General features: G+C 71.4%; 52 protein-coding genes (2 of these 52 running past the window's edge). 37 read left to right on the forward strand and 15 right to left on the reverse strand.

What is annotated here, in order from left to right; genetic code table 11:
• On the reverse strand, positions 1-945 hold the 5' portion of the coding sequence (locus ACWC5O_RS26715; protein WP_450590475.1) for an alpha/beta hydrolase. 321 nt of this gene lie to the left of the window's left edge; 945 of the gene's 1266 nt are visible here — the first part of the coding sequence; its start codon is at positions 943-945; its stop codon lies beyond the left edge, outside the window.
• Positions 946-1129: 184 nt separating this feature from the next.
• Between ACWC5O_RS26715 and ACWC5O_RS26720 the strand changes: the two genes are divergently transcribed.
• Positions 1130-2026: a thioesterase family protein gene (locus ACWC5O_RS26720; RefSeq protein ID WP_450590474.1), complete on the forward strand. Its 897-nt coding sequence runs from the start codon at positions 1130-1132 to the stop codon at positions 2024-2026.
• A gap of 26 nt (positions 2027-2052) precedes the next feature.
• On the opposite strand, the gene ACWC5O_RS26725 is transcribed toward ACWC5O_RS26720, so the two are convergent.
• A complete protein-coding gene (locus tag ACWC5O_RS26725; protein WP_450590473.1) occupies positions 2053-2643 on the reverse strand; it encodes a TIGR03086 family metal-binding protein in 591 nt (196 codons plus the stop codon).
• Positions 2644-2795: 152 nt separating this feature from the next.
• Here ACWC5O_RS26725 and ACWC5O_RS26730 point away from each other — a divergent pair, with 152 nt between their 5' ends.
• Both ACWC5O_RS26730 and ACWC5O_RS26735 read left to right on the forward strand, forming a co-directional pair.
• Positions 2796-3776 carry a helix-turn-helix transcriptional regulator gene (locus tag ACWC5O_RS26730; protein ID WP_450590472.1) on the forward strand — a complete coding sequence of 327 codons (981 nt, stop codon included), beginning with the start codon at positions 2796-2798 and terminating at the stop codon, positions 3774-3776.
• A 140-nt stretch (positions 3777-3916) separates the two neighbouring features.
• A complete protein-coding gene (locus ACWC5O_RS26735; protein WP_450590471.1) occupies positions 3917-4333 on the forward strand; it encodes a hypothetical protein in 417 nt (138 codons plus the stop codon).
• A 107-nt stretch (positions 4334-4440) separates the two neighbouring features.
• Here ACWC5O_RS26735 and ACWC5O_RS26740 read toward each other — a convergent pair whose 3' ends face one another.
• The gene (locus ACWC5O_RS26740; RefSeq protein WP_393480644.1) at positions 4441-5067 is read right to left on the reverse strand and encodes a TetR family transcriptional regulator; all 627 of its coding nucleotides are present in this window, start codon (positions 5065-5067) and stop codon (positions 4441-4443) included.
• A 145-nt stretch (positions 5068-5212) separates the two neighbouring features.
• Here ACWC5O_RS26740 and ACWC5O_RS26745 point away from each other — a divergent pair, with 145 nt between their 5' ends.
• The 3 genes from ACWC5O_RS26745 to ACWC5O_RS26755 all read left to right on the forward strand — a co-directional run bounded on the left by ACWC5O_RS26745 (position 5213) and on the right by ACWC5O_RS26755 (position 7116).
• Positions 5213-5380, forward strand: a complete 168-nt coding sequence (locus ACWC5O_RS26745; protein ID WP_450590470.1) for a hypothetical protein — start codon at positions 5213-5215, stop codon at positions 5378-5380.
• Between the two features lie 32 nt (positions 5381-5412).
• Complete coding sequence (locus tag ACWC5O_RS26750; protein WP_450590469.1) at positions 5413-5691, forward strand: DUF4190 domain-containing protein; 279 nt, start codon at positions 5413-5415, stop codon at positions 5689-5691.
• Between the two features lie 255 nt (positions 5692-5946).
• Positions 5947-7116, forward strand: coding sequence for a cysteine desulfurase family protein (locus ACWC5O_RS26755; protein ID WP_450590468.1), 1170 nt, complete (start codon positions 5947-5949; stop codon positions 7114-7116).
• An 87-nt stretch (positions 7117-7203) separates the two neighbouring features.
• Here the strand turns inward: ACWC5O_RS26755 and ACWC5O_RS26760 are convergent, their stop codons facing one another.
• Entirely contained in the window at positions 7204-7878 is a 675-nt protein-coding gene (locus ACWC5O_RS26760; RefSeq protein WP_450590467.1) for an N-acetylmuramoyl-L-alanine amidase, read from the reverse strand.
• A gap of 59 nt (positions 7879-7937) precedes the next feature.
• Here ACWC5O_RS26760 and mnmA point away from each other — a divergent pair, with 59 nt between their 5' ends.
• Positions 7938-9068 carry a tRNA 2-thiouridine(34) synthase MnmA gene (gene mnmA / locus ACWC5O_RS26765; RefSeq protein ID WP_450590466.1) on the forward strand — a complete coding sequence of 377 codons (1131 nt, stop codon included), beginning with the start codon at positions 7938-7940 and terminating at the stop codon, positions 9066-9068.
• 9 nt (positions 9069-9077) lie between these two features.
• Here mnmA and ACWC5O_RS26770 read toward each other — a convergent pair whose 3' ends face one another.
• Both ACWC5O_RS26770 and ACWC5O_RS26775 read right to left on the reverse strand, forming a co-directional pair.
• A complete protein-coding gene (locus tag ACWC5O_RS26770; RefSeq protein ID WP_450590465.1) occupies positions 9078-9860 on the reverse strand; it encodes an alpha/beta fold hydrolase in 783 nt (260 codons plus the stop codon).
• Positions 9861-9897: 37 nt separating this feature from the next.
• On the reverse strand, positions 9898-10221 hold the full coding sequence (locus tag ACWC5O_RS26775) for a DUF427 domain-containing protein (RefSeq protein WP_450590464.1): 324 nt from the start codon (positions 10219-10221) through the stop codon (positions 9898-9900).
• Between the two features lie 51 nt (positions 10222-10272).
• On the opposite strand from ACWC5O_RS26775, the gene ACWC5O_RS26780 reads away from it, so the two are divergent.
• The 5 genes from ACWC5O_RS26780 (at position 10273) to ACWC5O_RS26800 (ending at position 17406) form a co-directional block, all read left to right on the forward strand.
• On the forward strand, positions 10273-10812 hold the full coding sequence (locus ACWC5O_RS26780; protein ID WP_450590463.1) for an LOG family protein: 540 nt from the start codon (positions 10273-10275) through the stop codon (positions 10810-10812).
• 16 nt (positions 10813-10828) lie between these two features.
• Positions 10829-11518: an SDR family oxidoreductase gene (locus ACWC5O_RS26785; RefSeq protein WP_450590462.1), complete on the forward strand. Its 690-nt coding sequence runs from the start codon at positions 10829-10831 to the stop codon at positions 11516-11518.
• Positions 11519-11684: 166 nt separating this feature from the next.
• The gene (locus ACWC5O_RS26790; protein WP_450590461.1) at positions 11685-12692 is read left to right on the forward strand and encodes a methionine synthase; all 1008 of its coding nucleotides are present in this window, start codon (positions 11685-11687) and stop codon (positions 12690-12692) included.
• 15 nt (positions 12693-12707) lie between these two features.
• A complete protein-coding gene (gene ligA / locus ACWC5O_RS26795) occupies positions 12708-14906 on the forward strand; it encodes an NAD-dependent DNA ligase LigA (RefSeq protein WP_450590460.1) in 2199 nt (732 codons plus the stop codon).
• 259 nt (positions 14907-15165) lie between these two features.
• Positions 15166-17406 carry a putative bifunctional diguanylate cyclase/phosphodiesterase gene (locus ACWC5O_RS26800; RefSeq protein ID WP_450590459.1) on the forward strand — a complete coding sequence of 747 codons (2241 nt, stop codon included), beginning with the start codon at positions 15166-15168 and terminating at the stop codon, positions 17404-17406.
• 82 nt (positions 17407-17488) lie between these two features.
• On the opposite strand, the gene ACWC5O_RS26805 is transcribed toward ACWC5O_RS26800, so the two are convergent.
• On the reverse strand, positions 17489-18067 hold the full coding sequence (locus ACWC5O_RS26805) for a TetR/AcrR family transcriptional regulator (RefSeq protein WP_450590458.1): 579 nt from the start codon (positions 18065-18067) through the stop codon (positions 17489-17491).
• An 87-nt stretch (positions 18068-18154) separates the two neighbouring features.
• On the opposite strand from ACWC5O_RS26805, the gene ACWC5O_RS26810 reads away from it, so the two are divergent.
• From ACWC5O_RS26810 to gatB, 6 genes are all read left to right on the forward strand, one after another.
• Complete coding sequence (locus tag ACWC5O_RS26810; protein WP_450590457.1) at positions 18155-18526, forward strand: DUF4267 domain-containing protein; 372 nt, start codon at positions 18155-18157, stop codon at positions 18524-18526.
• Between the two features lie 32 nt (positions 18527-18558).
• Positions 18559-19053, forward strand: a complete 495-nt coding sequence (locus ACWC5O_RS26815; RefSeq protein WP_450590456.1) for a cupin domain-containing protein — start codon at positions 18559-18561, stop codon at positions 19051-19053.
• Between the two features lie 104 nt (positions 19054-19157).
• Positions 19158-19454: an Asp-tRNA(Asn)/Glu-tRNA(Gln) amidotransferase subunit GatC gene (gene gatC / locus ACWC5O_RS26820; protein WP_031117542.1), complete on the forward strand. Its 297-nt coding sequence runs from the start codon at positions 19158-19160 to the stop codon at positions 19452-19454.
• A 2-nt stretch (positions 19455-19456) separates the two neighbouring features.
• Positions 19457-20953: an Asp-tRNA(Asn)/Glu-tRNA(Gln) amidotransferase subunit GatA gene (gatA, locus tag ACWC5O_RS26825; protein WP_450590455.1), complete on the forward strand. Its 1497-nt coding sequence runs from the start codon at positions 19457-19459 to the stop codon at positions 20951-20953.
• Positions 20950-21189, forward strand: a complete 240-nt coding sequence (locus ACWC5O_RS26830; protein WP_067008367.1) for a hypothetical protein — start codon at positions 20950-20952, stop codon at positions 21187-21189. Before gatA ends, ACWC5O_RS26830 begins: the two co-directional genes overlap by 4 nt.
• A 16-nt stretch (positions 21190-21205) precedes the next feature.
• Positions 21206-22720, forward strand: a complete 1515-nt coding sequence (gatB, locus tag ACWC5O_RS26835) for an Asp-tRNA(Asn)/Glu-tRNA(Gln) amidotransferase subunit GatB (RefSeq protein WP_450590454.1) — start codon at positions 21206-21208, stop codon at positions 22718-22720.
• Between the two features lie 58 nt (positions 22721-22778).
• Here gatB and ACWC5O_RS26840 read toward each other — a convergent pair whose 3' ends face one another.
• On the reverse strand, positions 22779-23561 hold the full coding sequence (locus ACWC5O_RS26840) for an SAM-dependent methyltransferase (RefSeq protein ID WP_450590453.1): 783 nt from the start codon (positions 23559-23561) through the stop codon (positions 22779-22781).
• A gap of 90 nt (positions 23562-23651) precedes the next feature.
• Between ACWC5O_RS26840 and ACWC5O_RS26845 the strand changes: the two genes are divergently transcribed.
• The 7 genes from ACWC5O_RS26845 (at position 23652) to ACWC5O_RS26875 (ending at position 31380) form a co-directional block, all read left to right on the forward strand.
• The gene (locus ACWC5O_RS26845) at positions 23652-23978 is read left to right on the forward strand and encodes a hypothetical protein (protein WP_450590452.1); all 327 of its coding nucleotides are present in this window, start codon (positions 23652-23654) and stop codon (positions 23976-23978) included.
• A 222-nt stretch (positions 23979-24200) separates the two neighbouring features.
• A complete protein-coding gene (locus ACWC5O_RS26850; protein ID WP_450590451.1) occupies positions 24201-26432 on the forward strand; it encodes an MMPL family transporter in 2232 nt (743 codons plus the stop codon).
• Positions 26410-26985, forward strand: coding sequence for a GNAT family N-acetyltransferase (locus ACWC5O_RS26855; RefSeq protein ID WP_450590450.1), 576 nt, complete (start codon positions 26410-26412; stop codon positions 26983-26985). Before ACWC5O_RS26850 ends, ACWC5O_RS26855 begins: the two co-directional genes overlap by 23 nt.
• 35 nt (positions 26986-27020) lie before the next feature.
• Complete coding sequence (locus tag ACWC5O_RS26860) at positions 27021-27602, forward strand: hypothetical protein (protein WP_450590449.1); 582 nt, start codon at positions 27021-27023, stop codon at positions 27600-27602.
• A 196-nt stretch (positions 27603-27798) separates the two neighbouring features.
• Positions 27799-27990 (forward strand): hypothetical protein, encoded by a 192-nt coding sequence (locus ACWC5O_RS26865; RefSeq protein ID WP_450590448.1) that lies wholly within the window; start codon positions 27799-27801, stop codon positions 27988-27990.
• Between the two features lie 116 nt (positions 27991-28106).
• On the forward strand, positions 28107-31145 hold the full coding sequence (locus ACWC5O_RS26870) for a helix-turn-helix transcriptional regulator (RefSeq protein WP_450590447.1): 3039 nt from the start codon (positions 28107-28109) through the stop codon (positions 31143-31145).
• Positions 31146-31182: 37 nt separating this feature from the next.
• Entirely contained in the window at positions 31183-31380 is a 198-nt protein-coding gene (locus ACWC5O_RS26875) for a DUF6191 domain-containing protein (protein WP_450590446.1), read from the forward strand.
• A 19-nt stretch (positions 31381-31399) separates the two neighbouring features.
• Here ACWC5O_RS26875 and ACWC5O_RS26880 read toward each other — a convergent pair whose 3' ends face one another.
• Together ACWC5O_RS26880 and ACWC5O_RS26885 are read right to left on the reverse strand one after the other, a co-directional pair.
• A complete protein-coding gene (locus tag ACWC5O_RS26880; RefSeq protein WP_450590445.1) occupies positions 31400-32539 on the reverse strand; it encodes a PQQ-dependent sugar dehydrogenase in 1140 nt (379 codons plus the stop codon).
• Positions 32540-32628: 89 nt separating this feature from the next.
• Positions 32629-33627 (reverse strand): aldo/keto reductase, encoded by a 999-nt coding sequence (locus ACWC5O_RS26885; RefSeq protein ID WP_450590444.1) that lies wholly within the window; start codon positions 33625-33627, stop codon positions 32629-32631.
• A 74-nt stretch (positions 33628-33701) separates the two neighbouring features.
• Between ACWC5O_RS26885 and ACWC5O_RS26890 the strand changes: the two genes are divergently transcribed.
• The 6 genes from ACWC5O_RS26890 to serA all read left to right on the forward strand — a co-directional run bounded on the left by ACWC5O_RS26890 (position 33702) and on the right by serA (position 43677).
• Positions 33702-34655 (forward strand): 2-hydroxyacid dehydrogenase, encoded by a 954-nt coding sequence (locus ACWC5O_RS26890; protein WP_450590443.1) that lies wholly within the window; start codon positions 33702-33704, stop codon positions 34653-34655.
• Positions 34656-35027: 372 nt separating this feature from the next.
• Positions 35028-38042, forward strand: coding sequence for a putative bifunctional diguanylate cyclase/phosphodiesterase (locus tag ACWC5O_RS26895; protein ID WP_450590442.1), 3015 nt, complete (start codon positions 35028-35030; stop codon positions 38040-38042).
• A gap of 243 nt (positions 38043-38285) precedes the next feature.
• Positions 38286-40136, forward strand: a complete 1851-nt coding sequence (locus ACWC5O_RS26900; protein WP_450590441.1) for an acetolactate synthase large subunit — start codon at positions 38286-38288, stop codon at positions 40134-40136.
• Between the two features lie 22 nt (positions 40137-40158).
• Positions 40159-40683, forward strand: a complete 525-nt coding sequence (gene ilvN, locus ACWC5O_RS26905) for an acetolactate synthase small subunit (protein WP_413954764.1) — start codon at positions 40159-40161, stop codon at positions 40681-40683.
• A 120-nt stretch (positions 40684-40803) separates the two neighbouring features.
• Entirely contained in the window at positions 40804-41802 is a 999-nt protein-coding gene (gene ilvC / locus ACWC5O_RS26910) for a ketol-acid reductoisomerase (RefSeq protein WP_393480571.1), read from the forward strand.
• Positions 41803-42087: 285 nt separating this feature from the next.
• A complete protein-coding gene (gene serA / locus ACWC5O_RS26915) occupies positions 42088-43677 on the forward strand; it encodes a phosphoglycerate dehydrogenase (protein WP_450590440.1) in 1590 nt (529 codons plus the stop codon).
• A gap of 77 nt (positions 43678-43754) precedes the next feature.
• Here serA and ACWC5O_RS26920 read toward each other — a convergent pair whose 3' ends face one another.
• Positions 43755-45311, reverse strand: a complete 1557-nt coding sequence (locus ACWC5O_RS26920; protein ID WP_450590439.1) for an MFS transporter — start codon at positions 45309-45311, stop codon at positions 43755-43757.
• 97 nt (positions 45312-45408) lie between these two features.
• Between ACWC5O_RS26920 and ACWC5O_RS26925 the strand changes: the two genes are divergently transcribed.
• On the forward strand, positions 45409-45984 hold the full coding sequence (locus ACWC5O_RS26925; protein WP_450590438.1) for a TetR/AcrR family transcriptional regulator: 576 nt from the start codon (positions 45409-45411) through the stop codon (positions 45982-45984).
• A gap of 58 nt (positions 45985-46042) precedes the next feature.
• On the opposite strand, the gene ACWC5O_RS26930 is transcribed toward ACWC5O_RS26925, so the two are convergent.
• Positions 46043-47263: a PucR family transcriptional regulator gene (locus ACWC5O_RS26930; protein ID WP_450590437.1), complete on the reverse strand. Its 1221-nt coding sequence runs from the start codon at positions 47261-47263 to the stop codon at positions 46043-46045.
• Between the two features lie 164 nt (positions 47264-47427).
• Between ACWC5O_RS26930 and ACWC5O_RS26935 the strand changes: the two genes are divergently transcribed.
• Together ACWC5O_RS26935 and pruA are read left to right on the forward strand one after the other, a co-directional pair.
• The gene (locus ACWC5O_RS26935; protein ID WP_450590436.1) at positions 47428-48354 is read left to right on the forward strand and encodes a proline dehydrogenase family protein; all 927 of its coding nucleotides are present in this window, start codon (positions 47428-47430) and stop codon (positions 48352-48354) included.
• Positions 48355-48393: 39 nt separating this feature from the next.
• Positions 48394-50025: an L-glutamate gamma-semialdehyde dehydrogenase gene (gene pruA / locus ACWC5O_RS26940; RefSeq protein WP_450590435.1), complete on the forward strand. Its 1632-nt coding sequence runs from the start codon at positions 48394-48396 to the stop codon at positions 50023-50025.
• A 357-nt stretch (positions 50026-50382) separates the two neighbouring features.
• On the opposite strand, the gene ACWC5O_RS26945 is transcribed toward pruA, so the two are convergent.
• Both ACWC5O_RS26945 and ACWC5O_RS26950 read right to left on the reverse strand, forming a co-directional pair.
• Positions 50383-50604 carry a hypothetical protein gene (locus ACWC5O_RS26945; protein WP_450590434.1) on the reverse strand — a complete coding sequence of 74 codons (222 nt, stop codon included), beginning with the start codon at positions 50602-50604 and terminating at the stop codon, positions 50383-50385.
• A 243-nt stretch (positions 50605-50847) separates the two neighbouring features.
• On the reverse strand, positions 50848-51735 hold the full coding sequence (locus ACWC5O_RS26950) for an alpha/beta fold hydrolase (RefSeq protein ID WP_450590433.1): 888 nt from the start codon (positions 51733-51735) through the stop codon (positions 50848-50850).
• Between the two features lie 70 nt (positions 51736-51805).
• Between ACWC5O_RS26950 and ACWC5O_RS26955 the strand changes: the two genes are divergently transcribed.
• Entirely contained in the window at positions 51806-52345 is a 540-nt protein-coding gene (locus ACWC5O_RS26955; protein WP_450590432.1) for a GNAT family N-acetyltransferase, read from the forward strand.
• A gap of 509 nt (positions 52346-52854) precedes the next feature.
• Positions 52855-52986, forward strand: a complete 132-nt coding sequence (locus ACWC5O_RS26960) for a hypothetical protein (protein ID WP_103811235.1) — start codon at positions 52855-52857, stop codon at positions 52984-52986.
• Between the two features lie 94 nt (positions 52987-53080).
• On the opposite strand, the gene ACWC5O_RS26965 is transcribed toward ACWC5O_RS26960, so the two are convergent.
• A complete protein-coding gene (locus ACWC5O_RS26965) occupies positions 53081-54634 on the reverse strand; it encodes a purple acid phosphatase family protein (protein ID WP_450590431.1) in 1554 nt (517 codons plus the stop codon).
• Between the two features lie 142 nt (positions 54635-54776).
• Between ACWC5O_RS26965 and ACWC5O_RS26970 the strand changes: the two genes are divergently transcribed.
• On the forward strand, positions 54777-55731 hold the 5' portion of the coding sequence (locus tag ACWC5O_RS26970) for a 3-isopropylmalate dehydrogenase (RefSeq protein WP_386576562.1). The gene runs 89 nt beyond the window's last position; only the first 955 of its 1044 coding nucleotides appear in the window; it begins with the start codon at positions 54777-54779; the stop codon falls past the right edge of the window.

A 55731-nucleotide genomic window follows, 5' to 3' on the forward strand; every position in this document is an offset into this window, starting at 1 on the left:
GAAGTACAGCGCGATCCGGGGCGGTGCGGCCGCCTTCTTGAGAAGCAGGTAAGGATTGTTCTCGGCGCGCAGCGTGGGGTTCTGGGCGGCGAGGGAGTTGCGCTCGCCGATCGGGTCGTTGTAGCCGGACATGCTCACCGCGGCCCGGTACCGGTCCGGGTGCGCCACGGCCAGCTTGACCGCGCAGTGCGCGCCCGCCGAGTACCCGGCCACCGCCCAGCCCTGCGGGGCCGGCTGGGCCCGGAAGTTGTCCGTGACCATCTTCGGCACGTCGATGCTGAGCCAGCTGTCGGCGTTGACCTGGCCGGGGATGTTGGCGCAGCCGGTGTCCACGCCCGCCAGCAGGTTGGTGCGCGGGGCGACCAGGATGAAGGGTGCCACCTGGCCGCTGCGCATCAGCGGCAGCAGCTGCTCGTGCGCCCTCAGCGACCCGAACCAGGCCTTCGCCGAGCCGGGGTAGCCCGGCAGCAGTTCCACGACCGGGAACTTCTTGTTGCGGTAGGCCGGCTCGTTGTACTGCGGCGGCAGCCAGACGTAGACCTCGGCGTTCACACCGGAGACCCGGCCCTTGAGCTGGGTGACGCGCACCCCGCCGGCCGCGCGCATGCCGGGGCCGTCGGCCTGCCCGAAGTTCTGCTTGACCTTGGGCAACCGTTTCAGCGCTATGCCGCCGGTGCCGTCCCGGCCGAGGTCGGCGGCCTGCTGGACGTGGTCGCCGGTGCCGAACAGGTCGGCCCAGTTGTCGTACAGGTTGTTCTGGTTGTTGACCAGTACGAACACCAGCGTGACAGCCGTGCCCTGGGCGAACAGCAGCATCAGCACACGGGCCGCGGCGCGCAGGGGCCTCGGCCCCCGCATCCTCGACCACAGGACGAGCGGCAGTATGACGGCGACCACGGAGAGCACGATGGTCGTGTAGAGGAACGGAGTCCCGGTGAGGCTCATGTCCCCATAGAGGGGAATCGGGGGCCCGGGGTTGTGGACGTGTCGGGACACTTACCTGGAAATTGCCGGAACCTCACCCGGCAGGGGGTCTCACCCCATCCCGCCATCCGCCCGGTGCGGTCTTGTCATCCGCCCGCCCCACGCAAAGCTACCGCTTAGTAATTTCCTGTTGTACGGTTCAGTCATGCCAGAAGCAGCTTCCGCACCCTCCCCCACTCTCGGCTTCGCTCGAGCGGGGGGACCCCCATCGCGGGCCGTGATCGGCGACAGCGAGTTCGACCACGACACCGCGGTCACCCGGCGCGAGCCCGGGGTCTACGACATCGACCTCTCCGCCGGCTGGACCATCATCAACGCCGTCAACGGCGGCTATCTGCTGGCCGTGCTCGGCCGGGCCCTCGCGGACGCCCTCCCGCACCCGGACCCCTTCACCATCTCCGCGCACTACCTGACCGCGTCGCAGCCGGGCCCGGCGGTCGTCCGCACCGAGCCGGTCCGCACCGGCCGCACCCTCTCCACCGGCCAGGCCTCGCTCTTCCAGTACGACGACGACGGCAACGAGGTCGAGCGCATCCGGGTCCTCGCCTCCTACGGCGACCTCGCCACCCTCCCCGACGACGTCCGTACGACGGCGACCCCGCCGGCGATCCCGCCGCTGGACCAGTGCTTCGGCCCGGACGACTCGCCCGCCCCGATCCCGGGCAGCTCGGCCATCACCGACCGGCTCATGCTCAAGCTGGACCCCGCCACCCTCGGCTGGGCGCTGGGCGCGCCCTCCGGCAAGGGCGAGATGCGGGCCTGGTTCGGCCTCGCCGACGGTCGTGACGCCGACCCGCTCTCCCTGCTCCTCGCGGTGGACGCCCTCCCGCCCACCGCCTTCGAGATCGGCCTCAAGGGCTGGGTGCCCACGGTCGAACTCACCGTCCACGTCCGCCACCGCCCGGCCCCCGGCCCGCTGCGTGTGTCGATCACCACACGCAACCTGGCCGGCGGCTTCCTGGAGGAGGACGCGGAGGTCTGGGACAGCGAGGACCGCCTGGTCGCCCAGTCCCGCCAGCTCGCCCGAGCCCGCCTCGCCTGACCGGAGCGGGCCGGTCAGGCCGCCGATCAGGCCCGGTCGAGGGGCCGGCGGCCCATCCAGGCCGCCAGCTGCTCGTAGACGTCCGCTCCCTCGGGTGCCTGGTGGCGGGCGTCGAAGGGGGTGTCCTCGTCGCGGGGGCGGGAGTCGGGCAGCACCTGGCGAGCGGTGGCCAGCGCGAACTCGGCCAGCTCCGGGTCGAGTTCCCCGGGGTGGCCGAGGGCCTCGGAGAGGTCCCAGGTGTGGGTCACGATCTCCATGACGTAGCCGGAGAGTGCCGCGTGGCCGGGGACCTCGCCCCAGGGCACGCGCACCGGGCTCGTCATCCGCTCGTCGGCCTCCCAGGCCTTCAGGACGCGGACGCGTACCTCGTCGTAGGCGGCCGCCCAGCCGTCGTCCACCACGCCCTCGGCGAAGGGGTGGATCGCGAGCCCGTCGCCGCCCTCGCCGACCACGGCGATCCGCCGGGTGCCGCCCACGATGTGGCTCAGCAGGGTCCGTACGTCGAACTCGGTACAGGGCGTGGGGCCGTCGAGCTGCTCGGGGCGCACCGTCTTGATGAGCGCGGCCGCCTGCTCGGTGGCGCGGGTGTAGACGGGGCGCGGGTCGATGGTGTTCATGGGATGCCTCTCCGTAGGTCGGTGCAGTGAGGTTCCCTCGATAACCTGACAGTTTCCGTCATGTTTTTTTCGGCCAGGCTTTTTCCGGGTGGACGACCCGGTACCGTCGCCGTCGATTGCTCCGGTCACCCGCTCGGCGGGATCCTGTCGGCGTGAAGTCCGACCGTCTGCTGTCGATCCTGCTGCTCCTGCAGACCCGGGGCCGCGTCCCCGCGCACGAACTCGCCGACCGGCTGGAGGTGTCGGTCCGCACCATCTACCGGGACGTCGAGGCCCTGTCGGCCTCCGGCGTCCCCGTGTACGCCGAGCGCGGCCGGCACGGCGGCATCGAACTCCTCGCCGGTTTCCGCACGGACGTCACCGGCCTCACCGCCGACGAGTCCCGCGCCCTGTTCATCCTCGCCGCCCAGGGTGCCCACGCCGCGCTCGGCCTCGACGCGGCGCTCGGCTCGGCCCTGCGCAAGGTGATGGCGGCCCTGCCGGCCCCGCACCGGCCCGCCGCCGAGGTCACCAGCCGCCGCATCCTGGTCGACGCCACCCGCTGGCGGAGCGGCCCGCAACAGGCCGTCGACCTGGAGGTGCTCCAGGACGCGGTGTTCTCCGACCGGCGGCTCAGGCTGCGCTACCGGCACAGCGGGGAGCGGGAGCCGCGGACGTACACCGTGGATCCGTACGGCCTGGTCGCCAAGGCCGGGGTCTGGTACCTGGTCGCCGACCGGCGCGGCGCGCCCCGGCTGTTCCGTGCCGACCGGGTGCGCTCGGCACGTCTGCTGGACGACCCGGTGCGGCGCCGGCCCGGTGTCGAACTCGCCGACGTCTGGGAGGTGCTGCGCCGCCAGGTGGAGGAGCGCCCGGAGGACGGGATCGACGTCACGGTACGGATCCGGCGCGAGCGTCTCGACATGTTCCAGCGCATGGCCGCCGCGCAGCTGACCGAACTCCCCGACGACGACGGCGAGAGCGACTGGGTCACCGCCCGGCTGTCCTACCCGGTGCTGCGCGCAGTGAGGCAACTGCTCGCGTTCTCCGACCAGGTGGAGATACTCGACCCACCCGAGGCGCGCGCGGAACTGCTGCGGGCGGTCCGTTCTGTCACGGCCTTGTACCAGGGGGCGGGCCGGAGCGAAGGGTGAAATCCCAGGTGGGCGGCGGTGTTTGAGGTGCGCTTTACCCGATTGACAGGCGACGGACAGCGCGGGCCCAAGAACGCCTTAACCGCCGTTGGTTGAGTGCCCGCCTCAGGATTCCCTCATCTTCCGCGGAGCTGACTCTCATGAAGCGTGCACGCCTCGTCCCCGCCGTCGCCCTGCTGGCGCTGTCCCCGCTGCTGCTCACCGCGTGCGGCTCGGGCGACTCCTCCTCCTCGACCAGCGGCACCTCCGGCCGGCAGGCCTGCCAGGCACCGTCCGGCATGCCGGACGGCGGCACGGGGCGCCGGCCGAGCGGGGCACCGTCCGGCGCGCCTTCGGGTGCCTCCACGGTCAAGCCGACCGGGGCACCGTCGGCTCGGCCGAGCGGTGCGCCCTCGGGCATGCCGAGCGGCGCGCCCGGCGGCGGCCAGGGCGGTCCCGGGGGCGGCCAGGGCGGCGGCTGCGGCGGTCCGGGCGGGGGGCAGGCCGGAGGGCAGAGCGGGGCTCAGGCCGGGGGGCAGGCCGGAGGGCAGGGCGAGGCGCAGGATCAGCAGGGCTGATCGACGGGGCTGATCGACGGGGGCGTACGGCCGTACGGCCGTACGACGGCGGGGGCGGCGCGCTCGGCGGGACGGGCGCGTCGCCCCCGCGCGTGTGCAGCGGCCGGTCAGTCCAGCCAGTGCCGGCGGCCGATGCTGATGAGCCGCATCTGCCGGGTGGCGAGCTGGGCGACGCGCTCCCGCTCGTCCGCGGATCCCTCCAGCGTCTCGAGGAAGAGCGAGGCGGTGATGAGCATCTGGTCGACGTACAGGTGCGCGAGCATCAACACGTCGTCGTCGCTCCAGCCCTCGGCCTGCGGGTCCTTGGCCAGCTCGGCCTTCACCTCCTCGGCGAACCGGGCCAGTTGGGACTGGATGGCCTCGCGCACGGGCTGGACACCGCCGTGCCGCTCGCGGGCGATGAAACGGACGTGGGCGGGATGGGCGTCCACGTGGTGCGCGATCAACTCGATCGCGCGCGTGATGCGCTCCTCGCTGTCGCCCGCCGTGGACACCGTCGTCCGCACCATCGGGTGCAGGCTGCCCAGAGCCTCGTCGACCAGGGCGACGCCGAGGTCGGCGGTGGAGCGGAAGTGCCGGTAGAAGGCGGTCGGGGCGACACCGACGGCGCGCGTGACCTCGCGCAGACCCAGACTGCTCAGGCTCTGCTCCTCCAGCAGCGCGAGCGCCGCGTCCAGGAAAGCCTGCCGGGTCTTCTGCTTCTGGGCCTGCCGGATGCCGAGGGTGTGACTCATGTCATCCAGTTAACAACTGTTCTCTGGAATTTTAAAGCCGCGGGAAGCGCTAGACTCGAAGTCAGTGAACAACTGTTACTACAACTGTTCACCGAAACTTCACAGAGGCCAGACCCAAGGCATCTCGGAGGGGGGATCTGATCCCATGCTGTTCCTCGTCGTCGCACTCATGCTGCTCGGCGTCGTACTGGGCACCGTCGCCCACGTACCGCTGACCGTCACCGTCACCGTCGCCGCTTTCATCGCCGCCTGGCTCGCCGTCTTCGCGATCCGCGAGCGCCACGGCCGCCGCCGCAGCACCTCGGCCAACTGACCTTCCGGATCGACTTCCAGGAGCTGAGCACCATGCAACTCACCGCACCGGCCACCGGCCGCACCGACACCCGCGCGCAGGCGCGGGACGCCGACGGAATGGCCGTGGCGTCCTTCATCCTCGGCCTGCTCGGCCTGCTCGTCCTCAACCTCTTCCTCGGTCCGATCGCCATCGCCCTGGCCGCCGTCGCCCTCTGGCGCGGCACGACCCGCCGCGGCCGCGCCTACCTGGGCCTGACCCTGGGCGTCGCGGACCTGGCGGTCCTGGCCATCGCCATGGAGATGTCCCACACGGTGTCGTGGAGCCTGTGACCAACGACTGAAGGCCCCGAGGACGACGGCGACTGAAGGCCCCGAGGACGACGGGGCTCAGCCGTACCGGCCTGCAGCGCCGGGCGCGCCGCCGCCAACGTCAGGTGCAGCCCACGCAAGGCGCACCCGCAGCTGACGCAAGCCGCACCGGCATCCCGGGCAAGCCGCACCCGCACCCCTCACCAGGCGCCGCGCGGCAAGAGGGCCCACTCGAGGGCAAGCCCCGCTACAAGGGCTCGTAGAATCGGGCTCACCATGGCTTACCTCGACCACGCCGCCACGACCCCGATGCTCCCGGAGGCGGCAGAGGCCCTGACCGCCCAGCTGAGCATCACCGGCAACGCGTCCTCCCTGCACGCCTCCGGCCGCCGGGCCCGCCGCACGGTCGAGGAGTCCCGCGAAACCCTTGCCGAGGCGCTGGGCGCCCGCCCCAGCGAGGTCGTCCTCACCTCGGGCGGCACCGAGGCCGACAACCTCGCGGTGAAGGGCCTGTACTGGTCCCGCCGCGACGCCGACCCGGCCCGCACCCGCGTCCTGGCCAGCCCCGTCGAGCACCACGCCGTACTCGACGCCGTGCACTGGCTCGGCGAACACGAGGGCGCCACCGTCGAGTACCTCCCCGTCGACTCCTACGGCCGTGTCCACCCCGAGGCGCTGCGCGAGGCCGTCGCCCGCAACCCCGAGGACGTCGCCCTGGCCACCGTGATGTGGGCCAACAACGAGATCGGCACGGTCATGCCGGTCCGTGAACTCGCCGACGTCGCAGGCGAGTTCGGCATTCCCCTGCACGCCGACGCGGTCCAGGCCTTCGGCCAGCTCCCGGTCGACTTCGGCACCTCCGGCCTCGCCGCGATGACGGTGTCGGCCCACAAGATCGGCGGCCCCTACGGCATCGGGGCGCTGCTCCTCGGCCGCGAGTACACCCCCGTACCCGTCCTGCACGGCGGCGGCCAGGAACGCCACGTCCGCTCCGGCACCCTCGACGTCCCGGCCGTCGCCTCCTTCGCGGTGGCCGCCCGCGTGGCCGCCGAGCAACAGGATTGGTTCGCCCGCGAGATCGGCGCCCTGCGGGACCGGCTGATCGACGCCGTCCGTGCGGCGGTGCCGGACGCGATCCTCGGCGGCGACCCGGCGCCCGAGGGCCGCCTCCCGGCCAACGCCCACTTCACCTTCCCGGGCTGCGAGGGCGACTCCCTGCTGCTCCTGCTGGACGCCCAGGGCATCGAGTGCTCCACCGGCTCCGCCTGCACCGCGGGCGTCGCCCAGCCCAGCCACGTCCTGCTGGCCACCGGAACCGACCCGGACCTGGCCCGCGGCACCCTGCGCTTCTCCCTCGGCCACACCTCCACGGACGCCGACGTCGAGGCCCTGGCCAAGGCGATCGGGCCGGCCGTGGAGCGGGCTCGGGCGGCGGGGCTGACGTAGGACCTGACGTAGGACCGGCGGGGCTGACGCAGGACCGGCGGAGCCGACGCAGGACGGGCGGGGCCGGCATGGGACCGGCGTGCCCCCTCAGGTCCGCGCCCGCCGCACCAGCCCCAGGTAGCGGTCCCAGTCCCAGTGGCGCCCGGGGTCCGTGTGGTCCGTCCCCGGCACCTCCACGTGCCCGATGACGTGCTCCCGGTCGACGGGTATGCCGTAGCGCCCGCATATCGCCGCCGTCAGTCGCGCCGAGGCCGCGTACATCGCGTCCGTGAAGGAGGAGGGGTCCTCCACGAAGCCCTCGTGCTCGATGCCGACGCTGCGTTCGTTGTACTCCCGGTTGCCCGCGTGGAAGGCCACGTCCAGCTCGCGGATCAGCTGGGTGATCCGGCCGTCCTTGCGCACGATGTAGTGCGCCGCGGCGCCGTGCGCGGGGTCCTGGAAGACCTTCACCGCCGACGGGTAACCGCCCTGCGTGACATGGATGACCACGCGGTCGATCCGGTAGTCGTCCGGCCGGTCCGCCCGCCGGTAGTTCGCCGTCGAGGCCGGCACCCAGCGCGCGCCCCGGAAGTCGACGGCCCCGGCCACCCGTGGCTTCTCCACCCCGGGCAGTCGCCACCACAGCCGGGACAGCTCGTCGCGGGCCAGCACGGCCGTGCCCACGGCGGCCGCGGCCCCGCCGACGAGCAGGGCGCGCCGCCCCAGCCGCCGGTCCCCGTCCTTCGCCGGCGCCTCGGTCGTCTCCTCAGTCGTCGCCCCCATGTGATCGTCAACGGATATCCGGCGGCCCCGGTTCCCGCGCCCCGTACCCTGGAAGGGCTATGACTGACACCCCGCAGCGCCCCCGCCCCCTCCGCGTCCTCGCCGCCATGTCCGGCGGGGTCGACTCCGCCGTCGCCGCCGCGCGGGCCGCGGAAGCCGGCCACGACGTCACCGGCGTCCATCTCGCGCTCTCCGCGAACCCCCAGTCCTTCCGCACCGGCGCGCGGGGCTGCTGCACCATCGAGGACTCGCGCGACGCCCGCCGCGCCGCCGACGTCATCGGCATCCCGTTCTACGTGTGGGACCTCGCCGACCGCTTCCGCGAGGACGTCGTCGAGGACTTCATCGCCGAGTACGAGGCCGGCCGCACCCCCAACCCCTGCCTGCGCTGCAACGAGAAGATCAAGTTCGCCGCGCTGCTGGACAAGGCGCTGGCCCTCGGCTTCGACGCCGTCTGCACCGGTCACTACGCGAAGGTGATCGTCAAGGAGGACGGCTCCCGCGAGCTGCACCGCGCCTCCGACATGGCCAAGGACCAGTCGTACGTCCTCGGCGTCCTGGACGAGAAGCAGCTCGCCCACGCGCTGTTCCCGCTCGGCGACACGGTCACCACCAAGGAGGAGATCCGCGCGGAGGCCGAGCGCCGGGGCCTGGCGGTCGCCAAGAAGCCCGACTCGCACGACATCTGCTTCATCGCCGACGGCGACACCCAGGGCTTCCTGGCCCAGCGGCTCGGCAAGGCCGAGGGCGACATCGTCGACGAGTCCGGCGCCAAGGTGGGTACGCACGAGGGCGCGTACGGCTTCACGATCGGCCAGCGCAAGGGGCTGCGCATCGGCACCCCGGCCGCCGACGGCAAGCCGCGCTACGTCCTCGACATCTCCCCGGTGAACAACACGGTGACCGTCGGCCCTGCCGCCGCTCTGGACGTCACCGCGCTGACGGCTGTCAAGCCGCGCTGGTGCGGCAGCGCCCCGTCCGGCCCCGGCACCTACACCGCCCAGCTCCGTGCCCACGGCGGCGAGACCGAGGTCACCGCGGAACTGGTCGACGGCGAACTGCGCGTCGGCTTCACCGAGCCGGTCCGCGGTGTCGCCCCCGGCCAGGCGATCGTCCTGTACGACGGCACGCGCGTGGTCGGCTCGGCCACGATCGCTTCGACCACACGCGCGGCGGCAGCGGCGGTCTGACCGGCCCGCTCAGCGGGTGAGGAAGTCGGCCAGCACCGGGCCGAGAACGCCCGGTTCCACCATGTGGGTCTGGCCCTCCAGCACCCGGTACGTGCCCTGGGGCAGCGCCTGCGCGAGCGCGCGGTTCGCCTCGAGCATCCACGCGGGGCTCGCCCCGCCCGCGGCCACGAGAACGGGCACGGAGATCGCGGCCAGCCGCTCGCGCGGCAGCAGGCCGTCGCCCATGACGGCGTCGTCGTACGCCAGGCTCGGTGCGACGGCCTCCATGCCGGCCCACATGGGCGACTCACGCGCGCCCCGGATCATCTCCTCGCCCAGGCCCGTCAGACGCAGGAACAGCTCCACCGCGTCCCCGCGCCGGCCCTCGGCCAGCGCCTCGTTCAAGCTCTCCTTGTACGCGGCCTCCCGCTCGGCGCCGCCGTCCAGGAAGTCCGCGAACGGCACCTCGTACACGGCCGCCTGACGCACCGGCAGGCCGCTCGCCGCCGCCTCCAGCACCAGCGCACCGCCCGAGGAGACCCCGAACAGCGCCGCGGCACCGCCCACCGCCTCGATCAGCGCGGCCAGGTCCTCGACCTCGCGCTCGACCGCGTACGGTTCCGTGTCACCGCTCTCACCACGGCCCCTGCGGTCGTAGACGACGGCCGTGCAGCGGTCCGCGAGCCGGTGCGCCAGGGGCGTCACGGTGCCGCCGGTGGACATCGCGCCGCTCACCAGGATCACCGTCGGCCCCTGGCCGATCACTCCGTACGCGACGGAGGTGCCGTCGCGGGAAGTCGTCATCTTGTCCATGCCGGTGCAGACTGCCGTACGGCACGGAATTCAGCGGTCACGACACGTCGACCTCGTAGAAGCAGTAGTGGTCCCTGATCTCCGCCACGCCCGGCTTCGGGTCCGGGTACGCCCACACCAGGTCGGGCGCGTCCGGCAGCGACCAGTAGGACGCGGTGCCCTTGAAGGGACAGACGGTGTGGGTGTCGGAGGGGGTGAGCAGGTCGAGGCGGACGTCCTCGGCGGGGATGTAGTACCGCACCGGAGAGCCGGTTTCGCGCAGTACGAGGGGACGGTCGGTCTCCGCGAGCACTTGGTCGCCGTGCACCACGCGCACGTGCTGCGTGCCCCGTTCGATGGTGATCGTGTGTCCTGTGGCCATGTCCGAACAGCGTGCGCGGGCCCGTACTTCTTCCCGCGTACGGTGGGGAACATGAACATCTGCGTCTTCCTCTCCGCCGCCGACCTCGACGAGCGCTACACGCGCCCAGCGCGTGACTTCGCGGAACTGCTCGGCAAGGGCGGGCACACCCTGGTCTGGGGCGGTTCCAACGTCGGTCTGATGAAGGTGGTCGCCGACGGGGTGCACGAGGCGGGCGGCAGGCTGCTGGGCGTCTCCGTGGAGTTCCTCGCGCTGAAGGCGCGGCCCGGCGCCGACGAGATGGTCATCGCCGCCGATCTCGCCGAACGCAAGAAGCTGCTTCTGGAGAAGGCCGACGGCGTGGTGATCATGGTGGGCGGCACCGGCACGCTCGACGAGGCCACCGAGATCCTGGAGTTGAAGAAGCACGGCCGCACCGAGAAGCCGGTGGTGCTGCTGAACACGGCCGGCTTCTACGACGGCCTCCAGGAGCAGTTCCGCCGCATGGAGGACGAGGGTTTCCTGCCCCGCCCGCTGTCCGAGCTGGTCTTCTTCGCCGAGGAGCCGGCCGGTGCACTGGCCTACCTGGAGGCGTCCCTGCGCGCCCGATGATGCGAGCATGGCGCTCATGGCTACACATGTGATCACCGGGGCCGGTTCCGGTATCGGCGCGGCCGTCGCCCGCCGTCTGCACGCGCGCGGGGACGAACTCGTCCTGCACGCGCGCGACGCCGGCCGTGCGAAGGAGCTGGCCGCCGAGTACCCCGGGGCGCGCACCCTGGTGGGCGACCTGGGCGACCCCGACAAGCTCTCCTGGGCCTTCTCCCACCAGACGCTCCCGGACCGGGTCGACTCGCTGCTGCACATCGCCGGAGTCGTGGACCTCGGCGAGGTCGGCGAGCTGACCCCCAAGTCCTGGCGCCACCAGCTCAACGTCAACCTGGTCGCCCCGGCCGAGCTGACCCGGCACTTCCTGCCCCAGCTCCGCGCCGCCCGCGGCCATGTGATCTTCGTCAACTCCGGCGCCGGCCTCAACGCCCACGCCGGCTGGTCCGCTTACGCCGCCTCCAAGCACGGTCTGAAGGCCCTGGCCGACTCCCTGCGCCACGAGGAGCACGGCAACGGTGTCCGCGTCACCTCCGTCTACCCCGGGCGCACGGCCAGTCCCATGCAGGCCAAGGTGCACCAGCAGGAGGGCAAGGACTACGACCCCGACCGGTGGATCGACCCCGAGTCGGTCGCGACGACGATCCTGATGGCCCTGGACCTGCCGAGGGACGCGGAGGTCAACGACCTTACGGTGCGGCCGGGGCGGTGACCACGGGAGGGACCTCGCCCCCCGCCGCCCCTACTCTCACTTCCCGGCCGGCCGAGCCGAATGCTGCGGCCACTTCTCGGCCCACCGAGTCGGGTGGCAGGTGGGCACAGGCCGGGGGTCCAGGGGGCGGAGCCCCCTGGTGCGTCGTACGGCATACGCTTCCGGGGTGAGTGAGACCAGCCATTTCACCTTCAGCTCCGCCACCGGCATCGGGTCCATGCCCGGAGGGGACGCCCGGGAGGCCGCCAAGACCGTCACCGGCAGCTTCGAGGACTTCGTGTTCCTGCCCGAGCTGCCCGCGCGAGGCCCCGGCGCCGACATGATCGGACGGACCGCGGGCATGCTCGTCGAGCTGTACGCGCGCGTGGAGCCCAGCGGCTGGCGGATCGGCGACCGGCCGGGCCGCGACACCAAGCGGGCCCGGTCCTGGTTGGGCGAGGACCTCGACGCCCTGGAGGAGTTCACCCAGGACTACGAGGGCGACCTCAAGGTGCAGGCGGTCGGGCCGTGGACGCTGGCCGCCGCCCTGGAGCTGAAGAACGGCGAGTCAGCCCTGTCGGACCCCGGCGCCTGCCGCGACCTCGCCGGCTCGCTGGCGGAGGGCCTGCGGCTGCACCTCGCCGAGATGCGACGCCGTGTCCCGGGTGCCCGGCTCGTCCTCCAGCTCGACGAGCCCTCCGTCACCGCCGTACTGCGTGGACAGGTCCGCACCGCCAGCGGCTACCGCACGCACCGGGCCGTGGACCGGCAGGTCGTGGAGGCCGCCCTGCGGGACGTCATCGGAGTGCACGACGGGGGGCCCGTCGTGGTCCACTCCTGCGCGCCCGACGTCCCGTTCGCCCTGCTGCGCCGGGCCGGCGCGGCCGCCCTCTCCTTCGACTTCTCGCTCCTCACCGAACGTGACGACGACGCCATCGGGGAGGCCGTGGAAGGCGGTACCCGGCTGTTCGCCGGTGTCGTCCCGGGCACGGACGGCCCATTGTCAGACCCTGCCGGTAGCGTCATGGGTGTCAGGACGCTGTGGCGCAGGCTGGGGCTGCATCCGGGGTTGCTCGCGGAGGCGGTCACGGTCACCCCGGCGTGCGGTCTCGCGGGCGCTTCCCCCGCCTACGCGCGCCAGGTGCTCGCCCACTGCGTCCAGGCGGCGAGATCACTCGCGGACAACCCAGAGTAACGGGAGGACAACACGGTGGCCGGCGACAAGCAAGCGGAGACGACGGCGGTGCCCGCCGAGGCCCGCGAGAAGCACGCCCTGCTCGCGGAGCAGGTCGAGGAGCACCGCTTCCGGTACTACGTGAAGGACGCTCCCGTCATCAGCGACGCGGAGTTCGACCAGCTCCTGAAGACGCTCGAGGCGCTGGAGGAGCAGTACCCGGAGCTGCGCACGCCGGACTCGCCGACCCAGAAGGTAGCGGGGTCGTACGAGACGGAGTTCACCGCGGTCGAGCACCGCCAGCGGATGCTCTCCCTGGACAACACCTTCAACGACGAGGAGCTGGCCGCCTGGGCCGACCGCATCGCCCGGGAGCTGGGTGACCAGGAGTACCACTTCCTGTGCGAGCTGAAGGTGGACGGCCTCGCCGTCAACCTCACCTACGAGCGCGGCCGTCTCACGCGCGCCGCCACCCGCGGCGACGGCCGCACCGGCGAGGACATCACCCCGAACGTCCGTACGATCGCGGAGATCCCGGACCGCCTCCAGGGCGACGACGTCCCCGACCTCGTGGAGATCCGCGGCGAGGTCTACTTCCCGATGGAGAAGTTCGAGGAGCTGAACGCCCGCCTGGTCGCGGCCGGCGACAAGCCCTTCGCCAACCCCCGCAACGCCGCCGCCGGTTCGCTGCGCCAGAAGGACCCGCGGGTCACCGCCACCCGCCCGCTGCACATGGTCGTCCACGGCATCGGCGCCCTGGAGGGCTTCACGGGCATGACCCGCCTCTCCCAGGCCTACGACCTGCTGAAGACCTGGGGTCTGCCCACCTCCCCGCACAACCGGGTGGTCGACGACCTCGACGGCGTACGGGAGTTCATCGCTCACTACGACGGCGAGAACCGCCACTCCGTGGAGCACGAGATCGACGGCGCCGTCGTCAAGCTGGACGAGATCCGGCTCCAGGGCCGCCTCGGCTCCACAGCCCGGGCCCCGCGCTGGGCGATCGCCTACAAGTACGCGCCGGAAGAGGTCAACACCAAGCTCATCGACATCAAGGTGGGCGTCGGCCGCACCGGCCGCGTCACGCCGTACGCCCAGGTCGAGCCGGTCACGGTCGCGGGCAGCGAGGTCGAGTTCGCCACCCTGCACAACCAGGAGGTCGTCAAGGCCAAGGGCGTGCTCATCGGCGACACCGTGGTGATCCGCAAGGCCGGTGACGTCATCCCGGAGATCCTCGGCCCCGTGGTCGACCTGCGGGACGGCACCGAGCGGGAGTTCGTGATGCCGAGCGAGTGCCCCGAGTGCGGGACGCCGCTGCGGCCCATGAAGGAGGGCGACATCGACCTCCGCTGCCCCAACGCGCGCACCTGCCCCGCCCAGTTGCGCGAGCGGGTCTCCTACCTCGCCGGCCGTGAGTGCCTGGACATCGAGCACTTCGGCGCGGTGGCCGCGGCGGCGCTGACCCGCCCGCTGGAGCCTGCCGACCCGCCGCTGGTGGACGAGGGCGACCTGTTCGACCTGACGGTGGAGAAGCTGCTGCCCATCAAGGCCTACGTCCTCGACCCGGACAGCGGCCTGCCCAAGCGGGACCCCAAGACGGGCGAGGAGAAGGTCGTCACGGTCTTCGCCAACCAGAAGGGCGAGCCGAAGAAGAACACCCTCGCGCTGCTGGAGAACATCGAGGCGGCCAAGCAGCGCCCGCTCGCACGTTTCCTCAACGGGCTGTCCATCCGGCACGTCGGCCCGGTCGCGGCCGAGGCACTGGCCCGTGGCTTCGGCTCGATCGACCGGATCGAGGCGGCCACCGAGGAGGAGCTGAAGGACACCGACGGCGTCGGCCCGATCGTGGCCGCCGCCCTCAAGGAGTGGTTCGCCGAGGAGTGGCACCGCGAGATCGTCCGCAAGTGGAAGGCGGCCGGAGTCCCGCTGGAGGAGGAGTCGTCCGGCGAGGACGAGGGGCCGCGCCCGCTGGAGGGTCTCACCGTCGTCGTGACCGGCACGCTGGAGAACTTCACCCGGGACGGCGCCAAGGAGGCGCTGCAGAGCCGCGGTGCGAAGGTGACCGGTTCGGTTTCGAAAAAGACCTCGTTCGTCGTGGTGGGCGACAACCCGGGATCGAAGTACGACAAGGCCATGCAGCTCAAGGTTCCGGTTCTGAACGAGGACGGTTTCGGGGTCCTGTTGGAGCAGGGGCCCGAGGCGGCGGCGGAAGTTGCGCTTCCGACCGGGGAGTAGCGGTTGAAGGCCACCCGTTCGGCGCATATCAGTTGCATACGGGTGGCCCGGGCGCATTCGGGCAACCGTCGACGACCGCTGCCCGAGGAAGCCTTCTGCGGCCTACTGTTGAGGTGTGCGCCTGCCGTGCCCAGCTGCGGCTGGGGCATCCCCCTGCCCGGGAAGGGCACGGGGAAGGTTTCTTCGACGCGGAGCCGCTGATGGTTGTCGGGCATCGGGCCGCGTGGCGTGGGCACCGCCGGCTGTGAGAGGGACGGGAATGGAACCGACCGAGAGCGCCGCCCCGGACTCACGGCTGCGCCTGCGCCGCCGTGCGGTCGCGTGGCGGGGGACCCGGTGGACCGGGTGGGGCGCGCAGCGCACGGGCACCCGGGCGCGCCCGGCCGGACCGGGCACCGCCGCCGAGGCACACACGCCGGTCCCGCTGGCCATCGAGCCCGCCCCCGTGCTGTCCGGCACCGACCCCGAACGGCACCTGTCGTTGCCCCCGCTGCCCGCGGGCCTCGTGGCGGCCGCCGGATTCGCCCTGGGCGCGGGCTTCTACCGCGCCTTCTCCGGCAACCACGCCCTCTTCCCGGGCGGCACGCTCGGCTGGTCGCTGGCCGTGCTCACCGGCATCATCGTCGGCCACCTCGTGATGCTCGGCCGCGCCCGCTGGTGGGGCGGCACCGGCTCCGGCGCGGCCCTCACCCTCGCCGTCCTGCTGCTGTACGGCTGGGTGCCCGCCGGGATGGTCAGCCTCACCGTCGTGGTCCTGGTCGGCATAGCCAGGCGGAACTGCTGGCGGCAGGGCGCGCTGCACGGCGCGGTGGACATCCTCGGGATCAGCGCCGGCGCCCTGGTGCTCGGCTCCTTCGGGCGCGTACCGACCGTCGAGGATCCCTGGAGTCCCGACAGCTGGAGCATCACCACGGTGCCCGAGGTGGTGCTCGTCGCCGCCGCCTATCTCGCGGTCAGCCGCGGCCTGCTGTGGTACCTGCACGCACCGCGGGGCGGCGGACTGCCCACTGTCGCCCGCACCGCCCTGGTCAGGCAGGGCCTGGTCGCCGTCGCCCTGCTCGGCATCGCCCCGCTGGTGTGCGTGGTCGCCGACGCCCAGCCGATCCTGCTCCCGCTGTTCGCCATCCCGCTGATAGCCCTCGACTCCACGCTGTGGATGGCCCGGGCGCGGGCCGAGGAGCAGCTCCGCGACCCGCTGACCGGACTGCCCAACCGGCAGTGGCTGCTGGAGCGGATCTGGACCGCCCTCGACGACGCCGAGCGCATAGGCGCCCGCACTGCCCTCATGCTGATCGACCTCGATCGTTTCCGGTCGGTGAACGACACCCTCGGTCATCTCGCCGGTGACCGGCTGCTGCTGCAGATAGCCGACCGGCTGCGGATCGCCCTCCCGCGCGGCGCGGAGGCCGCCCGGCTCGGCGGTGACGAGTTCGCCGTCTTACTGCCCGTCGCCGACTCCACCACCTCCGCCACACGGGTCGCCCGCGGCCTGGTCGCCGCCCTCAGCTCCCCGCTCGACCTCGACGGGCTCACCCTCGTCCTGGAGGCCAGTGCCGGGGTCGCCGTCTTCCCGGACCACGCGCTGGACGCCGAGGGGCTGCTGCGGCGGGCCGACGTGGCGATGTACCAGGCGAAGCGGGACCGCACGGGCGTCGAGGTCTACGAGTCCAAGCGGGACTCCAACACCCCGGACCGGCTGGGCCTGCTGGGCGATCTGCGCCGGGCGCTGGACGCGCACGAGGTGCAGCTGCACTACCAGCCGAAGGTCCGCTTCGACGGACAGGTCGCCGGCCTCGAGGCGCTGGTGCGGTGGGTGCATCCCGAGCGCGGGAAGGTGCCGCCGGACGAGTTCATAGCGATAGCCGAGTCCTCGGGGCTGATGCCCCATCTGACGGAGTACGTGCTGGAGACCGCGCTCGCGCAGGTCGCCCGGTGGCGGGCCCAGGGGCTGCGGGTGCCGGTGGCCGTGAACGTCTCCCCGCGCGACGTCCACACGCCCGGCTTCGCGGGCTCCGTCGCCGCCCGGCTGGCCCGGCACGGAGTCCCCGCGGGAGCGCTCCAGCTGGAGATAACCGAGCACGTGCTGCTGGAGGACCCGCAGCGGGCCGCCGACACCCTCGCCGGGCTCACCGGGCACGGCGTGAAGATGTCCCTGGACGACTTCGGCACCGGGTACTCCTCGCTGGTGCATCTGCGGCGGCTGCCGGTGAGCGAGCTGAAGATCGACCGGTCCTTCGTGGCCCGGCTCGCGGTGGACGCCGAGGACGCGGAGATCGTGCGCTGCACGATCGACCTGGCGCACTCGCTGGGGTTGCTGGTCGTCGCCGAGGGCGTGGAGGACGACGAGACCTGGGAGCGGCTGCGGGATCTCGGGTGCGACGCCGTGCAGGGGTGGCTGGTCGCCGCGGCGATGCCTCCGGAGGAGACGACGGCCTGGCTGCGGGCGCGTGGGTCTCGCGGGTGGCAGCGGCCGCGCGCCGCGCTGCCGGCTGCCGAGTAGTTTTCCCACCCGCCCGCCGGTACAGCTTGGCCGGGCCGTTGCCGTTTCCCGTGGGGCCCATCGCCGTCGGCGGCTGCGGGTGTCAGTTCCCCGTGAAGTGCCCGATCAGCAGGCCCAACCTGCGCTCGTGCCCCTCCTCAGGCAGCCGTCCGCTTCTCATCAGCGTCACCAATCCGTGCAGCCCCGCCCAGAACGTCTCCGTCAGCAGGCCGGGGTCGTCGCCCTCGACGGCGATCGGCTGCACGGCGGCGAACAGTTCGCCGAACGCCGCCCGCAACGGCTCCGGTGCCTCCTCCGTGGCGAACGGCAGGTCCACGAGGTGAGTGAACATCGCGTCGTAGAGAGCGGGCCGGCGCCGCGCGAAGGACGTGTACGTCTTCGCCACCGCCGCCAGTGACTCCCGGGCGCCCCGCGCCTTCGCGCGCGCCGCCTTCAGCTCGGCCGCCAGGTCCGCGCAGCCCTCCACCACGACCGCCGCCATGATCGCGTCCTTGCCCTTGAAGTGGCTGTAGAGGACCGGCTGGCTGTACTCGATCTCGGCGGCCAGCCGGCGCGTGGTCACCGCGTCCCAGCCCTCCGCCTCCGCCAGTTCCCGTGCGGCCGTCACGATCAGCCGCTCGCGTTCCGCTCGTTCGCGCTCCCGGCGCGTCTGGATCGTCATGGCCGTGATTCTAGCATCGCTAGCATTTCTGTCGACGCTCTGCTAGCTTCGCTCTTGTACCTAGCGCTGCTAGCGAGGAGAAGAGACATGACCGTCACCGCGTACACCCTGGCCGTCGTACTCGACCTGTTCTGCCTGTTCCTCGGGTACCGGTTCCTGTTCCAGCCCGCCTCCGCCGCGGCCGGCTACGGCGTCCCCGCCCGGCCGGACGGCGACGCCGGCCCCTACCTCACGATCAAGGGCCAGCGGGACGGCGCCTTCGGGCTCGTCGGTCTGGCGCTGCTGGCCTTCGTCGGGGCGCAGGCCGAGGCCTGGTTCATGGTCTGCGTGGCCCTTGTCCCGCTCAGCGACACGCTGATAGTCCTGCGCAACGGCGGCACGAAGGCCGTCGCCTTCGGGGTCCACTTCGCCACCGCGGTCGTTGTACTGATCAGCGCCGCGCTGCTCTTCCTCGTCTGACCACGGCACCACCGTCACCAGGGGGTTTCGAGATGTCGCTGTTCGTTCCGAAGTTCGACGAGTCCGTGATCGTCCGAGAAGCCGGGGCCGAGGTGGTGGGCCGCGCGCCCACCACCGTGCGCCTGCTGGCCGACAGCAGTCAGACCGGCGGCGCGCTGTCCACCCAGCGCGTCACCCTCACGGCGGGCGCCGACGGCGCCAAACCGCACTGGCACGACAACTCCGCCGAGATGTTCTTCCTGCTCGACGGCGCCGCCGACATCCTCTCCGGCGAGGACGTCGTCACCGCGGGCCCGGGCGACCTCGTCATCGTCCCGCCGGGCAAGCCGCACGCCTTCGCCGCCGTACCCGGCGCCGACGCCGACCTGCTCATCGTCATCACGCCCGGCGTCGAGCGCTTCGAGTACTTCCGCCATCTGCAGCGCGTCGCCCTCGGCGAGGTGCCCCCGGAGAGCCTCCTGGACGTGCAGGAGCTGTACGACAACCACTTCCTGAGGAGTGAGGTCTGGGACGCGAGGCGGCGCTGACGGGGCGCTGACGGAGGGGCCCCGGCAAACCGTTTCACGGGCACCGGGGCCCGCCCCATAGGATTGGGCCCCAACCACACACACTCACCCCAGAGGATCGCTGCATGCCTGGCATCACGCGCGAGGAGGTCGCCCACCTCGCCCGGCTGGCGCGTCTGGAGCTGAAGCCCGAAGAACTCGATCACTTCGCAGGCCAGCTGGACGACATCATCGGCGCGGTCGCCCGCGTCAGCGAGGTCGCCGACCAAGACGTACCGCCGACCTCGCACCCGCTCCCGCTGACGAACGTCATGCGGCCGGACGAGGTCCGTCCCTCGCTCACCCCCGAGCAGGCGCTCTCCGGCGCCCCGGCCCAGGAGCAGCAGCGTTTCAAGGTGCCGCAGATCCTGGGGGAGGACTGACCATGACGGACAGCATCATCAAGCTCACTGCGGCCCAGATCGCCGAGAAGATCGTCTCCGGCGAGCTGACGGCCGTCGAGGTCACCGAGGCCCACCTCGCCCGCATCGAGGCCGTGGACGAGAAGGTCCACGCCTTCCTGCACGTCGACCGCGAGGGCGCGCTCGCGCAGGCCCGCGCCGTCGACGAGAAGCGGGCCCGGGGCGAGAAGCTCGGCCCGCTGGCCGGCGTCCCGCTCGCGCTCAAGGACATCTTCACCACCGAGGGCGTGCCGACGACCGTCGGCTCGAAGATCCTCGAGGGCTGGATCCCGCCGTACGACGCGACGCTGACCAAGAGGCTGAAGGCCGCCGACGTCGTCATCCTCGGCAAGACCAACATGGACGAGTTCGCCATGGGGTCCTCCACCGAGAACAGCGCCTACGGCCCGACCGGCAACCCCTGGGACCTCACCAAGATCCCCGGCGGCTCCGGTGGCGGTTCCTCCGCCGCGCTCGCCTCCTTCCAGGCGCCCCTCGCCATCGGCACCGACACCGGCGGCTCCATCCGCCAGCCGGCCGCCGTCACCGGCACGGTCGGCGTGAAGCCGACGTACGGCGCGGTCTCCCGCTTCGGCATGGTGGCCTTCTCGTCCTCCCTCGACCAGGGCGGCCCCTGCGCCCGTACGGTCCTGGACGCGGCCCTCCTGCACGAGGCGATCGCCGGACACGACCCGCTCGACTCCACCTCCATCGACGCCCCGGTCCCGCCGGTGGTCGAGGCCGCGCGCAACGGCAGCGTCGAGGGCATGCGGGTCGGCGTCGTCAAGCAGTTCCGCGGCGAGGGCTACCAGGCCGGTGTGCTGCAGCGCTTCGACGAGTCGGTCGCGCTGCTCAAGGAGCTGGGCGCCGAGATCGTCGAGCTGGACTGCCCGTCCTTCGACCTCGCGCTGTCGGCGTACTACCTGATCGCCCCGTCCGAGTGCTCGTCCAACCTCGCCCGCTTCGACGGCCTGCGCTACGGCCTGCGGACCGGCGACGACGGCAGCCACTCGGCCGAGGAGGTCACCTCCCTCACCCGTGAGGCGGGCTTCGGCCCCGAGGTCAAGCGCCGCATCATGCTCGGCACGTACGCGCTGTCGAGCGGCTACTACGACGCCTACTACGGCTCCGCGCAGAAGGTCCGCACGCTCATCACGCGCGACTTCGAGAAGGCCTTCGAGCAGGTCGACGTGATCGTCTCCCCGACGACGCCGACCACCGCCTTCGCGATCGGCGAGCGCGTGGACGACCCGATGGCGATGTACCTGGCCGACCTGTGCACCATCCCGACCAACCTGGCGGGCAACGCGGCCATGTCGCTGCCCTGCGGCCTCGCCCCGGAGGACAACCTCCCGGTCGGCCTGCAGATCATCGCCCCGGCACTGAAGGACGACCGCCTTTACAAGGTCGGCGCCGCCGTCGAGGCCGCCTACGTGGAAAAGTGGGGGCATCCGCTGCTCGAGGAGGCTCCGTCGCTGTGAGTGCACTGAACAAGGCCAAGGGCTTCAAGAAGTCGAAGTCCGGCACGTACCTGTCGATGGCCGGGACCGCGTTCGGCGCGATCGGTGTGGCCAAGCAGATCAAGAAGGCGCGGGCCGAGCACGACACACTGCGGCTGATCGACGCCACCGTGTCCGCCGTCGCGATCGTCACCGGCCTCGCCATCCTCTACCGCGAGCTGAAGCGGCTGGGCGACGACGACGTCCTGCTGGGCTGAGAGGGAAGTTTTCACCGTGACCACCACGACCGACCTGGTGTCGTACGAGGACGCGCTGGCGTCGTACGACCCCGTCATGGGCCTCGAGGTCCATGTCGAACTCGGCACCAAGACCAAGATGTTCTGCGGGTGTTCCACCGAGCTGGGCGCCGAGCCCAACTCGCAGACCTGCCCGACCTGCCTCGGCCTGCCCGGCTCGCTCCCGGTCGTCAACGCGACCGGCGTCGAGTCCGCGATCAAGATCGGTCTCGCGCTGAACTGCGAGATCGCCGAGTGGTGCCGCTTCGCCCGGAAGAACTACTTCTATCCGGACATGCCGAAGAACTTCCAGACCTCCCAGTACGACGAGCCGATCGCCTTCAACGGCTACCTCGACGTACAGCTGGAGGACGGCGAGACCTTCCGCGTGGAGATCGAGCGCGCCCACATGGAGGAGGACACCGGCAAGTCGACGCACGTCGGCGGCGCCACGGGCCGTATCCACGGCGCGCAGCACTCCCTCCTCGACTACAACCGCGCGGGCATCCCGCTCATCGAGATCGTCACCAAGCCGATCGTCGGTGCCGGCGACCGTGCCCCCGAGGTGGCGAAGGCGTACGTCCGTGAGCTGCGCGAGGTCATCCGTGCCCTCGGCGTCTCCGAGGCCCGCATGGAGATGGGCCAGATGCGCTGCGACGTCAACCTGTCGCTGATGCCCAAGGGCACCGACAAGTTCGGCACGCGCTCCGAGACGAAGAACGTCAACTCACTGCGCTCCGTGGAGCGTGCCGCCCGGTTCGAGATCATGCGCCACGCGGCCGTGCTCTCCTCCGGCGGCACGATCGTCCAGGAGACCCGCCACTTCCACGAGGACACCGGGTCGACGACCTCGGGCCGCGTGAAGGAGGAGGCCGAGGACTACCGGTACTTCCCGGAGCCCGACCTCGTCCCGGTGGCGCCCTCGCGCGAGTGGGTCGAGGAGATCCGCGCCGCGCTGCCCGAGATGCCGCTGGCCCGCCGCACCCGCCTGCTCGCGGAGTGGGGCATCTCGGCCACCGACATGCAGGCGATCCTCAACGCCGGCGCGCTGGACCCGATCGTCGCCACGATCGACGCCGGTGCCGACGCGGCCTCCGCCCGCAAGTGGTGGATGGGCGAACTGGCGCGCAGCGCCAACGAGTCGGGCAAGTCGCTCGACGAGCTGTCGATCACGCCGGCGCAGGTCGCCCGGGTCACCGAGCTGGTCAGCTCCGGTGACCTGAACGACAAGCTGGCCCGCCAGGTCATCGAGGGCGTCCTCGCGGGCGAGGGCACCCCGGACGAGGTCGTCGAGAAGCGCGGCCTGAAGGTCGTCTCCGACGACTCGGCCCTTGGCACGGCCGTCGACGAGGCCATCGCCGGCAACCCGGGCATCGCCGACAAGATCCGCGGTGGCAAGGTGGCCGCGGCCGGCGCCCTGGTCGGCGCGGTCATGAAGGCGACCCGGGGTCAGGCCGACGCGGCCCGCGTCAAGGAGCTGATCCTGGAGAAGCTGGGCGTCAGCGAGGGCTGACGTTCGGGAACTCCGTGGGGGGACACACCGGAACCGGTGTGTCCCCCCAGGCATGTGCCTACGGGCGGCGCCCGACGACCCGTACGAATCCGAGGGCGCGCCCCTGGTCCACGCGGAGCATCTCCGCGCACTGGCCGGCCATCCGGACATGGAAGTCGTCCGTGCTCTCCTCGGCGACCACCTCGCACCACAGCAGCCAGTCCCGCCAGCCGTCCGGCTGCCAGTCGGCCGCCTCGACCTCGACGGCCCCGCTGCGGGTCCAGTGGCGCCGCCACCAGCCGGGGGAGTGGAAGCACCAGAAGTCGGGCTCCCACCAGGGCTTCAGGTGCTCCGGCGGCTCGGTGCCCGCCGGCTCCTCCCGAAGCGCCGGTACGACGACCCCGATCCGCCCGCCCGGCTTCAGCAGCCGGGTCAGCGTGGGCAGGTACAGGTCGTTGGTGCCGAAGTACTGGTAGGCGTCGACGGACACGATCGCGTCGAAGCTTCCTTCTCCGAACGGCAGGGCGTGTGCCTCGGCGTGCACGGGCAGCACCCGGTCGGCCACACCCGCCTCGGCGATGCGTACGGCGTTCTCGTCGGGCTTCACCCACAGGTCGGCGGCGGTGACCTGGACGCCGTACTCCCTGGCCAGGAAGACGGAGGTCATCGCGCGACCGCAGCCGAGGTCGAGCACCCGGGCGCCGGGCTGCGGTTGGTCCAGCCCCAGCGCGGGTGCCAGCCACTCCAGCAGCCACAGCGCGTGCGGACCCATCTGGTTCTCGATGGCCCAGCGGGCGTCGTAACGGCTGCTGCGGGGGTAGCGGGGATGAGTGAGGCGGCCGGCGAGTTCGTCCGGTGTCATCGCTGTCTCTGTCACAAGCGACCATGGGTAGCAGCCGAGGACACCGCCCCGCATCAGGTTTCCCAGCCGGACGCGCTACGCTCGCCCGCCATGAGTGGACGCACCGATTCCGACACCGCTACCGACACCGAACCCGTCATAACCGACGCGGAGGAGCCGGCGGACGACGTCTCGGACGCCCGCCGGGCCCGCTGGATCGCCTCCGGCACCGGCGCGTTGCTGTGTCTGGCCGGGCTGGCCGCCGCGCTGCTGCGGCTCACCGGCTCCGCCCCGGCCCTCGTACCCGCCGCCTACGCCCTCGGCGCAGCCGTCTGCGCCCTCGCCGCGGTCCTCGGCTCCCGGGGCCGAACCCGCCGCGCGCTGTGGCTGCTGATCGTGGGGACGATGATCATGGCGCTCGGCGACCAGTTCGACTGAGACGCCGCGAAACGCATCAAAATACCCGTGGGGGCGGCAGAGTTCACCTGATTGTCCTGTGACGTCCCTCCCACTCCTGTGAATAAGCCCACGAACGCGGCAAACGATCACTTTCGCCTGGAAGAGTGTCCTGCGTTGCTCATTCGTTCTTTGCGGGCTGTTCAGTTCATGGACGATGGTTCCCGGCCAAAGATCCACAAATCGTCCCCCGGGAGCACGTCCGTGGCAGCCCTCGCGCGTTGGTGTGTCCGCCACCGCCTGATCGCCGTCCTGCTGTGGCTCCTCGCCTTCGGCGGGGTCAGTGCGGCCGCCGCCGTGGCCGGTTCGGCGTACTCGAACGACTACGAGGTCCCCGGCACCGAGTCGGGACGCGCGACGCGGCTGCTCGAAGAGGGCTTCCCGGACCTGGGCGGCGACAGCGACACCGTCGTCTGGCACACCACCGACGGCACCGTCCGCGCGCACGGCGTGCGGCGGACCATGACCCGCGCCCTGGACCGGATCGCCGACCTGCCGGGAGTGGCCTCCGTGTCCGGCCCGTACGGCCGTCGGGGCGCCCACCGGATCAGCGCCGACGGGCATACGGCCTACGCCACCGTCACCTTCGTCCAGCAGGCCGATCACATCAGCAAGTCCGAGGCCGAGGCGGTCGTAGACACCGCCAGAGCCGCCGAACGGGACGGGCTGCGGGTGGAGCTGGGCGGCAGCGCCATCGGGCTCACCGAGTCCGCGCGCGGGCACACGGCCGAGGTGGTCGGCGTGGCGGTCGCGGCCGTGGTGCTGTTCCTCGCCTTCGGTTCGCTCGTGGCCTCGCTGCTGCCGATCGCCACCGCGCTGATCGGCGTCGGCACGGCGTACGCCGGCATCGGGCTGCTCGGACACGCCATGACCGTCGCCGACTTCGCGCCCATGCTCGGCCTGCTGATCGGGCTCGGCGTCGGCATCGACTACGCGCTCTTCATAGTGACCCGGCACCGGCGTGGTCTGAAACGCGGCCTGAGCGTCACCGAGGCCGCCGCGAACGCCGTGGCCACCACCGGACGCGCGGTCGTGTTCGCGGGTGCGACCGTGTGCATCGCCCTGCTGGGCATGCTGATGCTGCGCCTGGGCTTCCTCAACGGGGTGGCCGTCGCCGCGTCGTCGACGGTCGTCCTCACCGTCGCGGCCTCCGTCACCCTGCTGCCCGCCCTGCTGGCCTGCATCGGACCCCGCGCCCTCAGCCGCCGCGAGCGGCGCCGGCTCGCCGAGCACGGGCCGCAGCCGGAGCTGCCCACCGGTCTCGCCGCCCACTGGTCCGCGTTCGTGGAGCGCCGGCCCAAGGTGCTCGGCTCCCTCGCCGTCGCCGTCATGGCCCTGCTCGCGCTGCCCACGCTCTCCCTCCACCTCGGCACCTCCGACCAGGGCAACGACCCTCGCTCCTCCACCACACGGCAGGCCTACGACCTCCTCGCGCAGGGCTTCGGCCCCGGCGTGAACGGCCCGCTGACCCTGGTGACCCGCGTCGACGGCGGCGACGACAAGCTCGCCCTGGACGGCCTCGACACCACCCTGCGTTCCACCCGGGGCGTCGCGTCGGTCACCCCGGTGACCTACGGCTCCGGCGGGGACACCGCCTACCTCACGGTCGTCCCCGACTCCGCGCCCCAGTCGCAGCGCACCAGCGACCTCGTCGACCGGCTGCGCACCCAGGTGCTGCCGCGCGCGGAGACGGGAACCTCCCTCGACGTGCACGTCGGCGGAGTGACGGCGAGCTACGACGACTTCGCGGATGTGATCGTAGGCAAACTGCCGCTGTTCGTCGGGGTGGTGATCGGGCTCGGCTGTCTCCTGCTGCTGATCGCCTTCCGCTCACTCGGCATCCCGCTGAAGGCCGCCGCGATGAACATCGCCGCCGTGGCCGCCGCCTTCGGCATCGTCGTCGCCGTCTTCCAGTGGGGCTGGGGCAGCGAACTGCTCGGCCTCGGCCGGGAGGGGCCCATCGAGCCGTTCCTGCCCGTGATCATGGTCTCGGTGCTGTTCGGGCTCTCCATGGACTACCAGGTCTTCCTGGTCAGCCGGATGTACGAGGAGTGGCTGGAGACCGGCGACAACCGGCGGGCCGTGCGCGTCGGACTCGCCGAGACCAGCCGGGTGATCAACTCCGCCGCGGTCATCATGATCTCGGTCTTCCTCGCCTTCGTACTCAGCGGCGACCGGGTGATCGCCATGTTCGGCATCGCGCTCGCCTCCGCCGTGGCGCTCGACGCCTTCGTCCTGCGCACGCTGCTCGTGCCCGCCCTGATGCACCTGCTCGGCGCCGCCAACTGGTGGCTGCCCGCCTGGCTGGAGTGCAGGCTTCCGCGCATCAGCATCGAGCCGCCCGAGTGCCGCGCCGCCCATGAGAGGCTCGGCAGGGTGTCGATGGAGGAACTGCGGGAGGAGCAGCAGCGCGATGTACGCGATATCCCTGGGTGACGACGGGGCCGAACTGCGCCCCCTGGAGGTCTGGCACGCCGAGGAGGTCCTCGCCAACATCGACCGGGGGCGGGAGTTCATCGGCCGGCACATCGGTCTGCCGGACGTGGTGTCCGACCTGGAGGGTGCCAGGTCCTGGGTGACGTCCTACGCCGACAAGCGCGCCGCCGACGCCGGCAGCCTGCACGGGATCTGGCTGGACGGAAAGCTCGTCGGCGGCCTGCTGTTCCGCGTCTGGGACACCCCGAGCGGGGTCTGCGAGGCCGGCTGCTGGCTGGAACCGGCGGCGGCCGGGCGCGGCCTCGTCACGCGCGGCATGCGGGTGCTGCTGGACTGGGCGTTCGACGAGCGCGGCATGCACCGCGTGGAGTGGCACGCCTCCTGCGCCAACGAGGGCAGCCTCAACGTGGCCAGGCGCCTCGGCATGAGCCGCGAGGGCGTCCTGCGGGAGAACTACCCGCACCGGGGCGTGCGCACGGACACCGAGATCTGGGCGGTGCTGGCCCCGGAGTGGCGTGCCGCACGCGCGCGCGGCGCGCACAACGATCATTAAGAGACCTCTCAGACAGCGTCCGTACGGTGCCGGGCATGGCAACGAAGACTGAGGACGTCACCAAGACCGACGACGAGCAGGCACCGGAGAAGGCGGCTGCGGCTGCCGAGGCGGAGGCCGGGACGGACGGTGCGGAACCGGACGAGCAGCTGACCGAGGAGAGCACCGAGGAGAGCACAGGGGAGGGCGAGGAGCCCGAGGAAGCACCCCAGGAGAAGACTCCCTCCGGGGTCGGCCAGGGTGCCGGTGCCGTCGTCTCCGCCGCGCTGGGCCTGGTCTCGCTCAGCGGCGGCTGGATCGGCACCGTCGCCGCCGCCCGCGAGACCCTCGTCGGCCAGCTCCAGACCTCGTCCACGGCGAGCGTCGCCAAGCAGGTCAAGGAGGTCTACGGCGACGCCTGGCACACCACCGCCCTGTGGGCCGGCCTGTTCGCGCTGGCCGCGCTGATCACCGGCGTGGTCGTGCTCGCCCGGCCCGCGTTCGGCGTCCCCGGCCGCCCGCAGGCCGCCTGGATCAGGTCGGTCGCCTGGGCGGGCGTCTCGCTCGGCGTCATCGGCCTGCTGCTGGCCGTCCTGAAGTACTCCGACGCCCTGCTCGCGCTGCCCTCGACGGGCTGAGAAACCGCAGGTCCCAGGGGGCCTTAGGGAATCCGTAGGTACCTTATGGAGTCTCTGAGGCCCCTTACGCGCGTCAACGGCCGCCCGCGCGCGCGAAGATGCGGAACTCTCCCGATGTGGCGTACCCCCCTGGGCGACGAAGGTGGAGGCATCGCAGAAAGCGAAGCACGAAACCACCTCTCCCGAAGGACAGGCCATGTACGAGTACGAACTCCACCGGGTGCGTTCCGCCGAGCTGCTCCGGGAGGCCGCACAGGAGCGCCTCGCCCGCGAGGTCCGGCGCTCCCGCCGCTCCGCCCGCCGCGAGGAGGCCGCACTGCACAGCACCGCGGGTGCCGAGACCCATACCGACCGCCCCCGCCGGCACCGGCTCCCGCGCACCGCGTGAGCGCGGGCAGGGCAGAGGGCGGCCGCACGGGGGTCGGCCGCCCTCTGCCCCAGATTCGTACGACCATCGCACCGGAGCTGTGGAAAACGGGTGCCCCGCCGTCCGGACCTCGTGCGATGCTCGGGCCCGTGGAGACCAGGTCCGTGAGTCCCGTGTTCGTCGGCCGCACCGACGAGTTGGACACCTTGAACGACGCGCTCGCCCGTGCCGCCGCGGGCGAGCCGCAGGCGCTGCTGCTGGGCGGAGAGGCGGGGGTCGGCAAGACCCGCCTCGTCGAGGAGTTCGCCGCGGCCGCCTGCCGCCGTGCCGCCGTCGTCGCCGTGGGCGGCTGTGTGGAGATCGGCGCCGACGGGCTGCCCTTCGCCCCCTTCTCCACCGCGCTGCGCGCCCTGCGCGAAGCCCTGCCCGAGGAGTTCGCCACCGCCGGCGCCGGACAGGAGGAGGAACTGGCCCGGCTGCTGCCCGAGCTGGGGGAGGCCACCTCCAGCCGCCACGACGAACAGGGCATGGCCCGCCTGTTCGAACTCACCGCCCGGCTGCTGGAGCGGGTCGCCGCCGCGCACACCGTCGTGTTCGTCCTGGAGGACCTGCACTGGGCCGACGCCTCCACCCGCCACCTCCTCGCCTATCTCTTCCGCACCCTGCGCACCGGTCGCCTCCTCGTCCTCGCCACCTACCGTGCCGACGACATCCACCGCCGCCACCCGCTGCGCCCCCTGCTCGCCGAACTCGACCGGCTGCGCACCGTCCGCCGTCTCGAACTCGCCCGTTTCACCCGCGAGGAGGTCGGCCGCCAGATCGCCGGCATCCGTGCCGCCGAACCCGATCCCGCTCAGGTCGACGAGATCTTCGAGCGGTCCGACGGCAACGCCTTCTTCGTCGAGGAACTCGCCGTCGCCGCCACCGAGGGCTGCTGCACCGGGCTCACGGACTCCCTGCGCGACCTGCTCCTGGTCCGGGTCGAGGCGCTGCCCGAGAGCACCCAGGGGGTCGCCCGGATCGTCGCCGAGGGCGGCTCCACCGTCGAGTACCAGCTGCTGGCCGCCGTGGCCCAGCTCGCCGAGGACGACCTCATCGAGGCGCTGCGGGCCGCCGTCGGCGCCAACATCCTCACCGCCACGACCGGCGGCGACGGCTACCGCTTCCGGCACTCCCTGGTCCGGGAGGCCGTCGCCGACGACCTGCTGCCCGGGGAACGCTCCCGGCTCAACCGGCGCTACGCCGAGGCCGTCGAGACCGACCCCACACTCGTCCCCGCCGACGCGCGCGTGATGCGCCTGGCCAGCTACTGGTACCACGCCCACGACGCGGCCCGGGCCCTGCCCGCCGTCCTGGACGCCTCCGTCGTGGCCCGCCGCCGGCACGCCTACACCGAGCAACTACGGCTGCTGGAAAGGGCGATGGAGCTGTGGGACACCGCCCCCGAAGAGGTTCGCGCCGCCCTGCGCCCGGTCGACTACACCGACGTCTACCCTCCGTGCGGCTGCGATCCGGCCACCACCCCGCTGCGCTACCTCGACCTGATGGCGGAGGCGGCGGTCGCGGGCCGTTTCTGCGGGGAGCGCGAACGCGCCCTGAAGATCACCAAGAAGGCGCTGCGGCTCCTCCAGGACGAGCACGACCCGCTGCGCGCCGCCTGGTTCTGGGTGCAGCGCTCCCGGCTGGTACAGGCCCTGGCCCGGGGCGACGGCTGGCAGGAACTCGCCAACGCCCAGGACCTGGTGCGCGGCCTGCCGCCCTCGGAGGTGCACGCCGACGTGCTGGCCAACGTGGCCGGCTGGTCCATGCTCCACCAGCCCGGCCCCGAGGCCTTCGCCGCCGCCGAACGGGCCGTGGAGTACGCGCGGATGGTGGGCGCCCGTGAGATCGAGCTCAACGCGCGCATCACCCTCGGCTGTCTGATGGTCGACGCGGGTGACGTCGAGGCCGGGCTGGCGGAGACGACCCAGGTCATGGAGACCGCGCTGGAGGAAGGCGTGGCGCATGTCGTGGGCCGGGCTCATGTGAACCTGCCCTCCGAGCTGGAGGCCGTCGGCCGCTCCCGGGAAGCGGTGCCCATCCTGCGCAAGGGCATCGCCTTCGCCCGCAAGTACGGGCTGCTGGACTCCGAGGCGTGGATCTGGGGCAACCTCTCCGACTCGCTGTACGCGCTCGGCCAGTGGGACGAGGCCGCCGAAGCCGCGTCGGGCGCCCTGGGCTCCGCGGCCAGCGCCAAGCCCCGGGGCTCCGGCGCGCTGCGCCTGGCCCACATCGCCCTCGCCCGGGGCGACGCCGCCGAGGCCGGCCGCCAGCTGGCCATCTCCCACGCCCACTACGGCACCCACGACCCGATGCCCCAGCAGCTGCTGCCCATCGCCCGCATCGCCATCGGCGTCGCGGCCGAGGAGGGCCGACTCCTCGACGCGCGGGCCGAGCTGGACCGCGCTCTGGAGGTCGGCTTCCCGCCCGGCACCCAGCGCTACGGCTGGCCCCTGCTGCTGGCCGCCGCCACCGCCGAGGCCGACGCCCGCGCGCTGCCCGCAGGGGCCGACGGCCGTGCCGACGTCCTCGAAAAGCTCGCCCTGGCCGCACGGAAGCTCACCACCGGAGCACCCGTCTGGGACGCCTACGAGCGCTGGACCCGCGCCGAACTGCACCGCGCCCACGGCACCGACACCGCCGCGGTCTGGTCGGACGTGGTCACCGACTTCGAGTGCCTGGACCGCCCCTACGACCTGGCCCGCGTCCGGCGCCGACTCGCGCAGGCCCTGCTCGAGGAGGCCGCCGGCGACGACGAACGCGACCGTGCCACGGAGCTGCTCCGCCTGGCCGGGGCGGTCGCCGACCACCTGGGCGCCCGCCCGCTCGCCGAGGCCGTCGCCCAGCTCGCCCAGCGCGCCCGGCTCACCCTGACCCACACGCCCCGCCAGGCCCTCGACCCCGCCGAGAACCTCGGCCTCACCAGCCGTGAGCGGGACGTCCTCCGCCTGGTCTCGGCCGGCCGCACCAACCGTCAGATAGCCGAGGAGCTCTTCATCTCCCCGAAGACCGCGAGCGTCCACGTCTCCAACATCCTGTCCAAGCTCGGCGTCGCGGGCCGGGGCGAGGCGGCGGCGGTGGCGCACCGCCTGGGGTTGTTCCCGGCCGAACCGCTCACCGCCGAAGCGCGGGGCTGACCCGTACGCTGGAGGAAACCGGCAAGGGGGAGAAGCCGTGTTCAACGCCTTCGAGGAACTGTTCGCGCCCAGTCGCAAGCACACCCGTGACGAAGAGAGGCGCCTGGAGCTGACCCGGGAGGACGTCGGGGACAACGACCCGAGCCGGGGACCCATAGACCTCGCCTCGGGAAAGGTCGTCGTCCGCCGGCCCCAGCCGCCTTCCCCGAAAACGGAGCGGGAGGACGACGAGTGAGCCACGGAGAGCCGGGAGGCTACTTCACCTCCACCTCCAGCACCCGGTCGTCGCCCTTCTTCGGCGTCCCCCGTCCGTCCGTGTTGCTCGTGACCAGCCACACCTTGTCGCCGCCCGCCGCGACCACCGTGCGAAGGCGGCCGTACTCGCCGGTGAGGAAGGCCTGGGGAGCCGCCGCGGCCTCGGTGCCCCGCAGGGGGATGCGCCACAGGCGCCGGCCCTTGAGGCCGGCCATCCAGACGACGCCGTTCACGTAGGCGATCCCGCTGGGGGAGGCGTCGTCGGTGTGCCACTGGGCGATCGGGTTGTGGAAGCCGGCCTGTGAGGACCTGCCCTCCGCGTCCGGCCAGCCGTAGTTGTCGCCCGGTTTGATCGCGTTCAGCTCGTCCCAGGTGTCCTGGCCGAACTCCGAGGCGAACAGGCGCTGTTTGGCGTCCCAGGCCAGGCCCTGGACGTTCCGGTGGCCGTAGGAGTACACCGGGGAGCCGGGGAACGGGTTGCCCGGGGCCGGCTCGCCCTCGGGGGTCAGCCGCAGGATCTTGCCGCCCAGGGACTTCCTGTCCTGGGCGAGGCCGCGGTTGCCGCTCTCGCCGGTGCCCGCGTAGAGCATCCCGTCGGGACCGAAGGCGATCCTGCCGCCGTTGTGGATGATTCCCTTGGGGATCCCCTTGAAGACCGTGTCGGGGGCACCCAGTTGCTCGCTGGCCGGCTTCTGCCCGTCGTACAGCATCCGGACGATGCGGTTGTCCGAGGCCGAGGTGAAGTAGGCGTAGATCATGTGGTCCGAGGCGTAGTCGGGCGACAGGGTGATGCCCAGCAGGCCGCCCTCGCCGGCCGGGGAGACCCCGGAGACCTTGCCCAGCTCGGTCTTCCGGCCCGTCTTCTCGTCGATCCGGGTGATCGTGCCCTCGTCACGGGAGGAGACCAGCAGACCGCCGTCGGGCAGCGGGGCCAGACCCCAGGGCGTCTTCAGGCCCTCGGCCACCGTGCGCAGCACCCTCACCGAGCCCTTGGCCGGAGCGGCCGACTCCGCGGCCCGGGCGGAGGAAGCGGCGGCGCCCGGTGACGTCGGACTCCCGCCACCGTTCGGCGAGCCACCGCCGTCGGCGGAGCAGCCCGCCGTGAGCAGGAGCGCGGTCGCGGCCAACACGGCCGTCACAACTCGACGTTGCACGATCATGGTCCCTTCGGGGCGGTGAGCCGGCGGCAGGTCCTCCCATCTCATCACTGCTCGCCCCGTCCGGCGTCTCAGTCCCAGGATCCCCGCGCGGCCGGCAGCCGGGACACCTCCGCCAGGTCCTTGGCGGTCAGCCGCAGCGCGGCCGACGCCGCGTTCTCCTCGGCCCAGCGCTCCCGCTTGGTGCCGGGCAGCGCGATCACCTGGCGGCCCTGGGCGAGCACCCAGGCCAGCGCCACCTGGGCCGCGGTGACGTCCTCGCCGTGCCGGCGGGCGACACGGCGCAGACCGGCGACGATCGGCTGGTTGGCCGCCATCATCTCCGCCGTGAAACGGGGGTGGCGGGCGCGCAGGTCGTCCGGCTCGAAGCCCTCGCCCGGGGTGAGCGTGCCGGTCAGGAAGCCGTTGCCCAGGGGCATCGCCGCCAGGAAGCCCACACCCCGCGCCGCGCACCACGGCAGCAGCCCGTCCAGCGCCTCCGGCGACCACACCGACAGCTCCGCCTGCACCGCGCTCACCGGGAAGACCTGCTGCATCCGCTGGAGCTGGCGCAGGGTCGCGTCGTGCAGCCGGCCCCCGGAGCGGCGCCCGCCGCGCGCACCCACCGCGCACACACCCAGCGCCCGTACCTTCCCCGCCCGCACCAGCTCGGCCATCGCGCCCCACGTCTCCTCGACGGGGACCTCGGGATCCGCGCGGTGCAACTGGTAGAGGTCGATCACGTCCGTCTGCAGGCGCCGCAGCGAGGCGTCGCAGGCCCGCCGCACATACCCCGGGCGGCCGTTGGCCACGATGTGCTGCTCGCCCACGAGCAGCCCCACCTTCGTCGACACGAAGGCGTCCTGACGCCGCTGCTTCAGTACCCGCCCCAGCAGCAGCTCATTGGTGAACGGGCCGTACATGTCCGCCGTGTCCAGGAGGGTCGAGCCCAGATCCAGCGCCCGGTGCACGGTTCTGAGCGACTCGTCTCCCCGTTGCCGGGATCCGTTGTACGCCCAGCTCATCGGCATGCATCCGAGTCCGACGGCCCCCACCGCGAGCGCCCCCGCGCCGATCGTCCTGCGCTCCACCTGCTCGTGAACCTCCCTCAGCCGGCCCCCAACCTAACCTCTGCACACCTGTACGACTGACATAGCCTCCTGGCATGAGTGCAGACGTGTGGCTTCCCATCCCGCCGGACGAGATCGAGGGGCTTCCCGAGGGGCTCCGGTACCTGTTCTGGGACGGGGGCGAGAGCGGCGACCAGGAGTTTCCGGGCGACCCCGCGGACTGTGTCGTGTACGTGGTGCCGTACATGAAGCGGTGGCCGGTCAAGGTGCGCCCCCTGGAGCATCTGACCCACGTTCAGGTCATCCAGACGCTCACGGCGGGCGTGGACGACGTCACCGCCCGGCTGTCGGCGATCGTGCCCGGCGTGCGGCTGTGCAACGCGCGCGGTGTGCACGAGGCGAGCACGGCCGAACTCGCGCTGACCCTGACGCTGGCCTCCCTGCGCGGCATCCCCGAGTTCGTCCGGGCGCAGCAGGAGGAACGCTGGCGGAGCGCGTTCTACCCCGCCCTCGCCGACAAGAACGTCCTCATCGTCGGTTACGGCGCCATCGGCTCGGCCGTCGAAGACCGGCTCGTGCCCTTTGAAGTAGCGCGGGTGGCGCGCGTCGCGCGCTCCCGGCGCACCACGGCGCGCGGTCTTGTGCACCCGCTCACCGAATTGCCCTCACTGCTTCCGGAAGCCGATGTCGTGATCCTCTGCACGCCCTTGACGGAGGAGAGCAGGGGGCTGGTGGACGCCGAATTCCTGGCCCGGATGAAGGCCGGAGCGCTGCTCGTCAACGTCGCCCGCGGAGCCGTCGTCGACACCAAGGCGCTGCTCGCGGAGCTGGAGAACGGGCGCATCACCGCGGCCCTCGACGTGACCGACCCGGAGCCGCTGCCGCCCGGACACCCCTTGTGGCAGGCGCCCGGAGTGCTCATCAGCCCGCACGTGGGCGGGCCCACGTCTGCCTTCCTGCCGCGCGCCAAGCGGCTGCTCGCGGACCAGTTGAACCGCTTCGTGAACCAGGAGCCCCTGCGGAACGTGATCCTTACAACGGGGGCGTAATCCACTTCCGGTACCCTCCGCAATCTTCCGGACGCATGCAGTGCCCGCGTGTCCGTTGATCGTCACGGAGCGTAGAGAAGCTATGTCCCTGAGTGACGATACTGGTGTATCGTCCCGACAGGGGCTGCGCCGGTGACGTTCGGCGCCGGGGATGGACATTTCAGATTTGTGAGGGGGGCGACGGGCGATGCACGGCCTATGGACGAACGATCCGACGCGGCGGAGCCGCCGACGGCGACCCTGGCGCACGGCGGCGCGCAGACGCGGCCATCACACGGGCCATCACAGCCACCCCCGCAGGCCGGGCGGCCGCCGGAGGCATGCGCACCGGGACCCACGGGACCCAGGAGCGGCGCGGAGCGGGAGGCCCCGGTGAACGCGCCGCCTTCCGTTACGACCACCCTCGACGGCGCGCTGCGCACACCGCACCCGCCGGGGGGCCCGCTGCCGCCCCGTCCGCCGGCCGCCGGCGACGGGAGGCCGCTGGTCCATCAGCTCGTCCTCGCCCTGGTCTGCGGCGCCTACGTCATCGGCTCCCTGTTCGACTGGGGTTCGGGCCGGCTCGCGTTGATCATGGGCGACTTCGGGCTGACCGCCGCGGCGGGCGCCGCCGCGGTCTCCTGTTTCTTCTACGCACGCAGCCCGCGGGTCCGCTTCCGGTCGGCCTGGCTGCTCTTCGCGCTCTCCTCGGCGATGGCGGCCCTGGGCAACGCGGTCTGGGGGTGGTACGAGGTGGTCCTCGGACGACCCGTGCCCAGCCCCAGCTACGCCGACCTGTTCTTCCTGTGCTTCGCGCCGCCCGCCATCGTGGGCCTGCTGGTCCTCGCCAAACGGCCGGTGACACGGGCGGGCTGGATCTGCCTGGCGCTGGACGCCTGGCTGATCGGCGGCTCCCTGCTCACCCTGTCGTGGAGCCTCGCGCTCGCCCAGGCCGCCCGGTTCGACGGGCCGAGCGTCGCGCACACCGCGCTGTCCCTGGCGTATCCGCTGCTCGACATCGCGCTCGTCAGCATGGTGCTCGCGCTCCACTTCCGCCGCACCCCCGGCAACCGCACGGCGGTGAACACCGCGATCGGCGCGCTCGCCCTGACCGTGATGTGCGACGCGCTGTTCACCTCGCCGCTGCTGCACAGCAGCTACCACTCCGGCCAGCTGCTGGACGCGGGCTGGTTCGCCGGTTCCCTGCTGCTCGCCTACGCCCCCTGGGCCGCCCCCCGGCGCCCCGGAGCGCAGGACGGCGAACGGCACGTACCGGACGGGCACACGCGCGTGGTCCACGAGCACGTGCCCGGCCAGCGCAGCACCGGCCACCCCCACCTGCCGGCGCCGGGCGGCGACCACACCCGGTACCCGGCCGGACGGCCGCTCACCGGCTCCCTCGCCGCGCTCACCCCGTACCTCGCCGCCGCCGTGTGCACCCTGGGCATCCTGTACAACGTCCTCAACGGCCGCCGGCCCGACCACGTCGTGCTGATCACCGCGGGCGGCGTCGTGCTGGCGCTCGTCATGCGCCAGGGCATCATGCTGCTGGACAACATCACCCTCACCCAGGAGCTGGCGCAGAAGGAGAACCACTTCCGCTCCCTGGTACAGGGCTCCAGCGACGTCATCATGATCGCCGCGCCCAACGGCATCCTCCGGTACGTCTCCCCGGCCGCCGCCGGGGTCTACGGACGGCCTGCCGAGGAGCTGGTGGGCACCGAACTGGCCGCTCTGATCCACCCGGAGGACCTGGGCTGCGTGGTCCACGAGGTGCGCCGCTTCCTCGCCGCCAGCCCGCCGGAGGAGCCCACCACGCGCATCGAGTGCCGCTTCCGCTCGGGCGAGGGCGGCTGGCTCAACGTCGAGTCGACCGTCAACCGGCATCACGGCGGCCTGATCTTCAACAGCCGGGACGTGACCGAACGCGTGCGGCTGCAGGCCCAGTTGCAGCACAACGCCGAGCACGACCCGCTCACCGACCTGCCCAACCGCGCCCTGTTCACCAAGCGCGTCCAGCAGGCCCTGTCCGGCCGCCGGGCCACCGACCGGGGCGCCGCCCTGCGCGGCACGGCCGTGCTCTTCATCGACCTGGACGGCTTCAAGGCCGTCAACGACACGATCGGGCACCAGGCGGGGGACGAGCTGCTCGTCCAGGCCGCCCGCAGACTCCAGGACGCGGTCCGGCACGGGGACACCGCGTCCCGGCTGGGCGGCGACGAGTTCGCGGCCCTGATCGTCGGGGACGGCACCCGCGACCGTGCCGCCCGGGAACGGAACATCCTGGAGCTCGCCGACCGCCTCAGGGTGACCCTCTCCCAGCCGTACGCGATCGGCGGCAACGATGTCCGTGTCAACGCCTCCATCGGGGTCGCCTTCGCCGAACCCGGCCTCGGCGCGGGCGAGCTGCTGCGCAACGCCGACCTCGCGATGTACCGCGCGAAGTCGACCGGAAAGGGCCGCGTCGAGCTGTACAAGCCGCAGATGCAGCAGGACGTCGTACGCAAGGCGGAGCTGGCCACCCGGCTGCGCGCCGCGCTGCACGACGGCGAGTTCGCGCTGCTGCACCAGCCGGTGGTCTGCCTGGAGAACGGCCGGATCGCATCGGTCTCCGCGCAGGCGCGCTGGCGCTCCTCCCAAGGGGTGCTGTTCAGCCCGGCCGAGTTCCTGCGGGTGGCCGAGGACGGTGACAAGACCGCCGAGCTCGACCGCTGGATCCTCGCGGAGGCCGTGGAGCAGGCGGCCGAGCGGGCCGCCACCGGGAACGTGGTGCCGGTGGCCGTCCGGACGAGCGCCCGGCGGCTGCTGGACCGATCGACGCCGATCGGATCCCTGGAGGCGCTGCTGACCCGGCACGGGCTGCCGCCCGGCGCCCTGGTCATCGAGTTGTCCGACACCGACCCCAGGATTTCGCTGGACGAGCTGGAGCGTCGCCTGGCCGCGCTCAGCCGGCTCGGGGTGCGGATCGCGCTCGACGGCTTCGGCAGCGGCTTCGCGGCGATCACGGCCCTCAGAAGGCTCCCCGTCGACATCCTCAAGCTCGACCGCAGCCTGGTCGACGGTGTCGTGGAGTCCGGGCGGCTGCACAAGATCACCAGCGGGCTGCTGCGCATCGCCGGCGATCTCGGGCTGCAGTCCGTCGCCGAGGGCGTCGACCTGCCGGAGCAGGTGGTCGCGCTGCGCGAGATGGGCTGCACCCATGGACAGGGCATGGCCTTCGCGGGGCCGCTGGACGAGTACCGGCTGCGCCGGGCGCTCGGATCAGGTCATTATCCCGTGCCGCACGCCCCGGCCGAGCCGGCGTTCGCGGGCGGGGGAGCGGGGGTGTACACCGGAGGTGTGTCCGCCGTCTTCGGAGGTGGCAGTGCCCTTCGCTCACATAATGAGACTCCCGTCCCACCCACTTGACACGTGGTGCGCGTCGGGGGGAGGGTCAGTGCCATGCGCACCCGAATTCTCGTACTTGGACAGCGCGTCGGCTGAGCTGGGAACGACCGGAGGACGATCCGGAATCCCCAGCGACCACACCGACGCGCTCCCCTCGCTTGCCCTACGGCACGAGGGGTTTTTTGTTGCACAGGCACCTGTCGTACCGCAGTCGTACATCGTACAAACCTCGCAAAAACCCTCAGCATCGAGAAGAGAATGCCGATGACCGAGCAGGCCACCGGGGCCCATCCGCAGCCGCGGCCCCGATCCGGAGGACAGCAGTCCGCCCCCGTCGAGCACGTCACGGGTGCGCAGTCCCTCATCCGCTCCCTCGAGGAGGTCGGCGCTGAGACGGTATTCGGCATTCCCGGCGGTGCGATCCTGCCGGCGTACGACCCGCTGATGGACTCCACCCGGGTGCGCCACGTCCTGGTCCGCCACGAGCAGGGCGCCGGCCACGCGGCCACCGGCTACGCGCAGGCCACCGGCAAGGTCGGCGTCTGCATGGCGACGAGCGGCCCCGGTGCCACCAACCTGGTCACACCGATCGCCGACGCGCACATGGACTCCGTGCCGCTGGTCGCGATCACCGGCCAGGTCGCCTCGAAGTCGATCGGCACGGACGCCTTCCAGGAGGCCGACATCGTCGGCATCACCATGCCGATCACCAAGCACAACTTCCTCGTCACCAAGGCCGAGGACATCCCGCGGGTCATCGCGCAGGCGTTCCACATCGCCTCCACCGGCCGCCCGGGTCCGGTCCTGGTCGACATCGCCAAGGACGCCCTGCAGGCGAAGACCACCTTCTCCTGGCCGCCCACCATGGACCTGCCCGGCTACCGCCCGGTGACCAAGCCGCACGCCAAGCAGATCCGCGAGGCCGCCAAGCTGATCGCCTCCGCCAAGCGGCCCGTCCTCTACGTCGGCGGCGGCGTCATCAAGGCGCAGGCCACCGCCGAGCTGAAGGTCCTCGCCGAACTCACCGGAGCGCCCGTCACCACCACCCTGATGGCGCTCGGCGCGTTCCCCGACAGCCACCCGCTGCACGTGGGAATGCCGGGCATGCACGGTGCGGTCACCGCCGTCACCGCGCTGCAGAAGGCCGACCTGATCGTCGCCCTCGGAGCCCGCTTCGACGACCGCGTCACCGGCAAGCTGGACAGCTTCGCCCCGTACGCCAAGATCGTCCACGCCGACATCGACCCGGCCGAGATCGGCAAGAACCGCGCCGCCGACGTGCCGATCGTCGGCGACGCCCGCGAGGTCATCGCCGACCTGGTCCAGGCCGTGCAGAAGGAGCACAGCGAGGGCCACAAGGGTGACTACACCGCCTGGTGGAGCGACCTCAACCGCTGGCGCGAGACCTACCCGCTCGGCTACGACCAGCCCGAGGACGGCTCCCTGTCCCCGCAGCAGGTCATCGAGCGCATCGGGCAACTCGCCCCGGAGGGCACGATCTTCGCCGCGGGCGTCGGCCAGCACCAGATGTGGTCCGCGCACTTCATCCAGTACGAGAAGCCCGCCACCTGGCTGAACTCCGGCGGCGCGGGCACGATGGGCTACGCGGTCCCGGCCGCCATGGGCGCCAAGGCCGGACAGCCGGACCGTACGGTCTGGGCGATCGACGGCGACGGCTGCTTCCAGATGACCAATCAGGAACTGACCACCTGCGCCCTGAACAACATCCCGATCAAGGTCGCCATCATCAACAACGGCGCCCTCGGGATGGTCCGCCAGTGGCAGACCCTCTTCTACAACCAGCGCTACTCCAACACCGTGCTGCACTCCGGCCCGGAGGCGAGCGGCAAGGAGCCGAGCGCCGGCACCCGCGTCCCCGACTTCGTGAAGCTGTCGGAGGCCATGGGGTGTCACGCGATCCGCTGCGAGCGCCCCGAGGACCTGGACAAGGCCATCGAAGAGGCGAACTCCATCAACGACCGCCCGGTCGTCATCGACTTCATCGTCCACGAGGACGCGATGGTGTGGCCGATGGTCGCCGCCGGCACCTCCAACGACGAGATCATGGCCGCCCGGGACGTCCGCCCCGACTTCGGCGACAACGAAGACGACTGAGCGAGAGAGACGCAAAAAGACCATGTCCAAGCACACGCTCTCCGTCCTGGTGGAGAACACGCCGGGCATCCTCGCCCGGATCGCCGCCCTGTTCTCCCGCCGCGGCTTCAACATCGACTCGCTCGCGGTCGGCGTCACCGAGCACCCCGACATCTCCCGCATCACGATCGTGGTGAACGTCGAGGACCTGCCGCTGGAGCAGGTCACCAAGCAGCTCAACAAGCTCGTCAACGTGCTGAAGATCGTCGAGCTGGAACCCGGTCAGGCCGTTCAGCGCGAACTCGTTCTGGTGAAGGTGCGCGCCGACAACGAGACCCGTTCCCAGATCGTGGAGATCGTCCAGCTGTTCCGCGCCAAGACCGTCGACGTCTCCCCGGAGGCCGTCACCATCGAGGCCACCGGATCCGGCGACAAGCTGTCCGCCATGCTCAAGATGCTGGAGCCGTTCGGCATCAAGGAGCTGGTCCAGTCCGGCACGATCGCGATCGGCCGCGGCGCCCGTTCGATCACGGACCGCTCGCTGCGCGCCCTCGACCGATCCGCGTAAGGCTGATTACGGGCGGTCGGCGCAGCGCCGGTCGCCCGTATGCCGAGACCCCGAGACTTTCCGTCCCCTCACCGGCATACGGTGGGACGCACAACCTGCACACCAAGGAGAGAACCCAAAGTGGCCGAGCTGTTCTACGACGCTGACGCCGACCTGTCCATCATCCAGGGCCGCAAGGTCGCGGTCATCGGCTACGGCAGCCAGGGCCACGCGCACGCCCTGTCGCTGCGTGACTCCGGTGTCGACGTCCGTGTCGGTCTGCACGAGGGCTCCAAGTCCAAGGCCAAGGCCGAGGAGCAGGGCCTGCGCGTGGTGAGCCCGGCCGAGGCCGCCGCCGAGGCCGACGTCATCATGATCCTCATCCCGGACCCGATCCAGGCCCAGGTCTACGAGGAGTCCATCGCCCCGAACCTGAAGGACGGCGACGCGCTGTTCTTCGCCCACGGCTTCAACATCCGCTTCGGCTTCATCAAGCCCCCGGCCGGCGTCGACGTCGCCCTGGTCGCCCCGAAGGGCCCGGGCCACCTGGTGCGCCGCCAGTACGAGGAGGGCCGCGGCGTTCCGGCGATCGCCGCCGTCGAGCAGGACGCCACGGGCAACGCCTTCCCGCTGGCCCTGTCGTACGCCAAGGCCATCGGCGGCACCCGCGCCGGTGTCATCAAGACGACCTTCACCGAGGAGACCGAGACCGACCTGTTCGGCGAGCAGGCCGTGCTGTGCGGCGGCACCTCCGCCCTGGTCAAGGCCGGCTTCGAGACCCTGGTCGAGGCGGGCTACCAGCCGGAGATCGCCTACTTCGAGTGCCTCCACGAGCTGAAGCTGATCGTCGACCTCATGTACGAGGGCGGCCTGGAGAAGATGCGCTGGTCCGTCTCCGAGACGGCCGAGTGGGGCGACTACGTCACCGGCCCGCGCATCATCACCGACGCCACCAAGGCCGAGATGAAGCAGGTCCTCGCCGAGATCCAGGACGGCACCTTCGCCCAGACCTGGATGGACGAGTACCACGGCGGTCTGAAGAAGTACAACGAGTACAAGCAGCAGGACTCCGAGCACCTGCTGGAGACCACCGGCAAGCAGCTGCGCAAGCTGATGAGCTGGGTGAACGAGGAGGCGTAAGCCCCACGTCAGGGGGTCGGGGCAGACTGCTCCGGCCCCCTTTGGCCACCCCGGACGGCGCCGGGTCAAGGGCGACCCGAAGGCGGTGTCCATCCGTTGTCCACCCCGTCCAGCCCCGGACGGGTGATACTTCCGCAGCGGCGCAAAACGACGACCGCGGCGCTACTAGACTGCTGAACAACATACGCGTCAGGCCCACAGCGTCGTGCGTCTTCCGCGGCAAGCCCCCCTCCACCGCCAGCGGCCGTCGGGACGGCCGTCCGCATTGGACTTGTGAGGACTCACGTGAGCTCGAAACCCGTCGTACTCATCGCTGAAGAGCTGTCGCCCGCGACCGTCGACGCGCTCGGCCCCGACTTCGAGATCCGGCACTGCAACGGCGCCGACCGAGCCGAGCTGCTCCCCGCCATCGCCGACGTCGACGCGATCCTGATCCGTTCCGCCACCAAGGTCGACGCCGAGGCCGTCGCCGCCGCCAAGAAGCTCAAGGTCGTCGCGCGAGCCGGCGTCGGCCTGGACAACGTCGACGTCTCCGCCGCCACGAAGGCCGGCGTGATGGTCGTCAACGCCCCGACCTCCAACATCGTCACGGCCGCCGAGCTGGCCTGCGGTCTGCTCCTCGCCACCGCGCGCAACATTCCGCAGGCCAACGCCGCGCTGAAGAACGGCGAGTGGAAGCGCAGCAAGTACACGGGTGTCGAGCTGGCCGAGAAGACGCTGGGTGTCGTGGGCCTGGGCCGCATCGGTGCCCTCGTCGCGCAGCGCATGTCCGCCTTCGGCATGAAGGTCGTCGCCTACGACCCCTACGTGCAGCCCGCGCGGGCCGCGCAGATGGGCGTCAAGGTGCTGTCCCTGGACGAGCTGCTCGAGGTCTCCGACTTCATCACCGTCCACCTGCCCAAGACCCCCGAGACCCTCGGCCTGATCGGCGACGAGGCGCTGCGCAAGGTCAAGCCGAGCGTGCGCATCGTGAACGCGGCCCGTGGCGGCATCGTCGACGAGGAGGCGCTGTACTCGGCGCTCAAGGAGGGCCGCGTCGCGGGCGCGGGTCTGGACGTGTACGCGAAGGAGCCGTGCACGGACTCCCCGCTGTTCGAGTTCGACCAGGTCGTGGCCACCCCGCACCTCGGCGCCTCGACCGACGAGGCCCAGGAGAAGGCCGGTATCGCCGTCGCCAGGTCGGTGCGCCTCGCGCTCGCCGGTGAGCTGGTGCCGGACGCGGTGAACGTCCAGGGCGGTGTCATCGCCGAGGACGTCAAGCCGGGTCTGCCGCTCGCCGAGCGCCTGGGCCGCATCTTCACCGCACTCGCGGGCGAGGTCGCGGTCCGCCTCGACGTCGAGGTCTACGGCGAGATCACCCAGCACGACGTGAAGGTGCTGGAGCTGTCCGCGCTCAAGGGTGTCTTCGAGGACGTCGTCGACGAGACGGTGTCGTACGTCAACGCGCCGCTGTTCGCGCAGGAGCGTGGCGTCGAGGTGCGGCTGACCACCAGCTCCGAGTCGGCCGACCACCGCAACGTGGTGACCGTGCGCGGCACGCTCGGCAGCGGCGAGGAGGTGTCGGTCTCCGGCACGCTGGCCGGCCCGAAGCACGTGCAGAAGATCGTCGCGGTCGGCGACTACGACGTCGACCTCGCCCTCGCCGACCACATGGTCGTCCTGCGCTACGAGGACCGCCCGGGTGTCGTCGGCACCGTCGGCCGCATCCTCGGCGAGGCGGGCATCAACATCGCCGGCATGCAGGTCGCTCGCGCGGCGGCCGGCGGAGAGGCCCTGGCCGTGCTGACCGTGGACGACACGGTGGGCTCCGCGGTTCTGGCCGAGGTCGCGTCGGAGATCGGGGCGACGTCGGCCCGCTCGGTGAACCTGGTCTGAGCTGCCGTTGCGCAAAGCGCCGGGCGGGCTGAGGAGTTCTCAGCCCGCCCGGCGCTTTTGTGCCGGAGGTGTGGGGCTCAGCCCGCGGCCTCCTCCGATGCTGCGACGGTCTGCGGCGCCGGAGTCTCCCGGACGTGGACCCGGCGCAGAGTGGTCGCCGCCCCGATGGCCGCGAGAGCCAGCAGCACCGCCCCCGCAATCGCCGCGCCGTGCATGCCGGTGGTGAACGCCTCCCGGGCCGCCGTCGCCAGGGCGTCACCCGTGCGCCCCGGCAGCCGGCCGGCGACCGCGAGCGCGCCGCCCAGGGTCTCGTGGGCCTCGGCCGGGGCCGAGGACGGCATCTCGTGGCGGTAGACGGCCGTACCGATGGAGCCGAGGACCGCCATGCCCAGCGCGCCGCCGAACTCCTGGCCGGTCTCCAGCAGGGAGGAGGCGGCGCCCGCCCTCTCCACCGGGGCCGCGCCCATGGCCAGGTCGGTCATCTGCGACATCACCATGACGATGCCGGAGGCCAGGACGCCGCAGGCGGCGAGGACGAGCCAGAGGGAGTCCGTGCCGGCCAGGACCAGCAGGCCGTAGCCCGTCGCGGCGATCGCGAAGCCCGCGGTGACCACGTAGGCGCGGTTGACGCCCTTCTGGACCAGGGCGGTCGCGACCGGGGCCGCCATGCCGATCGGCACCGAGGGCAGCAGCGCCCACAGGGCCGCCTCCATCGCGCTCTTGTCGAGCACCGACTGCAGGTACTGCGTGGTGAAGAACGCCGAACCCATCATCGCGAACGCGGAGACGAGGTTCAGGACCACCGCGGGGGCGAAGCCCCGGCCACGGAACAGGGCCGGCGAGATCATCGGCGAGGCGGCCGTGCGCTGGCGGTGGACGAAGAGGGCCGCGAAGAGCAGGCCGACGGTGACCGAGACGACGTACTGCGGGTGCCAGCCCTCGGACGGGATCTCCTTGAGGCCGTAGATCACGGGCAGCACCGCCGCCATCGACAGCGGCACGCTCACGAAGTCGAAGCGGCCGGGCTCCGGGTTCTTCGACTCGGGGAGCAGGACCGGGCCGAGGACCAGCAGCAGGGCCATGGCGGGCAGGTTGACCAGGAAGACCGAGCCCCACCAGAAGTACTGGACCAGCACACCGCTCAGCACGGAGCCCAGTGCGATGCCGCCGGTCATCACGCCGGACCAGATGCCGATCGCCTTCGCCCGCTGCCCGGGGTCCGTGAACATCGTGCGGACCAGCGCCATCGTCGACGGCATCAGGGTCGCCCCGCCGATACCGAGGACCGCGCGGGCGGCGATCAGGGTCTCGGCGCTGTTCGCGTAGGCCGCCACTAGGGAGGCGGCCCCGAAGGCGGCGGCGCCGATCAGGAGCAGCTTGCGGCGTCCTGTGCGGTCGCCCAGCGAGCCCATCGTCATCAGCAGGCCGGCCAGGACGAAGGCGTAGATGTCGAAGATCCACAGCTGCTGGGTGCCGCTCGGCTCCAGGTCCGCGCTGATCGCCGGGATGGCGAAGTAGAGAACCGAGACGTCCATGGAGACCAGCAGCAGCGGCAGCATCAGCACGCCGAGCGCGGTCCATTCGCGCCGACCGGCGCGCCCGGCGGGGGAGTTGGTGCTCGTCGAGTTCGTCATGCCGATGACTGTACGAGCGTCTTAAACGCTTGTCTAGAACGTTTGTATAAGTCATGTGTCTAGGACGGGTGTATGAATCGGCGGTAGGGTGATCCGCATGGGACACCGTGAGGATCTGCTGGAAGGCGCCAAGCGCTGCCTGCTGGAGAAGGGCTTCGCGCGCACGACCGCGCGGGACATCGTGAAGGAGTCGGGGACCAACCTGGCTTCGATCGGCTATCACTACGGCTCGAAGGACGCGCTGCTCGCGCAGGCCTACGTGGCGCTTGTGGAGAACGTGTCCGAGGCCTTCAACTGGGGCGGCCCCGAGAGCGAGGGCGCGCCCGGTTCGCTGGAGCGCTTCCGCTGGGTGTGGTCGAACATCGTCGACACCATGCGGGAGCCCGGCTCGGTGTGGCGGCTGAGCATGGAGGTCATGACCATCGACCTGCCCGAGGTGCGCGAGCACTTGGCCCGCGCCCAGCGGGAGGGCGGGCGCGGCCTGGTGGCACTGCTGATGGGCGTGCCCGAGGAGGAGGTCTCCGACGAGCAGGCGGACACGCTCGGCCGGTTCTATCTGACACTGATGACCGGGCTCATCGCGCAGTGGACGTTCGACGCGAAGACCGCACCCGACGCAGACGCCCTCACCGAGGGCCTGCGCCAGATCATCGAAGCGGCCGCGAGGAACTGACAGCGCCGCCGGCTCGTCGAACGTGAGGTGCCCGGCGGTCGCGTCCGGCACCTCGCGACTACAGCCGAGCCCCCTTCAGCGCCATGTGCAGCAGCAGCCGGTCCTCGCCGTCGTCCAGGTCCAGGCCCGTCAGCTGTTCCACGCGGGAGAGGCGGTAGTAGAGAGTCTGGCGGTGGATGCCCAGTTCGGCCGCGGCGCGCCCGGCCTGGCCCGCGCGGTCCAGGTAGACCTCGGCCGTGCGGGCCAGTTCCTGGTGGGCGGGGGAGAGGAGGGGGGCGACGGCCCGGTCGTGGGCGGCCTCCGCGGGGAGCGCGGTCAGCAGACGGTACGGGCCGATGCGCCGCCACTCGGCCACGGGCCCGAACCTCGGCTCGGCCAGGGCGGCGCGTGCCGCGGCGGAGGCCTCCTGCCAGACCGTGCCCAGTTCGGCGAGTCCGCTGCGGGGTTCGCCGACACCGGCGGCGGCCCTGGCCGCGCCCGACCGCGTCCCCTCCGCCTCCTTCAGCAGCCGGGAGGCCGCCGTCAGCGCGGGTACCGCCACATCCGTCGAGCGCAGCCGCACCAGGATCGCGAGGCTCTGACCGGCCGTCCCCCACGGCACCGTACACAGGGCCGTGGCGTGCGGGACCGTACGCGGCGACGGGGCCTGCTCCGGGTCGGCGGAGGGCCACGGGGCGATGCAGACCACCGTGTGGGGGGCGTCCGCGCGGGTCCCGAGGGCGTTACGGAGTTCCATCACCGCGGAGTCCCGCTGCCACCCGCTCTCCGCGGTCAGCACGGCCCGCAGCTCCCGGCTCAGACCGGCCCCGGCCTGTGCCTCGTCGGCGAGCAGGGCGCCGATCCGGCCCGTCACCTGCATGGCGGCGGCCAGCTGCGCGTCCGTCGGACCGGGGTCGTAGTCCAGGAGCCAGACGTAGCCGAGGACGACACCCCGATGGCGTACCGGCAGACAGATGCGGCCGCGGTAGACGCCGGCCTCGGGGGTCGGCGGGATCCGTACGGGTCCCGTCGCGCGCGTGATGCCGAAACCCTCGAACCACGCCCGCACCGCCGCCGTGGAGCGCCGGGTCAGGATCGAGCGGGTGCGCACCGGGTCCAGCGCCGAGGGATCCAGGTCGCCCTCACTGTCGTACGCACCGAAGGCGATCAGCTCGAAGTCCCGGTTCTCCAGGGTCGCGGGCGCCCCGAGCAGCTCCGAGATCTCATCCACCAGCTCCTGGTAATCGCCCACGCTTCTAAAGGATGCTGCATCCGCCGCCACTCGGGCATTCTCGCGCATTGCCGCGCCGCCTTCATACATATGTCTGAGATCCAGTGCACGGATGCGTGACAGCTGTCGATGGCCGACGATCGGAGAGATCCTTAGGTTTCACGGTGGTTCTCCGTGCCGTACCCGAAGCGTCGGGTGGCGGCCGTTTTGGTGCTTGTCTGTGGAGGTGCCCCGTGCTGGGTCCCGTGATTCTCGCCGCGTCGCGCAGCGACCGGATGCGACGCCTGATCTCGGCGGCCCCGGTGACCAGGCAGGTCGTCGACCGCTTCATCCCGGGTGAGACCGTCGACGACATCGTCCCGATCATCAAGGACCTGACGGCCAAGGGTCTGGAGCTGACGATGGACGTCGTCGGCGAGGACATCACCACCCCCGAGCAGGCCGGCGCCGCCCGGGACGCCTACCTGGCGCTGATCGACCACCTCAAGGAGCTGGAGCTCGGCGAGCGGGTGGAGATGTCGGTCAAGCTGTCCATGTTCGGCCAGGCGCTGGAGGGCGGCCACGAGCTGGCCCTCGCCAACGTCCGCCCCGTCGTCGTGGCCGCCGCCGCCATCGGTACGACCGTCACGCTGGACGCCGAGGACCACACCACCCTGGACTCGATGTTCGCCATCCACGAGGAGCTGCGGAAGGACTTCCCGCAGACCGGCTGCGTCATCCAGGCCTACCTCTTCCGCACCGAGGCCGACGCCCGCCGCCTCGCCGCGGCCGGCAGCCGCGTCCGCCTCGTGAAGGGCGCCTACAAGGAGCCCGCCGAGGTCGCCTACCAGCAGAAGCACGAGATCGACAAGGCCTACGTGCGCATCCTGAAGACGCTGATGGAGGGCGAGGGCTACCCGATGATCGGGTCCCACGACCCGCGCCTCATCGCCATCGCCCAGGAGCTGGCGCACCAGACCGGGCGCAAACTGGACGAGTACGAGTTCCAGATGCTCTACGGCATCCGCGGCGAGGAGCACCTGCGCCTGGCCGCCGAGGGCCACCGCATGCGCGTCTACACCGCCTACGGCACCGACTGGTACGGCTACTTCATGCGCAGGCTCGCGGAGAAGCCGGCGAACCTGCGCTTCTTCCTCCGGTCGATGGTCAGCAAGGGCTGAGCCCGAACACCCGCTCACGTACAAGGAGTTACGGATCTCATGGACGCTGTGACCCAGGTCCCCACCCCCGTCAACGAGCCGGTGCACGGCTACGCCCCCGGCTCGCCCGAGCGCGCGCGTCTGGAGGCCAAGCTCAAGGAGCTGGCCGAGAACCCGATCGACCTGCCGATGACCATCGGCGGCGAGCGGCGGATGGGCGGCGGCGAGACCATCCAGGTGGTCCAGCCGCACAACCACAAGGCCGTCATCGGCACCCTGCGCAACGCCACCCAGCAGGACGCGCAGGACGCCGTCGACGCGGCCCTGGCCGCCGCGCCGGCCTGGCGTGCGATGTCCTTCGACGACCGTGCGGCGATCATCCTGCGCGCCGCCGAGCTGCTGTCCGGTCCCTGGCGCGAGACCATCGCCGCCTCCACCATGCTGGGCCAGTCCAAGACCGCCCAGCAGGCCGAGATCGACACCCCCTGCGAGCTGGTCGACTTCTGGCGTTTCAACGTCCACTACGCCCGCCAGATCCTCGCCGAGCAGCCCCCGGCGAACTCCCCGGGTGTGTGGAACCGCATGGACCACCGCCCGCTGGAGGGCTTCGTCTACGCGATCACGCCCTTCAACTTCAGCGCCATCGCGGGCAACCTGCCCACCGCGCCCGCGCTGATGGGCAACGTGGTCGTCTGGAAGCCGTCCCCCACCCAGACCCACGCCGCCGTCCTCCTCATGCAGCTGCTGGAGGAGGCCGGTCTGCCCAAGGGCGTCATCAACCTCGTCACCGGTGACGGCATCGAGGTCTCCAAGGTCGCCCTGGTCCACCGTGACCTCGCCGGCATCCACTTCACCGGCTCGACCAAGACCTTCCAGTACCTGTGGAAGACGGTCGGCAACAACATCGAGAAGTACCGCTCCTACCCGCGTCTGGTCGGCGAGACCGGCGGCAAGGACTTCCTGGTCGCCCACCCGAGCGCGGACCGCGCGATCCTGAAGACCGCCCTCACCCGGGGTGCCTTCGAGTACCAGGGCCAGAAGTGCAGCGCGACCTCCCGCGCCTACATCCCGGCCTCCATCTGGAACTCCGGCTTCAAGGAGGAGTTCGCGGCCGAGGTCGACTACCTGACCATGGGTGACGTCACCGACCTGTCGAACTTCATCGGCGCCGTGATCGACGACCGTGCCTTCGCCAAGAACAAGGCCGCGATCGACCGCGCCAAGGAGGACCCGACCTGCACGATCGTCGCGGGCGGCACCTACGACGACTCGGTCGGCTACTTCGTCCGCCCGACCGTCATCGAGTCCACCGACCCGGAGAACGAGATCTTCCGCACCGAGTACTTCGGTCCGGTCCTCGGCATCCACGTCTACGAGGACGACAAGTACGACGAGATGCTGGAGCAGATGGAGTCGGTCTCCGACTACGCCCTGACCGGTTCGGTCATCTCCAACGACCGCGCCGCTGCGGCGTACACGATGGAGAAGCTGCGCTACGCGGCCGGCAACTTCTACATCAACGACAAGTCGACCGGTGCCGTCGTCGGCCAGCAGCCCTTCGGCGGCGGCCGTGCCTCCGGCACCAACGACAAGGCCGGCGCCCCGCAGAACCTGATGCGCTGGACCCTGACCCGCGCCATCAAGGAGACGCTGGTCCCGCCGACCGACTACACGTACCCGCACATGGGCTGACCCTCAGCCCCCCCGAACGACGGGCCGGGAAGCCTGACATCCGAGCAGGCTTCCCGGCCCGTTCTCCAACACGCTTGCCAGTGGCCGGAGCCACCGTCATTCGTGGAGCTAAGCCGCCTTGGGCCGTGCCGCACGTATGCCCGAGGCGGGCTCCTGTGCGTCCTCGAGCGGCAGGGTCTCGTCTTCCCCGAAGTCAGGGGCCTGGAAGGGGTTGGTCGTCGGAGGCGGCGATGCTGCGGTGGAGCAGCGGGGTTGCCCTTCCAGGGCGGAAAACAGCGACGTCAGATCGATGAGGGGACTCTCTTTCGTTACAGGCCCCTGAAGGGGCCTGGTGTGCCGTGACCGGGCACAGCGGTCCTACAGCTTGGTCATCTTGGCGTACGGGCTCAAGATCCGCATTTGCGCCGAGCCGAAATCCACGAGCGCCGCGATCCCGTCCTCGATGCCGATTACTCGGCCGAGGCCGTACATGTCGTGTGTGACCTGGTCGCCCACGGCGAAGTGCTTGGGAGCCGGTGTGACCGGGGCTTTGAAGGGGCTGGTAGGCAGATGACGCTTCGGCGCAGCAGGCTTTCTCATGGTTCAGTATGCGCCTACGTGTGTCCCGTTTGCTGTGGCCGTCGGCACAGATCAGGAAGGGAACAACTGGATCACGCCGCTGACCTGGGGTTTCGAGATCTGGTCAGGCGAAACTGGACCGTTGACGACAGTCAGCCACGATGGCGGGGGTCGAGCGACGACGACATGCCTCCCCTTCCACCCCGGGGATCAACTCCGAGTCCAACACGGCGCTCAACGACCCGAAGGGCTTCCGGGAGGCGCTCAGGCAGTGGTGGCAGTGGGCAGATGCCGGTCGAGAAAGTCCCGCATGAGCGCGGCGATCTGGTCCGCGTGCGTCTCCAGGGCGAAGTGCCCGGCGGGGAGGAGGTGCACCTCGGCCCTCGGCAGGTCCCGCTGGAAGGCGAGCGCGCCGGCGGGCACGAAGATCTCGTCGTGCGCGCCCCAGACCGCGAGCAGCGGCACCTGGCTGCTGCGGAAGTACTCGTGGAAGGCCGGATAGAGGGCGAAGTTGGAACCGTAGTCGGAGATCAGGTCGAGCTGGATCTCCGGCTGGCCGGGCCGGGCCATCAGCGCCGCGTCGTGCTCGTACGCGTCGGGGCTGACCGATGACGGGTCCGGAACCCCGTGCAGGTACTGCCACTTGATCCCGTCCGGGCTGCTGATCTCCCGGACCGGCCCCTCGGTCTCGGACGTCCGCTCCGCGATCAGCGCGAGCACCGGCGCCCAGGCCTGCTCGCCCAGCCCCTCCTCGTATGCGTTGCCGTTCTGCGTGACGATCGCCGTCACCCGGTCGGGGTGGGCGAGGGCCAGGCGCAGGCCGATCGGGGCGCCGTAGTCCTGGATGTACAGGGCGAACTCCTTCAGCCCCAGCTGCTCGGTGAACTCGCCGGTGATCGCGGCCAGCTCGTCGAAGCGGTACGTGAACTCCGTGGCCGTCGGTGTCGCCGACCGGCCGAAGCCGATGTGGTCGGGGGCGATCACCCGGTAGCCGTCGGCGAGCAGCGGGATCAGCTCGCGGAACATGTGCGAGCTGCTCGGGAAGCCGTGCAGAAGCAGCAGGACCGGGGCGTCTTCGCGGCCGGCCTCGCGGTAGTACACGTCGAGGCCGCGGACGGTGACCGTGCGGTGGTGAACCTGGTGAATCGACATGACAGCAGTGCACCACGCCTACCTCTAACCAGTCAAGAGAGTTTTAACGGTTAGGTGTGATGCTTGGCCCATGACCCTTCGCCTGCGCACCGCCCACACGGCCGACCTCGACCCCGCCGACCTCCGCGCCGCCCGCGCCCTTCTGGACGAGGCCTTCGACGGAGGCTTCGCCGACCAGGACTGGGACCACGGCCTCGGCGGCATGCACGCCCTCGTCCACGACAGTGCCGGTCTCGCCGCGCACGGCTCCGTCGTGATGCGGCGGATACGGCACCAGGAGCGCTGGCTGCGCACCGGATACGTGGAGGCCGTCGCCGTACGGGCCGACGTACGCCGGACCGGGCTCGGCGGGCGGGTGATGGCGGAGCTGGAACGGATCGTCGACCGGGCCTACGACCTCGGCGCGCTCTGTGCGAGCGAGGACGGTGCCCCGCTGTACACGTCCCGCGGCTGGCAGCGGTGGAGCGGGTACGTGTGCGCCCTCTCCCCGGACGGAATCGTCCGTCTCCCGGAGGAGGAAGGGGGTGTCCACATCAGGCCCGCGCTCGCCGGACCCCTGGACCCGGCCCACGCACTCGTCCTCGACTGGCGTGACGGGGACGTTGCCTGACGGGGCATCAGGCCGGCGAGCCTCCGCTGGGGTGTGGGGTGGGCGGGCTGCGGAAGTCGGCGGATCCGTTCGTGGTGCCTGGTCCTGCCGGGGTGGCGATGGGCGTGGTGGCGGTCGACATGAACGACGTCGGCGTCGTCCACCTGGCCGCCCGGCGCTCAGACGTGCACGGCAGTCCCAGCCAGTGGCGTGCCCGGATCCGGCCGCGGCCTCCGCCGTTCGGGCGCTCGTCCGGGAGCTGCGTTCACTCCCTTCGTGTACGGCAAAAGTGCAGGTCACGACGGTGTGACCCAGTCCACTGTCTCAGATAGTAGGAAGTCCGAGTAATTGTGCAGACAGGCGCGGCCCGCTCCCTTAGTTTTGTAGGAGCCGAACGTCTCGCTCGATCAAGCGAATGGCGGTCGTGAGCCGGGCCCCGAGCAGGCAACCCCTGCGGCACCGCTCCCCGCCCCTCCGGCGTCTCGCAACCCCCCTTGCCGCACTCCGGTTTGCCGAAGGAGTCGATTTCCATGGCCGAGACGACCGTCCGCCGCCGAGTCCGCCACGTGTCCCGCACGAGCGAGTCCGACCGCAGGAACGCCGCCGCCGCCCTCCAGCGCGCCCTCGACCGCCGCGACAACGGCGGCGAGACCGGCCACTGAGCCGTCGGCAGGCCGCCGGTGGGCAGCCACTGATCCGGGAGCCGCACCCGAGGTGGTGCGGCGCGGCCTCACCTGCCGCGCCGCACCTCGGATGTCATCCGCCGCGCCGCACCTCGAAGTGGTCGATCCGCCGTCCGTCCTCGGCCAGCGCCGACACCGTGAGCCGCGGTGACGGACCCGGCCGCGACTCCACCGCGAGCAGCGAGAAGCCGGTGTAGCGCACCCGCGACCACTGGGCCGTCTCCGTCGCGCGCTCCTTGCCCTTGGCCCAGTGGAAGGTCTCCACGGCGTCGTGCCGGGTGACATGACCCTCGTAGCTGTCCCTGACGCCCGAGGGGAAGGAGTACAGGTCCCGGCCGCCGCCGCCCGCGGTGACGTACACGATCCCGTCCCGCGTCGGATCCGTCGACGCGCCGATCGGGACGGGCCTGCCGACCTCGCCGCCCTTGATCGCGTCCGTCCGCTCGTACACGTGGTTGTGCCCGTTGATCACCAGGTCCACCTGGTGCTTCGCGAACAGCGGCAGCCACTCCTCGCGGACACCGCCGTCGGAGGCGTGCTGGGAGGTCGAGTACGCGCAGTGGTGGAAGAAGACGACCAGGAAGTCCACGCCCTTCGTCGCGCGCAGCCCGCCCAGCGTCGCGTCCAGCCACCTGGTCTGCCGGCCGCCGCTCTGCCCGAGGTTGACCGGGATCTCGTACGACACGTCGTTGGCGTCCAGCGCCACGAATCCGGCGTTGCCGTAGGTGAACGCGTAGGCGCCCGGTGTCCCGTGCGGGTCGAAGCCGCTGTCCGGCAGGGAGAAGCGGGCCAGCTGTCCGCCGTAGCCGTCCGGCGAGTACCAGGCCTCCATGTCGTGGTTGCCGGTGGTCACCATCCACGGCACCGACTTGGCGACCGGGTCGTTCTGCTTCAGGAACTCGTCCCAGAACGTGGGGTCGTAGCCGTCCGAGGTCTGCCCGGCGCCGTTGACGTCCGCGTAGCAGATGTCGCCCGCGTGCAGGTGCAAGGCGGGGTTCTGGCGCTTCACGAGGTGGTCGTTGGCGTTCGCGGCCTGTCCCACACCCTGGTCGCCGAAGGCCGTGAAGACGAAGCGCTCCGGGGTCGCCGGTGCCGTGCGGAAGGAGGCGAGGCCGGCGCGGTGGGCGGGAGCGGCCGGGTCCCAGCCGTCGTGGCCGACGCCGTAGTAGTACGTCGTGCCGGGCCTCAGGCCGTCCAGGGCCGCGTGCACGTAGTACTGCTCGACCGCCGGCCGCACCCCCTGCACCCCGGGCGTGTGCAGGTTGCGCACCTCGGCCTCGATCCGGCGGCCGAGGTCGTCGGGGCGCAGTCCGACGCGCACGTACGGCCGCCGCACCGCGAACGGCACCTGCCAGGAGACCCGCATCCGGGTCTTCGGGTCGGCGCCGAAGGCCAGATGACGGCCGAAGGGGCGGACCACCGAGCCGGACACCCGCGAGGCGGCCGGGGCCGGGTGTGCCGCCGCGCCGGAGCCGGAGGAGCAGCCGGTCAGCAGGCCGCCCGCGACCGCGCCCGCCGTCACCAGGGTGCGGCGGCGGACCAGGCGGGTTCGCAGGTACTCGTACTGCTCGGCCATGCTCATCCGCTCCGCGAGCGGGCGCGGGATGCCGAAGTCGGGGGTCTCCATGGGGGGAAGATTCCACCGGGGTCCAACACCCGTGCCACATACGGGTGAACGGCAGCCGACAGGGGGACACCCGCAACCCGTACGGGTGTCCGTATGGCGGACAGGGCATGTCATCACCTGGGACGAGGAGTAGGGTGCCGACATGTCTCGCAGCATCAATCTCGCAGTGATCCCCGGTGACGGCATCGGCCAGGAGGTCGTGGCCGAGGGTCTCAAGGTCCTCTCCGCCGTCCTGCCGCAGGATGTGAAGCTGGAGACCAAGGAGTACGACTTCGGCGCCAAGCGCTACCACGCCACCGGTGAGACCCTCACCGACGCCGACCTCGCCGCCCTCAAGCAGCACGACGCCATCCTGCTCGGCGCGATCGGCGACCCGAGCGTCCCCTCCGGCGTCCTGGAGCGCGGCTTCCTGCTCAAGCTCCGCTTCGCCTTCGACCACCACGTCAACCTGCGGCCGTCGAAGCTGCTCCCCGGTGTCGCGACCCCGCTGGCCGGCCAGCCCGAGATCGACTTCGTCGTCGTCCGCGAGGGCACCGAGGGTCCCTACACGGGCAACGGCGGCACCATCCGCAAGGGCACCGAGCACGAGGTGGCCACCGAGGTCTCCGTCAACACGGCCTTCGGTGTCGAGCGCGTGGTCCGCGACGCCTTCGCCCGCGCCCAGGCCCGCCCGCGCAAGAAGCTCACGCTGGTCCACAAGAACAACGTGCTCACCTTCGCCGGGCACCTGTGGACGAACATCTTCAACAAGGTCGCCGCGGAGTTCCCCGAGGTCGAGACCGACTACATCCACGTCGACGCGGCGACCATCTACCTGGTCACCCAGCCCGAGCGGTTCGACGTGATCGTCACCGACAACCTGTTCGGCGACATCATCACCGACCTCGCCGCGGCCGTCTCCGGCGGCATCGGCGTGGCCGCCTCCGGCAACATCAACCCGAGCCGCGAGTTCCCGTCCATGTTCGAGCCGGTCCACGGCTCCGCCCCGGACATCGCCGGCCAGGGCAAGGCCGACCCCACCGCCACGGTCCTGTCCGTCGCCCTGCTGCTGCGCCACCTCGGCTACGACGCCGAGGCCGACCGCATCGACACGGCGG

This window comes from Streptomyces sp. NPDC001450 (assembly GCF_053597295.1).

What these genes read in the sequence shown, in the direction of transcription:
- ACWC5O_RS26720 (WP_450590474.1), top strand. Translation starts at nt 1,130, where the DNA reads ATGCCAGAAGCAGCTTCCGCACCCTCCCCCACTCTCGGCTTCGCTCGA.
- ACWC5O_RS26725 (WP_450590473.1), bottom strand. Translation starts at nt 2,643, where the DNA reads ATGAACACCATCGACCCGCGCCCCGTCTACACCCGCGCCACCGAGCAG.
- ACWC5O_RS26735 (WP_450590471.1), top strand. Translation starts at nt 3,917, where the DNA reads ATGAAGCGTGCACGCCTCGTCCCCGCCGTCGCCCTGCTGGCGCTGTCC.
- ACWC5O_RS26740 (WP_393480644.1), bottom strand. Translation starts at nt 5,067, where the DNA reads ATGAGTCACACCCTCGGCATCCGGCAGGCCCAGAAGCAGAAGACCCGG.
- ACWC5O_RS26745 (WP_450590470.1), top strand. Translation starts at nt 5,213, where the DNA reads ATGCTGTTCCTCGTCGTCGCACTCATGCTGCTCGGCGTCGTACTGGGC.
- ACWC5O_RS26750 (WP_450590469.1), top strand. Translation starts at nt 5,413, where the DNA reads ATGCAACTCACCGCACCGGCCACCGGCCGCACCGACACCCGCGCGCAG.
- ACWC5O_RS26755 (WP_450590468.1), top strand. Translation starts at nt 5,947, where the DNA reads ATGGCTTACCTCGACCACGCCGCCACGACCCCGATGCTCCCGGAGGCG.
- ACWC5O_RS26760 (WP_450590467.1), bottom strand. Translation starts at nt 7,878, where the DNA reads ATGGGGGCGACGACTGAGGAGACGACCGAGGCGCCGGCGAAGGACGGG.
- mnmA (WP_450590466.1), top strand. Translation starts at nt 7,938, where the DNA reads ATGACTGACACCCCGCAGCGCCCCCGCCCCCTCCGCGTCCTCGCCGCC.
- ACWC5O_RS26770 (WP_450590465.1), bottom strand. Translation starts at nt 9,860, where the DNA reads ATGGACAAGATGACGACTTCCCGCGACGGCACCTCCGTCGCGTACGGA.
- ACWC5O_RS26775 (WP_450590464.1), bottom strand. Translation starts at nt 10,221, where the DNA reads ATGGCCACAGGACACACGATCACCATCGAACGGGGCACGCAGCACGTG.
- ACWC5O_RS26780 (WP_450590463.1), top strand. Translation starts at nt 10,273, where the DNA reads ATGAACATCTGCGTCTTCCTCTCCGCCGCCGACCTCGACGAGCGCTAC.
- ACWC5O_RS26785 (WP_450590462.1), top strand. Translation starts at nt 10,829, where the DNA reads ATGGCTACACATGTGATCACCGGGGCCGGTTCCGGTATCGGCGCGGCC.
- ACWC5O_RS26800 (WP_450590459.1), top strand. Translation starts at nt 15,166, where the DNA reads ATGGAACCGACCGAGAGCGCCGCCCCGGACTCACGGCTGCGCCTGCGC.
- ACWC5O_RS26805 (WP_450590458.1), bottom strand. Translation starts at nt 18,067, where the DNA reads ATGACGATCCAGACGCGCCGGGAGCGCGAACGAGCGGAACGCGAGCGG.
- ACWC5O_RS26810 (WP_450590457.1), top strand. Translation starts at nt 18,155, where the DNA reads ATGACCGTCACCGCGTACACCCTGGCCGTCGTACTCGACCTGTTCTGC.
- ACWC5O_RS26815 (WP_450590456.1), top strand. Translation starts at nt 18,559, where the DNA reads ATGTCGCTGTTCGTTCCGAAGTTCGACGAGTCCGTGATCGTCCGAGAA.
- gatC (WP_031117542.1), top strand. Translation starts at nt 19,158, where the DNA reads ATGCCTGGCATCACGCGCGAGGAGGTCGCCCACCTCGCCCGGCTGGCG.
- gatA (WP_450590455.1), top strand. Translation starts at nt 19,457, where the DNA reads ATGACGGACAGCATCATCAAGCTCACTGCGGCCCAGATCGCCGAGAAG.
- ACWC5O_RS26840 (WP_450590453.1), bottom strand. Translation starts at nt 23,561, where the DNA reads ATGACACCGGACGAACTCGCCGGCCGCCTCACTCATCCCCGCTACCCC.
- ACWC5O_RS26845 (WP_450590452.1), top strand. Translation starts at nt 23,652, where the DNA reads ATGAGTGGACGCACCGATTCCGACACCGCTACCGACACCGAACCCGTC.
- ACWC5O_RS26855 (WP_450590450.1), top strand. Translation starts at nt 26,410, where the DNA reads ATGTACGCGATATCCCTGGGTGACGACGGGGCCGAACTGCGCCCCCTG.
- ACWC5O_RS26860 (WP_450590449.1), top strand. Translation starts at nt 27,021, where the DNA reads ATGGCAACGAAGACTGAGGACGTCACCAAGACCGACGACGAGCAGGCA.
- ACWC5O_RS26865 (WP_450590448.1), top strand. Translation starts at nt 27,799, where the DNA reads ATGTACGAGTACGAACTCCACCGGGTGCGTTCCGCCGAGCTGCTCCGG.
- ACWC5O_RS26870 (WP_450590447.1), top strand. Translation starts at nt 28,107, where the DNA reads ATGCTCGGGCCCGTGGAGACCAGGTCCGTGAGTCCCGTGTTCGTCGGC.
- ACWC5O_RS26890 (WP_450590443.1), top strand. Translation starts at nt 33,702, where the DNA reads ATGAGTGCAGACGTGTGGCTTCCCATCCCGCCGGACGAGATCGAGGGG.
- ACWC5O_RS26900 (WP_450590441.1), top strand. Translation starts at nt 38,286, where the DNA reads ATGACCGAGCAGGCCACCGGGGCCCATCCGCAGCCGCGGCCCCGATCC.
- ilvN (WP_413954764.1), top strand. Translation starts at nt 40,159, where the DNA reads ATGTCCAAGCACACGCTCTCCGTCCTGGTGGAGAACACGCCGGGCATC.
- ACWC5O_RS26920 (WP_450590439.1), bottom strand. Translation starts at nt 45,311, where the DNA reads ATGACGAACTCGACGAGCACCAACTCCCCCGCCGGGCGCGCCGGTCGG.
- ACWC5O_RS26925 (WP_450590438.1), top strand. Translation starts at nt 45,409, where the DNA reads ATGGGACACCGTGAGGATCTGCTGGAAGGCGCCAAGCGCTGCCTGCTG.
- ACWC5O_RS26930 (WP_450590437.1), bottom strand. Translation starts at nt 47,263, where the DNA reads ATGCGCGAGAATGCCCGAGTGGCGGCGGATGCAGCATCCTTTAGAAGC.
- pruA (WP_450590435.1), top strand. Translation starts at nt 48,394, where the DNA reads ATGGACGCTGTGACCCAGGTCCCCACCCCCGTCAACGAGCCGGTGCAC.
- ACWC5O_RS26945 (WP_450590434.1), bottom strand. Translation starts at nt 50,604, where the DNA reads ATGAGAAAGCCTGCTGCGCCGAAGCGTCATCTGCCTACCAGCCCCTTC.
- ACWC5O_RS26950 (WP_450590433.1), bottom strand. Translation starts at nt 51,735, where the DNA reads ATGTCGATTCACCAGGTTCACCACCGCACGGTCACCGTCCGCGGCCTC.
- ACWC5O_RS26955 (WP_450590432.1), top strand. Translation starts at nt 51,806, where the DNA reads ATGACCCTTCGCCTGCGCACCGCCCACACGGCCGACCTCGACCCCGCC.
- ACWC5O_RS26960 (WP_103811235.1), top strand. Translation starts at nt 52,855, where the DNA reads ATGGCCGAGACGACCGTCCGCCGCCGAGTCCGCCACGTGTCCCGCACG.
- ACWC5O_RS26965 (WP_450590431.1), bottom strand. Translation starts at nt 54,634, where the DNA reads ATGGAGACCCCCGACTTCGGCATCCCGCGCCCGCTCGCGGAGCGGATG.